A 45,300-nucleotide genomic window follows, 5' to 3' on the forward strand; every position below is an offset into this window, starting at 1 on the left:
GGTAAGTGTCGCTTTTCTTTAAATATAACTTGGGTCACTGGAAAAGCTTAAGTTCTTCAGTGGCCTCCTCCCTATCCAGGGAGCTTTTTATTGTGCAGAAATCTTATAAGTGCGATATTGTCCATCGCTGCCGATCTCCAGCGCATTAAGCTGCTGTCCATATGCGCAGCCGCCGTCGATACCGATTTTACCATCTCCAAACCAAATATCGGCAGATCCTTGAATTTCAAATGTTCTCGTATGCCCGAAAACGACCGTTTTATCCGCCACCGTTGGCTGCTGCAGGAATCTTTCTTTAATGTACATAAAATCTTCGTCCGGCTGCTCCTTCCAGTCCGAGTAGCTGGGGTTAAGGCCTGCGTGAACATAAATATGACGGCTGTCTTCCGCATACAAGGGAAGCTGCTCCAGCCAAGAAATATGGTGCTCATAATGCTCAGCAATAAAGGATGCCGCTGTACGGGCCGTTTGCACATCAATTTCATCTAGAGGACAATCTAGCCCCAGGTAACTCTTTATCGCTGCCTTTCCGCCATACATCAGAAATTTCTGAATTACATGATGATTACCAAGTCGCACTAAATCAATCAACCGTTGATCGTGATTCCCTCTTAGTGCAATGACATTATGCTGTTCGGCCAGCTGAATTAAACGCTCCACGACCTCTTTGCTGTGAAGGCCGCGATCCACATAATCACCAATAACAATTAATTGATCCTGATCAGGTTGATAACCAGCCAAATCAAGAAGGTCATTAAATTCTGTTATACATCCATGGATATCGCTAATTACAATGGTTCGCTTCATGTCCTAACTCCTGCTCTTTCGCTTTGTTACATGATTCAGTTGACTACCTTAATACAACGCCTAACCTATTTCTAAATTTCCTAATACGATCGTTACTGCTTCACCTGTCATGAACACTCGGTCACCCTCGACCCGAACCAGCAATTCTCCGCCTCGGGCAGATGCCTGATAAGCACGCAGCTCGTCTTTACGCAGACGCTTCTGCCAATAAGGTGCAAGAGCACAATGTGCCGAACCCGTTACGGGATCTTCGTTGATCCCCGAAGCCGGAAAGAACGCTCTTGATACGAAATCATACGCGGTATTGAACATGCCGCTGGAACGGCTTGTGACAATGATCCCTCTAGCTGGAACACGAGCAAGCAGCCCATAGTCCGGCTTAAGCGTCCTTACCGTCTCTTCACTGTCCACTTCCACAAGAAAATCCATTCGGTTACGGCCCGCGAAGCGCGGAATAAGCCCCAATCCGTGCAAAAGCTCTTCCGGAGCCGTGGTTTGTTTGACCGGTTCAGCAGGGAAATTTAATGTAATGCTGCCATTCTCCGAACGCTGAGCAGTTAATAGTCCGCTCCGGGTATGAAACCGAGGAGCCTGATCAAGCTGAATATGGCCATTCGTCCACAAATAATGGGCACTAGCAAGTGTTGCATGTCCGCATAAATCCACTTCTGTCGTTGGTGTAAACCAGCGCAGCGTGTAGCTGCCTTCCTCCAATGGCACCAGAAAGGCTGTCTCGGGCAGATTCATTTCTTCTGCCACCTGCTGCATCCATTGCTCCTCTGCTTCCCGATCAAGCAAACAGACGGCTGCCGGATTGCCTTTAAACGGCGCAGAAGTAAAAGCATCAATGATTGCCATTGGTAATGACATTTATATAACCCCCTGTTCCAGCCATATTGGAAATGAATAGAAGAAAAGCCCTCGAGATCAATGATCTTGAGGGCTTCTCCAAAAGCATAATGCGCGTAGAGGGACTTGAACCCCCACGGTCGCCCGCTAGATCCTAAGTCTAGTGCGTCTGCCAATTCCGCCATACGCGCGCATTTCGTAACGAACAATTGTATTTCTTGTCCGTTTCAATAATATAGCATGGATTCGGGACATTTGCAACTGAATTTATTAATTTTTATTATTTTTTTGAGATTCATCCTTTAAGACATGCTCAAGCTCAGAGAGATGCTTAATAATCGCTAATGGCTCATGTGTCGTAAGCGGCTCTACTCCCTTCGGATTGAACCAAATCGCATGAAGTCCTGCATTCAATGCACCGACAATATCTGCTGACCAGGAGTCCCCGACGAATACAGTTTCCTCAGCTCGATAACCAATTTGCTTCAATGTAAGATCAAAAATAGCCGGATCAGGCTTACCCACTCCTACGTCCGAAGACACAATTACCGTATTCAGAGGAAAAAATTCACTTAATCCTAGACGTGCCAGCTTCTCTCGAGCAGTATCATTTGCCCCATTCGTGATGATTCCAACTGCATACTGTTCAGTGATTCGTTGAAGAACAGCCCGTACTTTAACATCAGCTTGCATCTGAGATAAACTAGTCTCGATGAAAGCCTGCGTAAAGGAATCGAATGCTTCATCGAGCAGCGTTTCACCGAATTGCTCCAAGGTCTCCTGCAGCCGAAGCCGTCGATACTGTTGAAAAGTCAGCTCTCCGCATACGGTTTTGCTCCAATGCATTTCACTATAGCGGTTAAACAAGCTGCATATCCGTTTCTGTTCGTATCCGCTTGTAAGAGGGTGGGATTGAAAGACGGACTCTACGGTGAGCTGCCAATTCCGTTCAAAGTCATACAGAGTATCATCCACATCAAAGAGAACCAGTTTTATGCCTTTCATACTCCCGGGTGCTCCTTCCAGCAAATAATGCAAGTATACATCCATAAACAATGTGAGCAATTAGCCACAACAGCAGCGCCCGGCCATCGAAAATCGAAGGCACCCGGACTGAGACAAGTGTAAGCGGAATCCATATGCAGCCAGCTGCCAAGCCTAGAACGATACCAACTAGAAACCGATATCCGGTATAAGATACTGCGACCAGATAAATAATGCCGAGCGGGATGGAGACAGCAAGATGGAGAGCTAACTCCACTGCTTCCGGCAGCCGCTTCGGCATAAAAGCTACAAAATCAATATTCAACAAAAGTGTATATACAAGCTCACTGGTTAACTTTTGCGCACCCTTAAGAATGAAGGCCAGAACAATTCCTGACGTAAGTCCCGCTAGGGCTCCTCGTATGAGTAGGCCAGGCGCCATTGATCGGTTAACTTTTTGCAGGCTTCGCAGCTCCTTTACTCCGGTTGACAATTATAATGCCCAAGCTGACAAGCATCAGAGGGCCAATACAGCCAATGTTAGCGGTTCGGATAGAAATATGGCGGACTGAAATACGCCAAATACGGGAATGAGAAACAAGTACATGGAGACACTGCCCACTTGATTATATTTCATAACATTGTTCCACAGCATGAAACCTACTGCTGAAACGACTGCCAGATGCAGCAGCATCAGCATAGATGGCCAGTCAAACAGAAATGGAAACAAGCTTGATTTCCAACTAGATATCGCGCATAACAGAATTCCGCCAAGCACCATCTGATAGCCATTAATATAAGGAATACTATAAGCTCCAGCCGCGCGGCGCGAGAGTAAATTGGCACAAGCATTAAAGAAAGACGCACACATCAGCAGCACCTCCCCGATTGAGAAAATCGGGCCACTTCCCCCTCTATGCTTGGCTAATCCAAGCACCAGCAGACCAGTAAATCCGACCAGTAACCCGAGTGCCACAGTACCGGATAATCGGTCATTCTTATAGAAAAAATGGGCCAGCAGAATTTAAAAGAATGATATCGTCCCCGCAATGACGGCTCCCGCAACGCCAGTGCTCATCGACAATCCTGCATAAAAAAAGCGAGGCACCGACAATGCCAAAGGGATGTGTAAAAAATCGGGCTGCTGTCATTAGATGTCATGTTCTCCTTCTTGTTCGTAAGCAGCGCCATTCATACCCATAATGTATAGAGTGAAGCGAGCTTGCCATTAATTTTCTAAGATTGGGATGAGTAAATCAACGGGTTCCTCTTCCAAATGTTCATCAATGAAGAATATCTCCAAGGAAACTGCATTTTCCCTTTTATATAGCTTTTGCTCATTCATCCATGCTGCTAAGGTCTCGTAACCTTCACCAATTCGTTTGTTTGTACAGGTCACCATTGCATAAGTGCGCTCAGGAATTGTAAATTGAACCATTCCTTTGGGCACTGCATCCATATGCGGAACTTCAAAGCAAGCCCAGTAGGTGGCAAATACTTCGTTTCCAAAATAAGGGCTATAAAGCACCGAAGACTTTAACTCCACATTAAGCTCATGCTTTCTGGAGAGAAACTCGGTCTGCAATAGAATGGCTTCATCCGGAAACGTCGAATACGGACCGCAATAGCTGATACCAACCATGTTTAAAGCTGGCTTCGTAATCAATGTACAGTTATCCATTGCGAACGACCCCCTAAAAGTTTTTGTGAGGCATTGCCTAAGTGAACCGTCGTCGGTACATCCAACAAAAACTGCTTCGAAAGCAAATACGATCGGCTGACACGGTACGTTCCAGTTGAGTGACCAATTTCAGTTTATCATGTTCACAACTTGTAGGGTAACTTTTCTTTTAGGTAAAACTCATTTCTAAAGATGCTTTCAAAAAAAGACAGCGCCTCGGATGGACATCTGTCTTGCTCACTTAATTTGCTGTACAGAAGCCCTACGATCAAGCCATAATCGACGGGCTCCGGCCTGATCGGCAAGATCATCAGCCGTAAAGCGCATGCACCGGTTTGTGAAGAACCGCCTTCCCTGGAACGTTGAATGAACACGAGGTACTCTTCTAATAATATGCCATGATTCAGTCACTCTTGACCTTAATGATTACACAAAAAGGCTGCATCGATCAGATTATCAATTTGTTAGCTTTCCATTGAGCGATACACGCAAAAAACCTCCAACCCCCTTCTACTAAGAAGGCAGGTTGAGAGGTTTAGAGGTTTATTGGATTAAGCTTGATGCCTTTTCTCTTATCTATGAAACTACCGTCTAATTAGATTATGCGGGTCGATAACGAACTTCTTCGACGCACCTCTATCAAACTCGCTGTAAGCAGCAGGAGCTTGATCAATTGAGATCAAGGTTGCGTTAACGGCTTTGGCAATTTGAGCCTTGCCGCTCAAAATAGCAGTCATGAGCTCCCGATGATACTGCATGACCGGTGTTTGTCCAGTGACGAAGGTATGGGATTTGGCCCAGCCAAGCCCAAACCGGATTTTTAATGTCCCAATTTTAGCATCCTCATCCACCGCACCAGGATCACCTGTTACATAGAGTCCCGGAATACCAAGCTTACCGCCGGCACGAGTGACTTCCATGATCGAATTCAATACGGTAGCCGGGGCTTCACCATGTGAATGCCCATGACCGTGAGCTTCGAAGCCTACACAGTCAATTGCACAATCCACTTCAGGTACGCCTAGTATTTGATCGATTTGCTCCGCTAGATTCGGATGCTCTCTCAAATTGACCGTTTCACAGCCAAAGCTTCTTGCCTGTGCCAGACGCTCGCTGTTAAGATCTCCAACAATCACCACCGCTGCTCCAAGCAGCTGCGCGGAGTGGGCCGCTGCAAGCCCAACAGGTCCAGCGCCTGCCACATAAACCGTCGAACCCGGCTTAACGCCGGCACTGACAGCACCGTGGTAACCAGTCGGGAAGATATCCGAAAGCATCGTCAGATCAAGAATTTTCTCCATCGCGCGATCTTTGTCCGGGAATTTCAACAGCTGGAAGTCTGCATAAGGCACCATTACATATTCAGACTGCCCGCCGACCCAGCCGCCCATGTCGACATAACCATAAGCCGAGCCCGGACGGTCTGGATTAACGTTACTGCAAACATTCGTGTTCCGTTCCTTACAGTTGCGACAACGGCCGCATGCAATATTGAACGGTACGGAAACCAAATCACCTTTTTTTATAAATTCAACATCACGGCCAACCTCGATAACTTCACCTGTAATTTCATGACCGAGAACGAGTCCGCTTGGAGCCGTTGTGCGTCCGCGCACCATATGCTGGTCACTACCGCAAATATTAGTGGTTACGACCTTGAGAATAACACCGTGCTCACATTTTCTACCGACATTCAAAGGATTGACACCTGGGCCATCCCGCAAAATAAGATCCGGGTAAGAAATATCCCGCACCTCTACTTTTCCTGATTCTACATAGACAACCGCGCGATTTCCAGCCATTCATTGCCCACTCCCTTAGTAAGGTTTGGTTATTCAGATGCTCTATGAATCTCTTATTATTGTAATCGCTTCCACAAAGAAAATCCATGTTAAAATAAAAATAAGCCTTTAGTTGTGATTTCCGGGATTTGTTTGTTCCAGCATGTGTACGCCAGCAAGCGAAGCCTTCAGAAGACCCATTCCGATCTCGGGATGCAATTGAAAGAGCTTCCCCGTGCGAGAAACGCCACTCGTTCCGGAGGTCATCGTTAGCCCTACTTCTAGCTCCTATTTATTCTGATGAAATGGCTAAAGTACCATTCCAATCAGCAGCTTATTAATCTTCTTTAAAAAGTAATCGAATCAATAATTACCCCTGAAACTGTCAGCCTGCCATTCGATGGCTTGACTGTCTCCAATCGGACCGGCAATGATTTTTATAGACAATCCATGGTCGAAAACAATATATACCCAATTGTTAGCTTGAGGATCCGACGCAATCATTTCTCTTGCCTGCATCACATACCCTTTTGCATCCGTCATCTGTCCGATGCTATCCAGATAGGTCACTACTTTTTGGACGAGCTCTTCATTTTCTGAAATCGCCAGCAGCCGCTCCCGATCGAAAGAATGCTGAAATAGATGTTTTATTTCCTCCTGATCATCGAACCATTTCATTTCCCTGCATCGTCCCGGCATTGGATTAACCACCTTTCAGATATTAAGCTTTCCCATATCCAGCATGCTTCTCATCGTAAGTTGATGCAGCCCAAATGAATAATCCTGTCCCCATTCGCTGATTTCAAGAGCAGGCACGTTTTCTTCCGGCACATAATGAGCGCTTCTTTGTTGAATATCCAGAAGCGTGGATGGAGCTAAATAAGTGCCCGAAAAAATAACTTTATGAGGATTAATAGTCGCCGCTAAAGTCGCTACCAAGCGGCTCATGGCATCGATAAAATCGAGATGCCCTTCATTCGGTGACGCTGCTTCTAATGATCCTTGAAACGCCTGAAGAAAACTCGTCTTATCATAGAGAGGCAGCAAGGATACTTCCCCCGAAAACGAAGTGCTGCCTCTTACCACCTCACCGTTCATGATTACCCCGGCACCTATGCCCCTGTTTCCAAGGTATACATAAACGATAGACAAGTTTTTATCATTGAATAGACGGTCATGATAGCCATAAACGGCTGTATTCACATCATTTTCCGCATGAACATGAATGGAAAATTCAGCTTCATAATAAGTTTTGAAATCAAAGTTTTTGAAATTATCAAACGAAGGAATATAAGAGGCACGCCCTTTATTAACCGCCCCGGGGACACCGAATGTCAGCGTATACAAATTAGAATGAGCTCTCACGTAATCGTCGATTTGTCCTGTTAGCTGCTTAGGACCATCCGATAAAACACCTGGCAGTGTTGAATGTTCAATGATCTCACCTACATAATTAATAAGCGTATACGCGGTGAAATCCTTCTCTAAGCATATCGCCAAACCAAACCGAAAGTCCGGATTCAATCTGTATTCTTTGGGCCGTCGTCCTCCGCTGGACAAGCCAAGCCCGTTCAATAAAACTTCCCCTTGATCATTCATTTCATCCAATGTTTTGCTGATTGTGGGAAAACTAATGCCGGTCTTCTGAGCAATTTCTGCTGTTGTTGAAATGATATTCGTGTGGAGCGCAAGTCGAATATGCTGACGAATCACTTCGCCCATGGTTTTGGGGGTAATAGAGGAAAGGTCGATTGTGCTCACCGCCGCAACTTATTAAAGTTCTTTAATTACTACTCGAGCTTATCACATTCAGAAGATTAATTTCAAGCTCGTTTTCTAAAGCTTATTCTGCACAAGCTGTTAGCCGCGCAAGAAAAAGCTGTGTTTACCTCTGCTCAAAGAACCGTAAACGCAGCTTTTGTTCTGTTAGCTATCTCGTTATGCCCGCAGCCGCTTACGCATCCATCTGATTTGTCCGCGATGGTTAATTTCATCCTCCAGCACATGAAACCACATGAAATAATAATTCGCCTGCTTCTTATGCCAGAATTCCTCCTCCTGAAACAGCCAATCATCATCCACGCGTCTGAATAATTGATGGGAACGATTGCGTACCTCTTCCATTTGCCTCAGGTAATAATTCAGTTCATGACCTTTAATGGCCCGCCTGCCCTCCTCCCCCAGATCCAGAGCTGGCCCCCATTTCGCAATTTCTTCCTTCGTTAGTTCACGCTGCTCGAAGGTCTCTACCTGATATGCGTACTCCAAAGCAGCAAAATGAAGCAGTAGAGCACCGATGGTGTTGCTGTTCGCATCTACCGGTTCGTCCAGCTGCTGCATGCTTAGACCTTTAACGGCCATCAATGTCGTATGTCTGGCATAGTTCATCATTGATAATAAATAGCTCACTTGAGGGGTGTAGCCTTCTATTCCAGTTACCAGATAAAGCTGGTTCGGGTCCACATTCATCGCATTCCCTCCCTATTCATAGCATTATTTTACATTCCCATAGAAATCAGCACAAGACGGGATTTAACGAGAAAAAGGCGCTGATCATCAAGTAGACGACCAACGCCTTTCTATTCATTTGGAATCGTCATTGCGCGCTATCGACTCCGTTCGACTTATTCTCCTGCAGTCATCTTACACAAAAAAAGAGCTCTCTTCGAGAGCCCTACTCAATCCTTAAGCATTTTATTTACCCTATTGACCTTCACATTAATGTCAGGGATTATGATGATATTGAAAGTCATACGGAAGGAGATCAGCAGACGTGAAAATCGGCGAGCTATCAGAGAAAAGCGGCGTCAGCGTTCGGTCGCTGCGGTATTACGAACAGCAAGGCCTGCTGCAGCCAGGACGGCTGATGAACGGCTACCGAATGTACCATCCCTTTGCCGTGGAGCAGGTGAAGACGATCCAATTCTACATCTCGCTGGGTCTGTCCACGGAGCAAATCTCCAGTTTTCTGCATTGTGTCATGGTGAACAAGGAATCCTTTTGCACGGAAATTATGCCGATTTATCAACAAAAGCTGGCAGAGGTAGATGCGCAGATCGCCATGCTTACCTCGATAAAGTCCAATCTGGAAGATCGCATTCGGTACATGAGAGAAGAATCAGAAGCTGTTCAGAAAAAGGAGGATGACAAATGATTCAAGAAGTAAGCGAGGCTGAACTCCAGGAGCATATCCGTACAACGGGCGTGCCTCTCATTGAATTCGGTACACTCTGGTGCCCGCCATGCCGGACGCTGCTGCCAATTTTAGATGAGCTGGCTAATGATCTGTCTGATGAAGCTGTGACCATTATTCAGATTAACTGCGATTCTTCGCCGCATGCCGCAGCTGCACATGGTGTTATGAGCACGCCGACTGTCGTACTGTATAAAGACGGGCAAGCTGTCGATAAGCTAGTCGGCCTTCGCCCGAAAGGCATCTACAAGAGCCTCATCGACCAGCACTTAATTGAAGCGGATCGCAGTTAACACTGCGATCCGCTAGTTAAGCTAAGAATCATCCCTTGGAATCAGATTTCGCCGTTCTTGATTCAAGCAAGCGGCGAAACTTCAAATAGCTGGCGATTCGCCAAGGCAGAATATACGCGGCAGCTACCAAGAAGAATAGAGCGGTCAGCTCATTTGGATCCAGATTGGATAAATAATCGCGAAGCACGAGCCGGAAGATGAGCAAACCAACGAAAGATATGATGAATCCTGTGCTTTTCTTCGCGTAGATCTGTCCATCCGCACGAAGCTCATAGTTAGTGGTCAGAATTAACGGGATCGATAATACGATTCCTGTTCCGACTGCAAGCACAATCTCACGTATCGTAAGATGCAGCTCAGGGTTTGCAAACATCAGTACTGCTGGAATGAGAAAAAGCAGCGGAAGCAGCATTTTCAACCCTTTTCCTTGAATCGGCCTGGATACTGCTCTCGTTCTTCTCCAGATAATCAGCGCTGCGGCTGCCAGCACAATGGGGATCGTTTGTATTTGCAAGTTCTATTCTCCTCCAATAACGGGAAACTGATCGAACTTAAGTCAAATTCACGTTCTCATAATGCTCAACTGTAGGGAACGGATCATAGTAGTCATGCAGCAGTTTCTTCCACTCCTGATATTCCGGCGATTGACGGAATCCGGTTGTATGATCCTCAAGCGTCTCCCACCAGACAAGCAGAATATATTGGTTATTTCGTTCGAGGCAATGCTGAAGCTCGTGCCTGATATATCCCTGCATGGAGGAAATGATAGCCGAAGCCTGTTTAAAGGTGGACACAAACGTATCGTTTCGTTCAGGCTTGACCTGCAGAATCGCAACTTCCAATATCATCTGACTCTCTCCTTCGGGCTCGATTGCTGTACTGTTTCAAGCCATAAACCTACACCTTGCCGCTGTATACTTCCGTTTTGTAGTGGAATGTTACTTGTCCATTCTGTTGATGCTTATGAAAGATCGCTTCCAGCTTTGCCAGGAAAGCTTCATGATGCTCCGTCCCAGGAGGAGGGGTGTAGGAAGAGGATAAGGCACGGCCTATTAAACCGGCCAGATCGAATTTTTGCTCATTGGCAAATTCATTTCGTTCATACTGACCATCACGGAAAAATGCAGCAAACTGCTCATGTCCGAGCAGACGATGATCCACGATCGTGTAATCCACGGCAGATTGCTTCAAAAGCTGCTCATATTCGGTTGCAAAAGCATCTGCTTCCGAAAGCCGTCTGTTCCAGACAAGCGCAGCAATCCCTCCCGGCTTCAACATACGACTGAACTCGAGCCGCGTCGGCTCGATATCAAACCAATGAAAGGCCTGCGCGGATACAATGCAATCGACGGAGTTGCCCGGCAGCGTCGCAGCTTCAGCCGTACCGTTGATCGAGACAAAAGATTTATATTTGCTTAAGGCTTTCTCCGCTGCTTCACGCATCTCTTTGTTTGGTTCAACCGCAAACACCCGGTACCCGCGATCCAGCAAAATCCGGGTAAAAATCCCCGTTCCTGAGCCCACATCAGCGATGACCGCATTTTCCTTCAGTCCGGCTTTAGCGGCAATGTGGTTCACAGCCTCCGTTGGATAGCTTGGACGATATTGCACGTACATCTCCACACGGTTCGAGAAGCGATTGGTACTGTCCATTGTGAATCCCCTTTCTTGGTTAAGCCTTCCTGACAACTTTAACCGCGCTTACGCTCCAGCGCATACAGCTCTTCTTCAAGCGACATGCTTTTTTGAACGACCACTTGCCTCGCATCCTCAATGGCTTTGTTATAGACGAAAGGAGCAATCTCACGCAGCATGAAGTCAACGATTTGCTCTGCACCGATTTGGCCGAGCGTTTCGGATCGTTCATCTTCGAAGAAAGCAATCAGACTATCCATAATCTGTTCTTTCTGCTCACGCGGCAGTTTAATGGGGATCATGGCACTGCCTCCTTTTCAATTAATGCCTAATCGGTTACAGTAAGCAACAACCTCTTCGTAGGATAAGCCGCCGCCAAAAATATCAAGCGCGCTGCCGATTGTAATATCCAGCTTGCCGTCAGTCAGCCGGTTAAACAGCTCCAGATCCTCGAAGGATCTCGCTCCCCCTGCATAGGTAGTCGGAATCGTTACCCACTGAGCCAGCTGAGAGACTAAGCTTTCTAATATGCCGGTTCTCTTGCCTTCCACATCCACGGCATGAACGAGAAATTCGCTGCAGTAACGCTCAAGCTCACGCAAATTCGCTTCGTTCACCTCGAAATTACTGAATGTTTTCCATTGATTCGTCACGACAAACCATTTGCCGTCCCGCTGCTTGCAGCTTAGATCAATAACGAGCTTGTCCTTCCCTACTGCTGCAAAAATCTTCTCCAAATTCTCACGGTTAAGCTCGCCGTCGCGGAAAATAAACGAAGTGACGATAACCTGGGATGCTCCGGCTTCCAAATATCGTGCAGCGTTATCGGCTGTGATTCCGCCTCCGATTTGCAGGCCTCCCGGATATTCCTGCAGCGCGCGCAGCGCAGCTTCCTCATTGCCGCCTCCAAGCATGATAACATGTCCGCCTGTCAGCTGATCTCTCTGGAACATGGATGCGTAATAAGCGGAATCATGCTCGGATACGAAGTTTTCGACCACCTTCTGGTCATTGCTGCCCAGAGTTTCGCCAACAATTTGTTTAACTTTTCCATGATGCAGATCAATACAAGGTCTGAATTTCATGCGATCTCCTCTTCTTTCTGAAACCGTGATTGTAAAAAAGCAGCTACGCCGTGCTCCTGATTCGACAGCAGCAAGCCTGTCGACGCCCGGATGACAGACGGATGCGCATTTTATACGGCGTATTTCTCGTCTGCCGCCTCGAACATGCCCAAATCATTCAAATTATCGCCAAAGCAGATCAGCTGCTCCGCGTTCAAACACGCCATTCATAAAGCTAAGCGGCAGCTTAAAATGAATCTGCTCCAGAAGTCCCGCAGCCGAATTGTAAGATCGCGCTGTTGCGATCGTGAATTGCAATCCATCACGGACTTCCTCTCTACTCGGCCTTTATTCTCATCAATATCCAATAAACAAAATATCCGATCATCGCGCCGATTGTATTCAAGAGCACATCATCAATATCAAAGCTGCCCCGGCGGAGAATCAGCTGCAGGAACTCAATGATAAACAGCGCAGCGATAAACGATAACGTAAAGCGGATAACCCTTATTCCTATCAGATAAGGGATTGCAATGCCGAAGGGTACGAATACAGCAACATTACCCACAACATTAATGAACCAGGTCCGCATATCAAAATGATCCGCATGGTTCATGTACATTTTCAAAGTATGGAAGGGAATCACATTGTAGCTGTAACCCATAGCGATTCGGTTAGATCGCCCAAAACCCATAAACATCCAATAAAACAACAATAAGGTATAGGATATCGTGATGATTGCAGCTAGCTTTCTCATACGAATTTCTCTTCACCTGCCTGTTTACTTACCAGCTTCGATCAGCATTCTTCAGGATTTTCTGATAAACCACAATATCAAGCCAGCGTTCAAATTTATAGCCCACCTCTTTATAATGCGAAACCTTCTCGTAGCCAAGCTTCGTAAACATGCGAACGCTGCCTTCATTCTCCGAGCAAATCGTAGCGATAAGGGAATGAAAGTTCAGCTCACGCGCCACATCTTCAATAAATGCCAATGAAGGCCGGCCAATCCCTTTGCCCGTACAGCTTGGTTCAAGGTAGATCGTAATCTCTCCGGTAACATTAAACGCAGGTTTCTTTTTATGCTGTGTAATCAGCATATAGCCGGCGTAAGCATCGTTTGCAAGTATGACATAGGTTCGGTATAGGGAGCTAAGCGGCATGATTAATTGCGTCATTTGTTCAGGCGTATAGGGCTCGAGGTCAAATGAAATCGTCGTATGCTCAACGTAATAATTATAGGTCTTGCGAACCTCTTCTAAAAAAACGGAGGAATACTCCACAAACTTCAGATTGTTCATGCTGCTCTGCACCTCATCATTACTTTGCTCCCATCAGACAAAATCTAACATCTATCAACAACGTTTGCTAATGTCTTCACTTACTAATTTAGTTGTATTATACATCGTTAACCAGGTTTATAAAAAAGAGATACAGGGTGAGGTACCCTTCTCTAGCTATCTTATGAAAATCAGCGTAAAACTTATGTGAGTGAATTTACTAATGCGGGAATGTCATCGCATTATTTTGGGATAGAGTTTAATTATACCACGGTTCAGTATGAGCTTCCGCAAATGATCCGAGCTGTCGTTATTGGCAGCAGTCCGAACGAACCCTACTGGCAACCAACGAGGTGAATACCTTCATTTCTTATTCATCCCATTTTTCAATGCTGTAAACCTTCGCTTCCTTCTTGTTGTCATCTTCCTTGACGGTATAAATATATTTGTATTCATTGATTTCAGAATCTCTGTTCGTATAACGAATTTCAATATTCTCGATGATATAAAATTTATATACGCCGTTCGTTTTCTGGATGTTCATAATTTGATACTTAATGAGTTTCTCTTTGATTTTGATGTCATTGAGCCGTTTAACCAAGGCCTGCTGCTGTTTATAGAGTGGCCCTTCAGGATCAAGCAAGCCTTCTACCAGCGAGAAACGGTTCTTATTTATAGCCTCTATAATGGATTCCTCATAGGAAATCATAGTTTTCTGCGCAATATCCTCACTCATGACATTATCACTTTTGTCGCTGTCGTTAATTTGCACATTAGCACAAGCAGACAGCAGCTGAAGCAGGCAAACGAATGTACAGAGCAGTACAATTCTGTGTAATTTTGAATTCTTAACAAACATTCATGTACCTCCAAGCCTTTCTAGTAAAGCTACCGGCAGTCTGATCTTAATTATAGCGCCGGATCAGTTTCGTTTCAAAAAAAGTTTAACGGCTTCGAAAAACAAGCCCCCATTATGCAGCAGCGGCAGATCACCGAGCCAGCTGCTTAATCCTTCTGATGAAATAATATACGCCCACGCCTGCTCCTGCGTTATCGGCAGTGTTCTTCTTACTCCGATGATGGCAATAGGTTGGCTGTTACTCATGTTTATAGATTCGAGTTCTATCGCCATTAAATGAATATCCATATCCGATGAAAACCCAGTCATTATTCTCGTAATAGGTATCTAAATCGGTACACAGGTAGAGCTGATTATATCCGGCTTGCTTTGCTTGCTTGATGGCGTGATTTTGCAGCTCAGTTCCAAGCTTTCTTCCCCTAAACTCTGGTGCTACATACAAGCATGCAAACCAAGGCTCCAGGTCTTGCCTGCTGTTCATATCACTTCGCAGCAAAGCGCAGCTGCCTACGATTGCATCGCCATCCAGAGCGATATAGAATCGGGGCAGCAGGCTATCTGTGATACAGGACAGCTCCATGCAATCTCGATAGAAATTAGCGTTCATTTCACTTCCCCACTGTTGAACAAAATATTTCACAGCCGCTTCAAACTGATCGTTTCGGTCTCTAATATTATGAATTTGAATCATGCAATAATCCTCCGGTTAACCAGCAGCTTAAGCATGGTTTTTAATAATCATGGTTATCTCTGTTGTGACCTCGTCTATTTGATCAAATAATGGCATCTCTCGCTCCTCCCCGGGTAAGGATTCGCTTGAAGCTTATGAATGTTAGCCGCCGCAGTCGGTGGGGGGTCGGCGTTCATCTGCTTTCACTCCTGTTTGGTTTGGAATTAAGCCTGGTTGGCGAACTTCATTCGGATCATCGAGAAATTCACCGTAGAAGCAAGTATAGAATCTCTTAGAGGCAGAAGCGATGGAGTGATTCGGAATTCGATTCCGAGCGAAGTTATTGCGGAAATAAGATCATCGATCCGATCGATCGAAATTGGTTTTACCGTTTGAGTGGATGTATAGTAGCCTGCGTTAGTATCATACAAATCGAAGTTCTCCGGATTAAAGGTGTATCGGTAGATATGCGCCGTTCCGATCCTCTTCAGCCATCCTGCTTCTACAGCAATGAGATGATCCGTCTTGGAGTGACCGAAGAATTGCCGTCTGTCTTCTTCCGTCGTACTCTCTTGAGGCCAAACACATACTCTGGGACAATCTCTCGGAAGAAAATAATGCGGGGCGTGAAACTCATCCACAGCCCATACCATAGCGGGTTCATTCAGCCTATATTCCAACTGTCTGGGTTCAAATATGGCGATACTCGGATCCTCACTGAAGTGAAACAATTTCACTAAACCAACAACCCTTCCTCTTCATATATCTCCCTAGCGACCTGCCGATCCATTTATAGGATCCAGTAAATCCGCGGCCCTATTTGGCTGTATCTAGAACAAAAAAAGAGCATCGGCAATTCAGTTATCTGCCAAGCTCTTATCTGGTTCTACTATATCACGAATTACAATTGCTGGTAAATGCTTCTTTATCCTTGTTAGCCTATATGCACCCTTGACATGAGCAATCCACAGCCCATTGGAGCGCCGAACAAGAATTCAAAGAAAACAAACAAAATCATAACTTTACGGCATCGTCACCTCCTGCTCAAGTTCACTAAGATTAAGTTACAAGGCCAAGCTGTAAGAAGGCAGAAATCCATCACCATACAAGGAGTGAATAACATGAGTAACAAACAAGCCTATGAAGAAACGCTTGCCCACGTAGAGAAGCACTCAAGTCCATCAGAGCTCCGTATTACCGATATTCGTTTCACCGACATCGTTGGCGGCCCATTCCACAGCAGCTTGATCAAAGTGTATACCAACCAGGGATTAGTCGGCTTTGGCGAAGTTCGTGACGGTGCAGATAAGGTATACGCGCAAATGGCCAAAAGCCGGCTTCTGGGAGAGAACCCGTGTAATATCGACAAGCTGTTTCGCCGGATTAAGCAGTTTGGCGGTCATTCCCGTCAAGGCGGCGGTGTAAGCGGACTGGAGATTGCGCTGTGGGATCTTGCAGGCAAAGCTTATGGAGTGCCCATCTATCAAATGCTTGTAGGCAAATTCCGCGACAAAATTCGGATGTACTGCGATACGGAAGTCGTCGGTAAGGATACGGGTACGGCAATGGGAGAAGCGCTGAAGAAACGCATGGACGCCGGCTTCACTTTTCTGAAGATGGATCTTGGCATCGGACAAATCATCAATCAGCCCGGGACCCTCAGCGCACCGCTGGGCTTTCTCGAAGAAATGTGGGAAAAGTCAAAAAACCGCTACAACCAGAACTTCGACGGCATGACCGCTGACCAAATCCGTGATATCACGAACCGCCATTATGATATTTACAACATCCCTCATCCTTTCACAGGCATACACGTAACAGAAAAAGGCCTTGATATCCTGGAGCAGTATGTAGCTGACGTTCGAGCGGTTATTGGCTATCAGGTCCCCCTCGCCATCGATCACTTCGGCCATATCGGCCTTGAGGATTGTATCAAGCTTGGCCGCCGCGTAGAGAAATTCAACCTGGCCTGGATGGAAGATATGATTCCATGGCAGTATACGGAGCAGTATGCGAAATTGGCGCGTGCGGTGACGACTCCGATATGTACCGGCGAGGATATCTATTTGAAGGAAAATTTCCGGCCGCTGCTCGAAGCTGGCGGGGTCTCCGTCATCCATCCTGACGTGCTGACAACAGGCGGCATTCTGGAGACCAAGAAAATCGGGGATATGGCGCAGGATTACGGCGTTGCCATGGCGATTCATATGGCGGAGAGCCCTATTGCCTGTCTGGCGGCCGCCCATGTTGCCGCAGCCACCGAGAATTTCCTCGCTCTTGAGTATCATTCCTGCGAAGTGGAATGGTGGGATGATATTATTATCAGCAGCAAGCTGCCGAAGAAGCTGGTGCAGAGCGGGTTCATCACCATGACGGATGCACCCGGTCTCGGGATAGACGATCTCAATGATGAGGTGCTGGCACAGCATCTGCATCCTGATATTCCGGGTTTATGGGAGCCGACAGACAATTGGAATACGTTTTATTCCAATGACCGTCTTTGGAGCTGAGGGCACTCAATCGCAAGAAGGCATATAAGCGCTAATAAAATAGAACCTGCGGCCGCTCCTTATTAAAGGGAACACCGCAGGTTCTTTTCTGTTATCGGGCATACTTTCTGATCATGAGAAGAAGCAGCATGCATCGCATTCCGCCTCCGCTTCGTTACCCCGCTGAAGCCGCGGCTGCCTCCATCAGTCCGCTGATATAGCCGACTCCATAGAGTCTGCCCAGCAGCTCGTACCCCGGGTTATCGTTATCCTCGCCCGCCATTGTCGGCACATGATCCGGTCTTGCAGGCCCTTTAAAACCAACCTCGTAATACGTTCTCATCGCTTCGAGCATATCGGTTTTACCATCATCATGGAAAGTTTCTTCAAATTTCTCCGGTGTTCCGCGCACATCCCGGAAATGGACGAAGAACAGCTTACCCTGTCTGGCAAAATCGCGAATGACACGGGGAATGTCATCTCCAGCCGTTGCCAAGGTGCCTTGGCAAAGCGTGATGCCATTATAGGCACTCGGCACCAAATCAATCGCACGCTGCAGAGCAGCTGCGCTGCGGAGAATGCGGGAGACACCGCGTATCGGTGTAATCGGCGGTTCATCCGGATGAAGCGCCAGCTTAACCTTAGCTTCCTCCGCGACCGGTACGATCCGTTCCATGAAATAATGCAGGTTCTCCCAAAGCTGTTCCTCCGTCACAATGCCTGCATCCGTAAGCGGGGCATCCTTCATCAGTTCCGACGCGCATCGGCCGGGCGATTTGTCTTCCTGGAGATCTTTGGGGCTGACCCGCGGCATTCCGTTTATTTGCCGACTGATTCCCGGTATTCCGTCGGTGATTGGCTGGGTAGACAGCTATGTACCGCCTGCGTTATGGCGCAATATGTTTGGCCTTGACGGTTATTCCGCTGAGTCAAAACGCGCAGGGAATCGCATTCGAATTTTCCGTAAGCGCTAACATAATTGGTGTTGGCAAGCAGCCTTTTCTCCGTTCCGATAAGCAATCGGACTGTCAGCTCATACATATTCTTAATATCAATCGGTCCATTCTCGAGCAGGCCATTATAAAATTCATTGACAGCCTCTTCAATTTCTGAGGTGGAGTCTGCCGCTTTTAGGGATTCAAGCAGTTCTTTCTCCTTGTCCTCAGGATAATCGCTCAAGGTTACATACCGGCTAAGCTCACTGTAGTAGATAATTTGTCCTGTTCCCCGATAAAATTTGTTTTGCAGCGCCCGGGAAGCTTGTCTGTACGACTGATTCACGTCACAAAGATGACTGCATGGCTTACCTACGCCAATATTGACCGGAAGGCTGAATTGCTGACTCAGCATACGCTGAATCGCTCCCAGAAACTCCTTGGATACCCATGAGAATAACAACCCGATCCTGTTCTGGTCATCCCTAAACACAACGCTTCCGCCAGATACCTGCTGCTGCAAATAATCCCGCATTCTCTCGATATGGAGAACTTTTTCATGTTCGTCATCATAGGGGGTTATCGGCTCCAGAAGTGCCAGCGCCGGATAAGTATAATAGGGATTCAAATTCAGGCGGAGCAAATTTTCCTTCAAATTCGCGCTCTTATTCTTACGCCCCAGAACAAGATCCTGAAGAAACCGGTCTCTCATCCAAGTCAAGATCACATCATCTTTAAACAATAGCCCTTCGCTCAGCAGGCTCCATTTCCCCTTTATGAAAAGATGTATAACAGGGTGGACACTACATGAAGCTAATCAATTTCAAGCATTTTATAAGCGTGCATATGCTCGATGAAAGCTGCCTCAACCGCATCCGCATCTCCCGAGCGCAGGGCATCAATGAGCAGGAGATGCCAATCAGCGAGCACATTGGTCGTATAATGACGGTTGGATATCGCCATGAAACGCATGACTTTAGTGCGCATATGGTTCCACAGCTCCAGCACGGCCTGATTATCACATCGTTTATAGAAGAAACCGTGGAAATCCATATCCAGCTCCAAAATGCTCAGAAATTCGTTACGTTTGTTGGCTTTATCCATCTCGCAGATGATGTTATTTAAATAGATATAGTCCTCTTCAGTTAATAACGGCATCGATTGTTTGACGGCAAACCCTTCGATAATTTCGCGAAGTGCGAATATATCCTTGATTTCCTTGGCTGTAATCGTAGAAACGACCGAGCCCTTGTTGGGAACGCCGGTAATTAAAGCCTCCTGCTTCAATCGTTCCAATGCCTCGCGAACCGGAGCTTGGCTGATCTGAAATTTACCGGCAATCTCTGTGACGATAAGCCGGGTACCCGGCTGAAGATCACCTTCAAGAATTCCCTTCTTCAAATCCGCATAAACATGTTCACTAATCGAGTTGATTGGATAGTTCGCCTGACTGTCACGTATAGCTTTCACTGCCCCTCTCAAGATTATCGATTATCGATAATCTTATGCCCAGCTTTATTATAGATGCTGCTGCTACCGGAGACAACCGTTTTTATTGGCGATTTTTGTCTTTTTGTGGCGATTCAGGTGAGAAAAACGGCTGCACCGCCAATGGATGACAGCACAGCCGTTTCTTTTTGGATAGGAGCATGACCGATTAGCCTGTTGACGGGCTGTTTGGCACATGTCCTTTCTGGTTTTTGTTCTCCGAGGTGGAGCCCGCCACATGATCTTCCGCCTGCATGGAGCTTGTCTCCAGGGCCTGGTTTCTTGCGTCAATGGACTGCTTTTTCTTGCGAGCCATAGCACTGACCTCCCATTCCTGTGATCACCCTGATCTCTCAAGGCTGTTATAGGTTAACCAAGAATGGAGAAATTAACAATTTCCGGATATCTATGCTAAGGCTCTTCCCTTCGGTAGACGCAGCAAAATCGTTCAACGCCCGGATACTTTTCACCGAGACTTGTAATCAGAAACCCGGTCCGCCGGTAGAAGTTTACTGCATCCTTATCGGTTTCCGCCGCTAGCTCGGTAAGGCTAAGCTTCTCTACGATCTCTTCAAGCATTTCTTTGCCCAGCCCTTGATTACGATAGCCCTGTTTAACTGAAATATGCTTTAGCTCAGCTTTGCCGGGTGACAAAAGAGCAATACCAATGAGACCGACTAATTGATTATTCATCATTTTACCCAGTAAAATTCGCGAATCGTCACTTCTATAGTTCCGGTATTCGTTCTCTAATCGCTCATTATCCGGCCACATGCATTCGGCTAATAAATTCATTACCTCCCCAGAATGATGATACCCCTTCAGATCAATCATAACGGGTCTCCGTTTTGCTCAGCGATAATCTTAAGCAGCTCTAATGGTTGAGCGAGCTTACGAAACCCGCTTTGTATATAGGTGTTGAACCAGAACGCATGATAGGGTCTGAGGCCAGCGTCAGCTGCTCCCTCTAATTCCGAGGAACCTCCGTCCCCGACGAACCAGACTTCTTCCGGAGCTGCTCCCAGCTTCTCACATGACAATAAGTAAATTTCCTTGTCCGGCTTCGCAAATCCAACCTCGTAGGAGAAAATAACGTCATCGAACACTGCAGCAAGCTCGCTTTTGCCCCAATATCGGACTTCTTCTTCCGTACAATTACTGATCAGCCCAATCTTAATCTTCATGGCCTTAAGGGCGGCTAACAGCTCAAGAATGTCCGCACGGATTTGGCGGAAAGGCAAATTCTTCTCCGTGATTCTCTCCTGGTACAGACCGTCGATGACTGCATGATCAATCGGCAAATTTTGTACCGTTAAGATATCGCTCAGCACCGCATGATAATTCGGGTAATAACCTGTCATCCTTTTATGCTGTCTGCTTCCCCATTCTTGCTTAAACTCTTTATTGCTGATACCCAAAAGCGCCATATAGTCATAGCTGCGCTTGGAGATACGCTGATGATCAGAGAATTCCGTGATGAGGGTCTCGAATAGATCGAACAGAATCGCTTTGGGCATCAAGGGGTTCTCTCCTTATGTACGCATCCCTTTAACCTTCTCATGTTGTGGGCCAACCGGTAAAGCTCAGCAATATCATAGCGGTCAATGGCTTCAAATCTTCTTACAGCCTCCTCTATGGACACAATCTCGACTGCGACTACTTGTTCACCATCGGGCGGATTTAATGGAGCTCCGACGATATGAACCTCCCCATACCCTACTAATCGAATGAAATGAGGATGAGGAATGTGCGAGCGAAAAGGTCCCTCTGCAGCAGATTGACATTTAAAGTGGCCTATTCTTGTATAAGAAACAAGCTCTGCTCCAAGCTCCTCTTTCACTTCACGCTTTAGTGCATCCATATACGGTTCAGCTGGCTCTAATGTTCCGCCTGCAAGCTCCCATTTGCCGCTCTCAACCTGCATCATCACATAGCTGTCACCGACAACAGGGGCGATGCTGATATTGCTGATGAGCGATTCATCCGCAGCCTGCTCAGTGGTGAACTTCGCGGTGACTATATCCCAGTCAATTATTCCGGATAACGTTGGATAGTCGTCCGTGGTAATTAGGTTCAGATTTGCAAAATTTGCAAGCTTCTCCTTCATGAACGCATCACCATAATCAATACTCCCCTTAACATATTGGATTTATCGGCTGCTGACACTAAATAGGTATCGTTCCACTAATGATGAAATGGACTTGTTCGATCCAATGTTCATGCGGGTCGGCAATAATCGTGTGCCAGCCCAGCTGACTCGCGGGAATCCTATTCTTCTCTTGATCATCCACATACACGATGGCTGCAGACTCGTATAATTTAGTGTGTACCCTATTAAATATCCGCGGATCAGGCTTACAGCAGCCAACGGAGCTGGAGATTGTCACGCTCTTCAAATACTGACTCACAGGTTCGAGCAGCGGGGCCAGCCACTCCGAGCGATGATTGCTTAACACATGCAGGTCAGCCCATTGACTCCAGCTTGCAAGATGGCTCATCGCCGCCAATGGTTTGAGCTCTCTCATCAACAAACGCTGAGCGGCAGCGATATCGATTTGAGGTGCTTTCTCCTGCAGCCACTCCCAGAACCGCCTCTCCGGCACCTTACCCGACCAAAAATCACTTCGCAGTTCATCTTTAAACAGCGCTTTCAATTTCTCATACGAGATGCCCGTCAGGGAATGGATTCCATTCCAATAATCCGGAGATAAATTAGCAACAAGGACGCCGGCTGCATCAAGGATTAGCTGCGGTTTGTTCATTGTTCTTCCTTTCTGTATTCGCTCACTCGGATATAGTCAATCTTCTGACTCCAATAACAGCTCGTGTTCGGCGCAATATCTGAATTTCAATATGTTCATTGACTGAAATGCCGCTGAGTTCCTGTTCAAATCCCGAATGTAATTTAGCGTAATCAGGAGCAGCAGTGACGAACAAATGATGGATAGCCGCAGCGCTTTCATCGTTTTTTCCATTGTTCCAGGGCCTCCCGCCAGACCGTGTCAAGGTTTGGAATTCGACTGTGTCCGTACATGAATTTCCTCTGCCAATGTCTTGAGCTGCAAATTGCGATGCAGTAAGAAATTCCGCATATATCTCTTTAAAATCAATGCCTCTGCAGCTTTACCCAATAACCCGTACGGGGCCTCAAACTTTAATTCATCCATCATCAGCGTATGATTATCTATTGCTGTAAATTCATGTCTATGATTCAAGGATTTGAATGCACCTGAGACCATTTGATCGACAAAAACATACGGTTTATTGAATTCTATGATCCTGGACGTAAGTCTCTGCCTGACAAGAAAATGGGTGGCCTCAAAGGTTACCTGCTCATCCGCTTCAATCCTGCCACTCATTCTTCCGGCAATCGCTATTTCTCCAGTATGCTTCCAGACGGTCTTCGTATGAAGGTCAATATCTCTAGCCATATCAAAGCAAAGCTCAAGCGGCGCATTAATTTGAATTTTTGTTTGTACAATGACCAATGGAGACTCCTCTAAGAGCAATTATAGATGCTGTTTATTTGTCATAAGTTGAGCTCTTCTTTAATTTCTTCGACGCTCATCCTCGCCCTGTTGTTTAACGATTTCTTATCTTTGAGTTTGAACTGCTGCAGCTCGTGGCCGGGGTCGATGATGAGCGGTTTGGAGATAATATCTTCCAGAATCTGAACTGCCGTCCGATAAGCATTGTACAGCAATTCCTTCGAAATGACTTTCTTGAATACCTTCGTCAGCCGGATAAGATGCTCGGCATACATGAGTTTAACCGCACTGTCGGCACTCATGACATGCCGGCCGGCGAAGAGGGTAACATTTTCAATAATCCGCGGCTCCAGATGATTCTTGGCAATTGCCTCTAACCGGCTGACGGCATTCCAATCCATGATGGATAGCTCCTTGGAGTAACGATCAATGAGCTCGTTAAACCATTCGATCTCGGTCTCTATAGGTATTTGAAATGCCTTATATTCTTCATGCCGCCCTTGGCGATGCATCTCTAACGAGCTGCCTAGGTATGCTGTAAATAAATCCTTCGCCCGCTGTTCATCATGTACCATATAATCAAATCCTCATCCTCTTCGTTTCCTGCTGCAAGTTATCCTCTTAACTGCCTAGTGATTTCTCATAACATAGACTGGATTCACAATCCACATACTCGCCGTATTTCTCAATCTCATAATAGCCATGCTTCTTATAGAAACCAATTGCCTCTGGCTGCGGCGCTCCTGTTTCCAAGCGGATATAGGCGGCCTTCTTTTCCTTCGCCTTAGCCTCAAGCTTCTGTAAAATCTCTCCTGCAACGCCATTCTTCCTGAACTGCGGCTCGACATAAAATCTTTTCAGCTCCATAAAGGTCTCATCAAGCGGCTTGATGGCTCCGCATCCGATAGCTGTCTCTCCTGAATAAGCGACCATGAACACGACATTCTTAATGGCAGGATCGCTGAAATCCAGGACAAACACCTCCTCTGCCGGGTACCGCTGGAGCAGGTCTTCATCGAGCTTATCTATTAACCGGTGCAGGTTGACATCGTCGTGTGCAACCTCAGCAATCATTAATTCACTCACTGGGACTACCTCTTTCCATATTAATCTGCATGCCAGCCGTTACTCATCGATGACTAATTTAAGTTTCATTTTACCATTTCCGTCACGTAATAATCATCATTTCGCATGATTTCCTCGATTACAGCGTCCACGTCCATAAAGGTCGTGTCGATCCTATGCTTAACCGGCGGATTCGTTTCTAATAGTTCATGTAATCCGGCGACAGACCGGTATCCCATCTGAAATTCCGGCTTACGCTCAGCATCTCTTCTGACAAGCTCCTCTTCTTGAGGGAGCAGCAATACATATTTGATAACGACATCATACCCGCGGAACTCTTGGAGAATAACATTCGCATTCTTCATAAAAGCCACGTAATCAATCACGACATCGTGACCATGTTGAATGTAATTCTTAGTCAAAGACAGAATATTAAGCCATATCAAATCGGTGTGGTATTGGCTTAACCACGGCTTCTCGTGACCGCCGACAACCATATGATCGATTTCATCACCGGGGATATAGGCGCTCTTGGGCAGTTTTTGTGCAATTCTTTTTGACGTAGTCGATTTCCCGGCACCTGCAGGCCCCGAAATGATGTATATGGTGTTCCTCATATCTTCCGCCCTTTTTGAATGAAATGGTACTTATCGCTTGGATATCACGAAGTTCCAGCAGTCCGCTCGTTAATACGCCAGCCACTTCCATAACACCAAACCTAGAGAAGGTTATCTGTCAAAAGTTATAAAATTTGGTGCTCCCTTTTGCATTCGAATGCCAATCATCGCTGCAGGAGGGCACAAGCTTCCCAATCGTCGGACCCGGAACCATCTCGACGCCGCCAAAGCGTATGCCCATCTAGTACGGTTACCCCATACACTCTGGTGATCAACTTAGCCAAAAGGGTGCGCACCTACCCATTTTCCTGCACGGACTAACGACATTCAGAGACATTCATCCCGTATGCAGCATTCGATATCATGCTTAGTACAGCCAGTGACAATTGCCCAATTGTATGGGGAACAGGGCATCTGTCCAATCCTAATGCGGCTTATTTCATACAATACAGTATACCGGGTACCGATATAATACAGCAGCAATTTAGCAGAACGGTACCGGAAATATCTTTTAGGGAGGAATTCGCATGTCCGGTTTTCATGGTGGATTTACATCCTCTGGTGTGATCCTTGTTCTATTTATTCTACTAGTTATCGTTTCACGCAGCGTTCTGTTCTAATTAATGATTAACCGATAATGTAAAAACCGCCGCTGGTCAACCCTGCGGCGGTTTTTCGTTGTTAATCCAGATTCAAGTATACATGGAGGACTAAAAAGCATAAGTCCTCAGCGCGACAGCAACGCCGTCCTCTTCATTCGATAATGTCACAACATCAGCGACTGCCTTAACGGCATCCGGCGAGTTGGCGACTGCAACGCCGATCCCTGCAAACTGAAGCATGCCGATGTCGTTGTAATAATTTCCAATAGCCATGACGCGGCTTGGATCAATTCCCCGATTACGTGCAAGCTCCCGTAAAGCCGTACCTTTGCTGGCCTCCAAATGCTGAACGTCGATAAAAAAGTCGCCGCTTCGAATATGCTGAAGACCACTAGACCAGCCGCCCCAAATGGATTCTACCGTATCAATCTCATCCTTGCTGCCGAATACAGTGAATTTCACAAGCCCTTCCGGCAGCGGAGTGCCCGCTTCCCGCCACGCAGGCTGGGCCTCGTATCGTTTATACATCGCATCAGCCTCGGGTGACAGCCCTTCGATCATCATTTCAAAAGCCGTGTTCATGTCAAAATGATAGCCAAATCGGACGCAAAAATCGCGATATCGTGCGACTTCTATGGATTCAATCCCATACTGATGCAGGACTTCACGCCGCTCAGCTTCAATCGTTGCTGCCCCATTATGGGTAATCAGCGTCCCAGACAAGCCTAATTCATCCAGCACAGGCAGAGCATTCGTTGGACCGCGGCCGGTACAGAGCACGATCTCGGCCCCGTTCGAAGCCGCCTCGCGCACTGCTTCCCTTACGCGCGGAGTCAAAATATGATCATCTGTCAGTAAGGTTCCATCCACATCTAAAGCTATCAAGTCCACTTTCATTCCCATGTTAGTCCCACCCATCTGTTGATTGCAGCTATTCGTCTTGCTGTTTAATCGGAAGCATCTTTCACATCGTGAACCGACAATAAAGATTCGAGCTCACTTTCCGTCAGAGCCCTGTAGTCACCCAGCTTTAAGTGAGGATCAAGCTGAAGCGGTCCCATCGCGATACGGCGCAGATAAACAACCTTTTTCCCAACGGCTTCGAACATCCGTTTAACCTGATGGAATTTTCCTTCGTGAATCGTCAGCGTGATGCGGCTGAGCGGACCCTCCTGAGCGGTTTCATGTCCATCGATTATCAGCTGTGCAGGCATGGTTTTATAGCCGTCATCAAGCTCAACACCCGCTGCAAAAGCTCGAATGTCCTCCACTCCGACCTCTCCAAGTACATGAGCTTCATAAATCTTGGGCACATGCTTGCGCGGAGAGAGCAGCTCATGAGCCAGCTTGCCATCATTCGTTAGGAGGAGCAGGCCTTCTGTATCCTTATCAAGCCGTCCCACTGGGAAGGGCTCAAGTACCCGGTCATCCGGATCGAGCAAATCAATAACCGTCCGGTCCCGCTTATCTTCCGTCGCCGAAACAACACCTTGGGGCTTGTTCAGCATGACATAAATAACCTCGCGAAAAACCACCTTTTCCCCATCAAACCTTACATCTGCGGCATCCGGATCGAGTATCAATCCAAAATCTTTAATTATAACGCCATCTACCGTTACGATTCCTTGCTTAACAACTCGTCTGATTTCGCTTCGTGTTCCATAACCCATATTTGCAAGCAGCTTGTCCAGCCGCATTCTTTTCGCCACGTCACATTCTCCTCCAACCGGCAGGAAGCCCGTTCTTCACCAAGCCATCTCCGCCAATCTTACCCCATCCAATGGGATACTGATCCGCACACACAAGCACATACCCTTTGGGTACGACTCTTTTGTTACTAAGCTCTGCACCCTTCAGCGTTGAACCTTCCTGCAATGATGTCCGGTCAGGTGCATCAGCCGATTGTTCCAGTCGAGATGTGTCGATAATGAGTGTCTCGCCCTTCAAATAACGCTGCACGGCTTCTTCATCCGCTGATAGCTGCAGCGTCAGAGCCGCCTCCTCACGCCGCAGTCCCATGGCCAGCGCCTGCGAAGGCTCGAACCGATGCTCACCGGCTTCACCCACGTACCACCCGGCCCGCACCACACGCAAGCCGTCAAAGGAAGGCATACCCGGCGGCTGCAAATAAACCCGTGAGCCGTACGCGATAATCTCGCCCGGCCACAGCTCAGCACCGACCAGCTGGTCGGCGGCAAATCGCCGCCATGACTCCGCAGCGTCAACAACACCCGCTCCGCTGCCTCGTCCCCCACCGGGTCCGCCAGCCCGCTTGTGCAGCTGCTCATCGCGGCTCCGCTTCCCGCCGCCGCGGCGTTCCGGCTCCGACCCGATGGCGCGGCCACGATCTCCTGCGCCACGTCCTGACTTACCGCCCCGCTCCGAATTCCCTCTGCGCTCCGGCGCTCTGGCTTCCCTCTCTGCATTAACGCCCGGCTCCGCCATACCGCGGCGCTCTGCTGCCATAGCTCCGCGCTCCGCCTTATCGCCGTGCTCTGCTGCTATAGCGCCGCGCTCTGCTATACCGCCGTGCTCCGCCTTATCGCGACGCTCCGCCTTACCGCGGCGCTCCGCCATACCGCCGTGCTCTGCTGCTATAGCGCCGTGCTCCGCCTTACCTCCTTGCTCCGCCTTCTGACCCGGCTCCGTCTCCCCAGCCTCGCACTTCAACCCGCGCTTGCGCAGCACAGCGGCATAATGCCCCTCGCCCTCGGTCAAATGCGGCCATAATCTGACCGTCCCAGCAACGCTTTCTACTCTCTCTGTGTCGCCGCCAAATTCTCTTGCCCAATCGCTTCGCCCACCGGCCCATCCATACGCAAGCGGAATTGGCACGACTTCAAGCTCTGGGCAAGCCCCGAGCAGTCCGGCAATTTGCACTTCATTCTCCTCCGGCGAGAATGTGCAGGTCGAATACACAAGCGTGCCGCCAGGTGCCAGCATATGCGCCGCATGCTTCAGAATATCCCGCTGCATAAGAGAGCAGCGTTCCACGGAATGCTTCTCCCACTCGCCGATCATGGACTCATCCTTCCGGAACATACCCTCACCGGAACAGGGGGCATCCACCAGAATACGGTCGAACCATCCCGCGAAGACCGGTGCAAGCACCGCAGGTTCCTCATTCAAGACAACAGCGTTGCGGATACCGGCAAGCTCGATATTTTTGGCCAAAACCTTTGTGCGTTCCCGGGCATTATCATTCGTTACGAGCACTCCCCGCCCCTGCAGCTTAGCAGCAAGCTGAGTTGATTTGCCCCCAGGTGCGGCGCATAGATCAAGCACCCGGTCACCAGGTCTGACATCCAACAATTCAGCTGGTACCATCGCGCTTGGCTCTTGAATGTAATACAGGCCTGCATGATAATACGGATGCTTGCCGGGGCGCTCCCCCTCCGCATAATAAAATGCGTTCTCCGCCCAGGGCACCGGGACAAGCCCTCCCTCGAATGCAGCAAGCTTCTCAAAAGCCTCTGCGCTCAGCTTCAAGCCATTTACTCGCAAACCGTATTTACGCGGGCGCTCATACGAATCTATAAAAGCATCGAATTCCTCAAGCAGCAGATCCTTCATTTTATCCTTAAACGATTCCGGCAGCGTGATGCTCACTATCGAAACTCCTTCCGCCGATCTATCGTTCATCATAGAATCGTCATTAATATCACTTTATGTCTCTTATTGTATAATAAAATCGCCAAGGTTGACCAACCCAACATTAACCTGACAAAGCGGCAGTCTAACCATCACTGGTTCATGACTGCCGCTAGATTTCGTTCTTCGCAGTAATCCTATTCACCCCTCATGGTCCTCGCCATGAAGCCGAATTTCCAGCGGAACCTCAGCAAGCGCCAAGGCAAGCTCACGCAAACTTCTATCAGCTACCACTATATCAAATGAACAGAACAAAGGCGGCTTGGTTTCACCAAGCACAGCTTCAATGGCGTGTCCCGCACTGCTGGTGTTATTTGGCTCCATCACGTGGCTCGGCCCATTTGTTTGCTCTTCCACATCCAAATCTGCTTCCCGCTCCTGCCTATCAATCGCTTTGCAGTGCTCTACCCACCGCCGAAGCGGCTCCACAGAACGTTTAATGTCGGCGCGCAGCTGGGCGAGATCAAGCCCCATCATATTATCAGGATACTGGACAAGCTTGTTCTCCGCTTGATCGAACAGCTTCACCGCCCCGGAATAATTATCATTGCGCCAATGGTGCAGACCCACTGCTGCCTGCAGCAGGCCTTGGTAGAGTGGATTGCGGCCTTCCTCAAGCCACAATTCCTCCATCACCTCATGACATTCAAAATAATCCCGGTCGACGTTAAACAGGACGACAAAATGAACGAATCTCTCATCATAAGCCGATTTGGCCGCCATGTTATGAACTTCCGCTTTTCTTCGCCCGATGAAGGGCTGCGCGAATATCGTCAGCTAGAGCCCGGATGCCCCATGCATCCTCCTGCTCCCACAGCTCGTTGAATTTCAGCTGGAACTGAACCGCTTCACGAACGCGATGGAAGAAATACAGCTCCTGGATATCGCTCAGCACACTTGATACCATATTCGACTTCTCCTCGAAGTCGCGCTGCGCATCGAGAATCTCTTTTCGAATACTCGACATCTCAGTATCCAGCACAGCTGCTGCTTCGGCTGCTGTTTTCAGCCTTGCGCGGACTTCATCCGGAAGGCTTTCTTTAAATTTATAATTAAGCGAATGTTCGATCGTAGCCCAGAAGTTCATCGCGAGCGTCCGAATTTGGACCTCCGCCAGTACATTCTTCAAACCGATCGCCGTTTGTACCGGATATTCCACAATCATATGAAAGCTCCGGTACCCGCTGTCCTTAAAATTCGTAATATAATCCTTCTCATATACAAGACTGAGATCCTTACGAGAGCGGATTATGGCCGCTACCCGGTGAATATCATCCACAAACTGACACATAATGCGGATTCCCGCAATATCCTCAATCCCTGTTTCGATATTCTCCATCGGAACATTTAATCTTTTCGACTTTTCAAGAATACTTGAAATCCGCTTCACTCGTCCTGTAACGAATTCAATCGGCGTATAAGCTTCTCTTGACTTCAGCTCGCTTCGCAATGTTTTGAATTTAACCTTGAGTTCTTCTACAGCCTGCTCGTAAGGCTGTAGAAACAGGTTCCAATCTCTACCGTCCATCCAGCCGCCTCCTGTCTATGACCGATGATCTGCTCCAATTGCTTCTTTTATGGTTTGGAATCCGTCTCTGCGCAGCCTCTCTTTAAGCCCGCTGGCTAATTCTCTCAGCAGCTCGGGGCCTTTATAGATAAGCGCCGTATAGACTTCAACCAAGCTTGCGCCTGCGCGAATTTTATCGTATGCATCATCAGCCGTAAAGATGCCGCCAGAACCAATAATGGGCAGCTTACCGCCGGTTAAGCGGTAAACCTCGCGGACAACCTCAGTTGTCCGATCCTTAAGCGGTTTGCCGCTAAGCCCCCCCATCTCACCAGCATGGGAATGCGTCAGCCCTTCCCGGCTTATCGTTGTATTCGTTGCGATAATTCCACTTACGCCGCTGGCTACAATCGTCTCAACCGTATACGCCAATTGCTCGTTGGTCATATCCGGGGCAATTTTCACTAATACCGGTTTACGGCGCTTCCCAGCTGCATTAGCCTGCGTATTCATCTCTTCCATTACCGTTGACAGCAGGAGCTGGAGCTCATCCCCATGCTGCAGTGCACGTAAGTCCGGCGTATTCGGTGAACTAATATTAACAACGAAGAATTCGCCGTATGGATATAAAGCTTGAATGCAGGCCCGGTAATCCTCGTGAGCCCGCTCATTAGGCGTTACCTTGTTCTTGCCGATATTGACGGCAATCGGAATTGGACGCTGCTTGATCTTCGCCAATCTTCCGGCCATCGCATCAGCGCCTTCATTATTGAACCCCATTCGGTTAATCAGCGCTTCATCAGGCGGAAGACGGAACAGCCTAGGCAGCTCATTGCCGGCTTGTCCCTTAGGGGTTACGGTTCCAACCTCTGCGAATCCAAACCCGATATTAGCGAACATCTCAACCGCTTTGGCATTCTTGTCAAGACCTGCAGCCAGACCGATCGGATGCGGAAAATGGACACCGAATACATCCACCGCCAGCTCCTTGGATTCAGATACACCGTACATCGCGCGCATCGCCGCTGGTATACCTGGAACCCTCCCTGCTGAATGGAGCCCGTCAATGACGAGATGATGGGCTTTCTCCGGATCCATTTTGAATAAAAATGGCTTGGCCAATTTCGAATACAACAACTTCACTCACTCCGTTCTTCATGTTAGCTCTATCGAACAGTTTAACTTGTTCGACTGGAAAAAGAAAGAGCTAAGGCGGCGGGACAACCAGCGCAAACAGCCGATTTTCCAGCATCGGCACTGTTGCGGCTTATGGAGGAAACGGTTACAATAAGGGAACAAACCCATTCACAGTGAGAGAAAGGTTGATCCGCATGAGCAAAGCTAAGAAGAAGCCGCCAATGATGAAGACCAAGCCCAAAGAAGAAGTCAACAAGAAAGCATTATTGTGGATCGGATCCATCTTTGTCGCGATTGTCATTGTGATGACCGTACTGCTCATCTTGAACTAATTCTATAGTCATTAGGAAAGCCATCGATAAACAACAGCGGGGTTCGTCTCGTCCTGCACCGGTCTCAGGTGAAATTGATCCTCGGGCGGTGAGAGTGGAGCCGGGATGATTCCGCTTTTTATTTCGACCTTTGTACCTATTGGCACCAAATCGTACAGCTCCTCAACATCTGCCTTATTCATACGAATGCAGCCATGGGATTCATCCTTTCCGATACAGCTCGGCTCGTCAGTCCCATGTATCGCATATCTCGTGCCTGACAAAGACATCCCCCTGCTGCCAAATTCTCCGTCATCACGTCCGTTAGGATTTTTCACTTTCTCACTAATATAGAAGCTGCCGCCAGGTGTCCGCTCTGCACCTAAGCCAGCAGCGTAGCTTCGCACGATAACATCTCCGCTTATGACAGCAAGTCTATGCGTTTCCTTATCAACTACAATTGATAGCGGCGCTTCAGGCAGCGACATTCCTTCGCTCTGCGTTTCTTGTCCGGGTACGGCAGTACGAGGCGTCACGCCGGATTGACTGCTTCCCTCTTGCGAGTCCTGATCTGAACCGGCTGCCGCATGTGCAGCATGTGTCTTCAGCCTCATCAGCAGCTCCGGGAACATTACCCTCATGTTCGCCGTCTCCACGGAGAGCACGTTATTCGGATAAGGCCTTATCATATCCTCAAGCTTCCCCGGCCACTTGCGGAAAAGATCCTCGTACTGCGTAATCGCGCTTGTTAATGTCCACCGTTCTTCTTGAAGCTTGCTCCAATCCTTATAGATGCGGAAGGTTTCAGTTGCGTCATCAGGCTGGCAAGTGCAAGTCCTGGCATCAAGCATCCGGATGTCATAACCTTCACCGCTTCCCTTCTTCTTCGCCGACAGCAAAATACGTGTGCCGCCCGTCCATTTACGCCATTTGCCGTCCTGCTCCAGCATCACTGCAAGGCCTTCTCCTGCACTTGAGCTGTTTCCTACCGTTAAGGCTCCTAAGGAAGAACCGATCGGCTGCTGCATATTCGGCTTTGTAAAAACAACTTGCAGACGTTGCTGCTTCTCCTGTGCGTCGGATATCGTACCCGTCTTTGCGTCTTCATCAGACTCATCCCTGTCTTCATTCATGAAGCCGGCAAAAGGATTAGCCAATAAAACAATCCACAGCAAAGCAGCAGCACCTGCTGACCTTGCAGCAAGCACCTTGAATTTCCGTTTGCGGTTCCAGGCTTTGATGATCTCCTTAGGTTCACTTGCCAGCGGGTGTTTCTTCCTTTCATAAGCTTCATAAATGCTTCCCGCTTGCAAGAAGCAATAATTCGCTTTGCCTTCTTTATCTTCAAGCACATATTGTTTACCCAGCAAATACCAAGCCATTCGGTTATCGGGATGGCTCTGCACATAACGCTTTAAATAGGACATATCATCTCTTTGATCCATACGAACCCTCCAAAAGAATATCCAGATAGGCTCTATATCGGCTGAAAAGCCGGTTTTGATTATTGGAGGGTTGAGAAGCAAGTTTCAAGATCTAACAGATTGCTCAGTCTGATCTATCTTCTATTGAAGCTAAGTTTGCAGCTGATAGTAATCAATAGTTCGATGAACAAACAAAAACCCATCCCTTGTCGAACAAGGAATAGGTTTAATTACCATCGTATTAATGAAGTAAGTATTAGTTATTAAAAGCAGCATCCGCAATTTTGATTGAATCTGTAGGACAGCCATCAGCTGCATCCTGCAGATCATCATAAAGATCTTCCGGAATTTCGGTATTGCCTTTGTTGCCATCGCTGAGGTAAATAACTTCAGCAAGACCTTCGTCGTCATAGTCATAAATATCAGGTGCCGTTGCTCCGCATGCTCCGCAAGCTATGCACGTATCTTTTTCAACCCAAGTAAATTTCGCCATAGTTTTAGCCTCCTAAAGTATCATTATTTTACTCTACGATTAAATAACACACTTACGTTTTGAAAAGCGTGTTAATATAACGTTTCTATGCATCATAAAAACGTACAACCCTCATTCATCACTATATAACATATGCTCATCGGTTTGCAAGGATGTACCGCGAATTCGTTTATTCCTAATTAGCGCAGACGGATCATCGCCCAGCATTCCGGCTGTCAGAACCGCATCCTCGCCGAACTTATCACGAAGCATATCCATCGTTTTCGTCAGTGCGGCTTTTTTAGGCTCCTCTTCATAATTGAACATGTCCAGCTGCACGGCAGTTTCTGCCTGCAAGGAGAGGTTCTGCAGCGTTACTCCAAGCAGCCTCACCGGCTCTCCCTCACGCCAGTGCTTATCGAATAATTTACAAGCTTCGCGGTGAATCTCACTCGCGGAATCCGTTGGTCTGCCCAGCGTGCTTGATCGGTTAATCGTTGTCATATCCGGCTTTCTAATTACAATTTGAATTGTTGAAGCGACCATCTTCTGTCGGCGCATCCTTCTGCCAGTCTGATCAGCCAAATTCAGCAAAACCCGATGCACCTCTTCACGGTCTGTTACGTTCTTAGGCAGAGTAGTCGTATGGCCGATAGACTTGTTCCTCTCTCGATCGGCATGGACAGGCGAATGATCAATACCGTGAGCTGCCGCTTTCATCCAACTTCCGATAACCCCGAACTGCTTTACAAGCATGGCCTCATCTGTCCCCGCGAGCTGGCCGATTGTGCGAATGTTAAGCTTGAGCAGCTTCTCAGCCGTCTTGCGCCCGATCCCAAACAGGGAGTCGCATGGTTTATTCCATAATAGATGAGGGACATCGCGAATCCGAAGAACGGTGAATCCATTCGGCTTCTTAAGATCGGATGCCATCTTTGCAAGAAGCTTATTAGGCGCTATACCAATCGAACAAGGCAGTCCCCACTCGCTCTGAACGCGGTCTTGTATGGCATGAGCGATTTCCAGCGGTTCTCCAAATATTGAGGAGCCTGTTATATCCAGATAACATTCATCAATCGATGTTGCTTCTATTAATGGGCTGTACTGCTTGGCCACTGACATGAAGCCTTTTGAGTATTTACGGTACAGTTCAAAATCAGGCTGAATAAGAATAAGGTCCGGACATAACTGCAGCCCTTGCCTAACCGTCATTCCGGTCTTAACACCTCTCTGACGCGCAGCATAGGAGGAAGTAACGATGATCCCTTTTCGCAGCTCTACACTGCCAGCTACTGCTGTCGGCTTTCCTTTATATAGATGAGGCTCCTCCGCTTCATGCACGGAACAGTAAAAAGCATTCATATCCAAATGGATAATAACCCGCCCTTTGCCGGACCCGCTGTGCTCGTCAGCCTTTTTTAATGGCATTCCGATCGCCTCTCTTACTTTGGTTATCATTAGTGTAAAAATAGCATACAATTGCTACTAGAGACCGTCAACCTTGTATGAATTAGTGTCATATCCATTAACCGGATACAATCGACACTCCACATTTACGCCATTTGTAACACATGTTATAATAAGAAATTATGACTTTGCAAAGGTTCACTAGAGGAGGCGGCCAGTATATGGAAAACACAATCTCGATCTTCGATACAACGCTGCGCGATGGTACGCAAGGCGAAGGAATTAGTCTTTCAGCAGATGATAAATTGAAAATCGCCCAGAAGCTCGATGCTCTTGGCGTTCATTATATTGAAGGCGGCAATCCGGGCAGCAACAGTAAGGATATCGAATTTTTTCAACGTGTTAAAGGTTTGAAGCTGAATGCGAAAGTAACAGCCTTTGGAAGCACAAGAAGAAAGAACAGCAGCGCCGAGCAAGACAGCAGCTTAATCCGTATCGTGGAGTCAGGCGTACCTGCGGCTACACTTGTCGGCAAGTCTTGGGATTTTCACGTGCATACCGCTCTCCAAACGACACTGGAAGAGAACCTTGCGATGATCTACGATTCCTTTGCCTACCTCAAAAGAAACAGCGTGGAAGCGATATTCGATGCTGAGCATTTCTTCGATGGGTACAAGCATAACCCGGAATACGCACTAATGGCGCTCCGCAAAGCGCAGGATGCGGGTGCAAATTGGGTGGTGTTATGCGATACCAACGGCGGGACTCTTCCCTCGGAAATTCATGAGATCGTATCCCGCGTTCGTGCTGAGCTTACCGCACCGCTTGGCATTCATACTCACAACGACTGCGAGCTTGCTGTTGCGAATTCATTAGCAGCTATCCAAGCGGGCGCACGTCAGGTTCAGGGAACCATTAACGGATACGGCGAGCGCTGCGGCAATGCCAATCTATGTTCCATTATACCGAATCTCCAAGTCAAAATGGACTATCGCTGCATCAGTGACGAGCAGCTTCAGACACTGACTTCGACAGCCAGATATATTAGCGAAATCGCTAATGCGCATATGCCTGTCGGACAACCCTTCGTTGGTAATGCTGCATTCGCCCATAAAGGCGGCATTCACGTTTCAGCCATCATGAAGGATTCCAAGACCTATGAGCATATCCGCCCGGAGCTGGTTGGTAACAAGCAGCGGATTCTGGTCTCCGAGCTTGCCGGACAGAGCAACATTATCTCCAAGGCGCAGGAGCTTGGGCTTGACGTGAATGCGAATAACGACAAGACCAAACAGATCATGGAGCGCATCAAAGAACTCGAGCATCAAGGTTATCAATTCGAAGGTGCGGACGCTTCTCTTGAGCTGCTTCTCCGGGATGCCTTTGGAGAGATGAAGGAAATCTTCAAGCTTGAATCGTTAAAACTGATTGTTGAGAAAAATAACGGACATATGAACGCAGAAGCCATCGTCAAAGTGAATGTTGAAGGACAAACCGTCTATACGGCCGCAGAGGGCAACGGACCTGTCAACGCGCTTGATAATGCTCTTCGCAAGGCGCTTGAACAATTCTATCCGAGCATTAACAATATTCATTTGGCCGACTACAAAGTTCGCGTTATCGATGAGAAGGATGCAACAGCAGGTAAAGTACGCGTATTGATTGAATCGACCGATTTCAATAACACCTGGAGTACAGTCGGGGTTTCCAGCAACGTCATTGAAGCAAGCTGGGAGGCGCTGGTCGACAGTATCCGGTACGCCCTGCTGAATATGGCCAGAATAACAAATGTGCATGACGAACCTCGCGAGCAGCTAGGCTTGGTGAACCATTAATCCATAATAAAAACGCCAAGATCGGCATGACGCTGATCTTGGCGTTTTTATTATGCGTTTTTCTGCTTCTGGCGTTCATCCAGGTCGATCCATTTCTCGATAAGGGTCTCCCACTTATCCGCTGTGATGACTCCCGTGATTCGTTCCCTCACGATCCCCTCACTGTCGACAAGCAAGCTGGTCGGAAATGAAGAGATTTTGTACAAATCCGTCGCTTTGCTTTTACGATCCATCAAGATAGGAAACGTAAGCTTTTGTTGGTCGACAAATTCTCTGGCCTGTCTTTCTTTGTCATAGCTTGTCGCGTTCACACCGTATATCTCAAGCAGTCCGCTGTATTTCTTTGACAAGGTCTGCAAATCAGGCGCTTCCAACTCACACGGCCCGCACCAGGAGGCCCAGAAATTAATGAGAAGCAGCTTGTCCCGTTTCCCACCGATAGCAACGGTTTTATCGTTCAGATCAGGCAGCTCGAGTGTAGGAGCCGTGTAACCGGGCTTTGGCTTCATATCAGCGGATGCTGCAAGCGCTACATCCTGCTTTCCTTTATTTTGATATACCGCTGCACCCGCCAGAACAAGAACAACTACAATCAGCACAATCGTACGTTTCATGTTTAAGCCTTCTTTCCATCATGTAAGTCGCAATCCATGAACTCTCTATATGTTACCATGCCGGAGAATGGATGCTCAAGCCAAGGGGCACATTACCACTATATCGCCACAATTTACCCTTGGGAGAATCGAATACGATGGCTAAAACAAAATCAAAATCAAAATGGACCGCCGGCAAGCCGGCCAAAATGCGTCTAGCTTCTGTTAACGAAGCCAGCAGCCAGCAATATAAACCGAATGCCTCAAGCGGCGGCAAATGGAAGGAATATATGGCGCTCGCGACTGTCCCTCTTGTGATGGTTCTAGGAAACTCTATGCTGGTCCCCATTCTTCCCGATATGGAGCACAAGATGCATATCTCCAACTTCCAGGCCAGCTTAGTCATTACATTATTCTCACTCTCAGCAGCAATCGTTATCCCTTTTGCAGGTTACTTGTCGGATCGATTTTCCCGAAAAGCGATCATTCTTCCCGGGTTGGCCATTTATGGAATCGCAGGCATCGGCGCTGGAATAGCTGCGGTCATGCACGCTTACGGTTTCTTGATCGCCGCGCGTGCCCTTCAGGGTATCGGCGCTGCCGGAACAGCTCCGATAGCGATGGCCTTGGTCGGAGATATGTATAAAGACGGAAACGAGAGCGAAGCCTTGGGCCTAATAGAGGCCTCGAACGGAACCGGCAAGGTCATCAGTCCGATTCTCGGTTCATTGCTCGCCTTAATGGCGTGGTATGCGCCTCTCTTCGCTTTTCCGTTATTCTGTGCAGCAGCATTCGCAGCCATGCTGTTCATGATTAAAGAACCTCCGAGTGACAAAGAACCGCCTTCTGTCAAAACGTATCTGGCTGACATCGTAAAGCTGTTTCGGGAACAAGGCGTCTGGCTCCTATCTGCCTTCGTATCCGGTTCGCTTGGATTATTTATTTTATTTGGCGTATTATTTCGGCTCTCCGATTTGCTTGAGAATAAACCTTACCATATTGATGGTGTAGCTAAAGGGGGCGTCCTCGCCATTCCTCTTCTTGGGCTAGTCGCAACCGCCTATTTAACGGGCAGGAAGATTAAAACGAAAGGAACCCTTATGCACAAGCTGATGTTAATTGGTTTAGGGGTTATGAGCGTTTCTTTGACAGCAGCCGCGTTTCTGCATACGAATATTTATGCCCTAATCGGCTTTGCCTTGCTGAGCAGTATTGGAACCGGGCTGCTTCTGCCCTGCCTGAACACCCTTATTACCGGTTCTGTTGACCGTTCGCATCGGGGGATGATTACCTCCTTATACAGCAGTCTGCGTTTCTTCGGGGTTGCGATTGGCCCCCCTCTATTCGGATTGATCGCCAAACGATCGGATGCTCTCCTGTTCGGGATTGTAGCAGGCCTTGCAGCAGGCGCTTTCTTCCTTGTCCTGGGCTGCGTTCATCCGCCTGAGAAAACCGGTCAATAACCCTTCCTTCCTTTCTCAATGAGCAAGTTGGCGATATAATGGATCTACTTCAACCTATGCTGCTTGTTAAGGGACTGAATAACAATGATCAGACAACCACATCCAGCTTCACTTGGGCAAGTTCAAAGCCCTTCCATGGAGATCGCTTCGAATGGACAATCCCCCTCGAAGGCCGAAATCACCACTGAAGCCTGGTTAGCCCTGATTGAATCCTGCACTTCTGAACTTCCCAATGAAGCTTGCGGAATATTGGCGTGCTCTCAGCAGCCGATTGCTCCAGATGGGCTGCTTCGAATTGATCGTATCTTTCCGATACGCAATGCCTCCTCAAGCTCGAAACAAACTTTTACCTTTGATCCAAAAGAATGGGTACAGGCCTTGTTATCCATACAAAAAAACCGACAATCGCTTGTCGGTTTCTACCATTCCCACCCCACAACAGCTCCCGTGCCCAGCCTAGCTGATCTAGAGGGCATGAAGTACGCACCTGCTGCTTCCTACTGGATCGTGTCGCTTGCCGACAGCCAGCATCCAGTCGTTCAGCCTTATTGGTTCAATGGGACTGCATTCATTCCTTTAATGTTTGCTCAAATAAGCGTATAAGTCCTCTAGTGTAACGATATTACGGCTGAAGATCCGCTTTAAATAGCTCAGCCAAAGTTTGGCTGTCATCTTGGAATCCTCCAACGCGTGATGGCGCTGAGTGACTTCAATTCCGCTATTTTCCAAGAGATCATCTAAACTATAACTTTCAAGCTTCGGCTCAAGCCACTTCGCAACCATCATCGTGTCTAAGACACGATGATTCATGTTGACCTTCGAGGTTCGCCATAAAGCAGCATTTAGAAACTGCTTATCATGTCCGCTGGCATGAGCGATAAGCATTCTTTTACCGATAAACTCCATAAAATCATGCAGTACCTGCATGAGGTCGGGAGCATTCTCAGCCATCTCATTTGAAATGCCAGTCAGCTCCACGATATGCTTAGGAACTCTACGCTTCGGATTAACCAGGCTGTAAAAAGAACGGTCTGCAAGCAGTTCTTCGCCCTTTAGCATAACCGCGCCGATCGATAAGATCTCATCCCCGTTATTCGGGTAGAAGCCCGTTGTTTCCAAGTCAAAAACAACCACCTCCATATCCCGCAAAGGCTGATCCATAATCGATTCTTTACGCTGATCCTTCGACATTGATCGAATAAATGCCATTTGTTGGGCATTTTGCGCACCAAGCATGGACGCAATTGCCGGAGTAATACCGCCCATTTTATAAAGATGCCACATCCGGCCGACGCCTTTTTGTTCTTTCATCGTTCTCCCCTCCGCATTACCTAGAGCCTGCCCATAGTTTGCTTAAAGACGCGCTTCTGAAGCTTTTTACCGAGTCTCAGACCGATTTTTAGTTCTTCAACCAGTTCTTTCGACAAATTACGGCTGGAGAGCTTGCCGCTATTCGAATAATAGCCATCATCTTTGCGCTCTGTTGTCATGAGTCTAAGCTTCAAAAATAATCGGAATGCTTGATCATACGTATTTGCATCCTCTTGTGACAGCTTGCCATGTTCCAGCAAACCTTTAATTCGCCCTAACGTTGACGTTTCGCGCAAACCACACTCAATACTTAGCATCCGGATGGCATTCACCATCGGAATATAAGCTCCGTACTTCACATCCAGACTTCCAGCATCTTCTCCATACTGTTCTTTGAGCAATTGCCCAAAAACACCAAGAAGCACTTTGTGACGCATGGTATTGTTCAGCATGTGTTTCACAATAATCGGATTACGCAGCATATCGGAGTAGAAATGATCCTTCAGCTCCCGCAGGAGTGCTTCTTCTCCATAGATCATCCTGCAGTCGGCGACAATGAGCAAATATCTCACACGTTCCCAATTCGGATCCTCAAACCATTCGTTCAGTTTCTTTTTCCATTCAGACAACGATTGATTCCAAAGCGGATTCGTACTGATGACATTACCCTCACATGGCGGATATCCGATTTGTTTGAGCAGATCAACAATTGTCTTGGAGAATAGAATAAAGTACTGGGTAACCTCTTCTTGCTTGGCTGAATCTTCCGGATCCTCATAGATTAATCCGCTGTCCTGATCGCTAGATAATGTCTGCTCTTCTCTGCCGCCGCTGCCGAACAATAAATATGCATAAGGCACGGGAGGGAAGCTATACCCCATCCGTGCCATTTCCGCTTCCGAAAGGGCAATCGTTCGCTGGATTAGAGCGTCATGCACCTCATTCAGATCTGTATAAAATTGTTCGACCGGTTGTTCAGAGAGGAGAGCTTCCATTTGCTTGTGGATTTGATCCCGCAAGCCACGAAGTGTCTTCACATCATCAGCCGTACTGATGAGAGCGCGCAGCTTCGCACAAACCGGATCGCTCATGCAATCCTCACCCCTGAAGTCAGTATGAAATTTCTGTTATTGAATTACAGGCCTTGTTGTGCTTTTTTCATTTGTTCAGGATAACCATAAGTGCCATGCTCGGAGAGGTCAAGACCGATAATTTCTTGCTCTTCCGTAACACGCAAGCCCATAACCAACTTCATGATTCCGAGCAACAGGAAGGATACTGCAATCGTATAAGCTCCGCACACAACAACGGATTCGATTTGAACCCACAATTGGTGCCAGTTTCCGGTATCAATAAGACCGCCTTCACCCACGTTGAGTTTCTTAGCAAGTTCGTCTGTAGCGAAGATACCGTTAGCAAGCGTACCCCACACACCAGCAGCACCGTGAACGGAAAGTGCATAAATTGGATCGTCAACTTTGATTTTCTCAAAGAATTTAGTGCTGAAGAATACAAGAACACCAGCTACAAGTCCGATAACTACAGCAGCCCAAGGATCTACGAATGCACAAGTTGCGGTGATTGCAACCAGACCAGCAAGTGCTCCATTCAAAGTTGTTGTAATATCCGCTTTACCATTAACTAACCATGATATCAGCATTGCTGCTACTGCACCGCCTGCCGCACCAAGCTGTGTGTTGAATGCAACGTAACCGAAGAAACCATCGCCTACACCTAGTGCGCTACCAGCGTTGAATCCGAACCAGCCCACCCATAGGAGCAGAACCGATAATGCACCGAATACTTGGTTATGGCCAAGAATTTCATTTGCAGAACCGTCTTTATTGAAGCGGCCGATACGAGGCTTAAGCAGAACGGTTGCCGCAAATGCTGCAAGAGCGCCTGTTAAGTGAACGACTGTCGAACCTGCATAGTCCTGTGCGCCTTTAGTGAACAACCAACCGGAAGAGCTCCAGATCCAGTGAGAAATAACCGGGTAAATAACGGCCGTAAACAATACCGTGAATACGAGGTAAGCAGATAATTTAGCACGTTCAGCGAAACCGCCCCATGCGATGGATAGCGATACCGCAGCAAAAGCAAGCTGGAAAACGAAGAAAATTGTAGTTGGCAGTGACTCGCCATCACCCGCTGCAACCGAAGGTGCGAAGAAGTAGCTGCCTGAACCAATTAATGAACTAATGGAATTCTCAGCATTATCTGAACCGAATGCGAATGCGTATCCAACCGCCCAATATACTAATGTACAAAGACCTACGGTAAAAATAGTTTTACCTGCGATGTGACCAGCATTCTTCATACGAGTCGAACCGGCTTCAAGCAAGATAAAGCCACCTTGCATGAGAAGAACTAAAATTGCTGAAACCAAAACCCAAATCGAGTTCAAGCCCATGTTAAGCGTTGCTGCAGACGGGTCATCTGCAAAAACCATTGCTGGAAATAATAATGCCAATGCACCTAAAGAGATTACTAATTTTTTGACCACAACGACCACTCCCTAATGTAATGTTTCTTGACATGTGAGGAAAGACTTAATGTCATTATAGTCAGAAGTGGCTAGTTTGACAATATGATTTTTTCATTCTCTATAAAAAAATCTAACGTTCGGGTCTTCAAATGGAGATAATGTTAAGTTTTTTCACAAAAATGGAGCGAAAATATGGTAAATGGACTCCTATCTTTCGCGTTTCACCTTAATTCTAGTATTTTCCTTCTAAGATAAAACCTCGTTCAAAAGTAGCAGGCCCGCCTAAATAATATGTCAGGTTTGTTACATTTCCCTTTTTGCAAAGCATTACGTTTGACTGTATGGTTATTGTTTCGGTATCATAGAATATAGAAGAAGTAAGAACAACTGAGCCATAAGAAAGAAGGTGAGAACGTGCAAGATCATCCTCTATACCGTATTGGAGAATTATCCAAGTTGGCCGGCGTTAGTCCTCGCACGATTGATTTCTATACTTCCATGGGCCTCATCGAACCAGAGACACGTTCTGCAAAGAACTATCGTCTATACAGCGATGAAACCTTACTCCGACTCAAACGTATAGTACAAATGAAGAAAGACAAATATTCACTTGATGAAATCAAGTCCAGTATTCATAATTGGCGCAAGGTTTCATCAGAGGAGCAAGTGTCGAGCAAGCTTACAGACCTCCAGCTTCATCTAGAGCAGCTGCAGAGAGAAGTTAAGGAGCTGGAACCCGTTCTAAGCTCTTTGAAGCCGCAGCAGGCCAAACAGCTGTTCAAACGGCTTGTGCCGCAAACTGCGGCCTGTGTAGAAGCGCTGATGCTGCTTCTTAACAAAGGCGGGCTCATGTAAGATTGCTTCCGAAGTGAGTTTTTGCTTTTGATTGCGATTAATCAGCAATCTTAGGTAAAACCCCGCAAAATCTCTTAGTTTTTGCTTCCGAAGTGAGTTTTTGCTTTTGATTGCGATTAATCAGCAATCTTAGGTAAAACCCCGCAAAATCTCTTAGGAGGGAACATCATGTTTTTTCACCCTATGGATTGGTTAATTATTGTCGCGTTTCTTTTGTCCTTGTGGGCACAGTTCCGGGTAAAGGGTACTTTTAACCGGTGGTCGGAGGTTCCAGCAAGCAGCGGGCTCACCGGGTATAAAGCAGCCAGAATCATGCTCGATCGCAACGGATTGCATGATATACAGATTGAGCCGGTACCGGGCAGACTGACTGACCATTACGATCCCATTCATCGCGTCGTGCGGTTATCGGAACCGGTATACTACGAATCCACCATCTCAGCTGTATCAGTTGCCTGTCATGAGATTGGCCATGCCATTCAGCACAAGCAGCATTATCCGATGCTTGCCTTACGTCACCGTATCTTCCCGGTCGTAAACATTGCTTCCGGAATTGCTCCATTCTTATTGTTAGCCGGCTTTCTGTTTCAAGCAACTGGATTGATTGGTCTTGGCATCCTTTTCTTCTCATGTGCCGTAGCCTTTCAATTAATCACATTACCGGTTGAATTTAATGCCAGCAGCAGAGCACGAGACATCATGGTCTCTGAAGGCTTTATTACGAACGAGGAAGAACGAGGGGTAGCTAAGGTGCTTAACGCCGCAGCGCTTACTTATGTCGCAGCAGCGCTCATCTCCCTCCTCGAGCTAATTAAATACATCATGATCTTCACCCAGAGCCGTGACTAAACGGCATTGAAGAGACGGGAACCGATCCCGTCTCTTTTTTATTTTCCTCATCACAAAAACAGCCGCCACGATTGTGACGGCTGTTTTCTATCCTTTAAGTGCTGCAGCGCTGGCTTTTTTAGATGTAACAAACAGCCGGCACCTAGGTGCGAGGCCACTGAAGAACTTAAGCTTTTCCAGTGACCCAAGTTATATTTAAAGAAAAGCGACACTTACC

Annotated in this window: 58 protein-coding genes and 1 tRNA gene; 10 read left to right on the forward strand and 49 right to left on the reverse strand. The window is 47.4% G+C overall.

Annotation, left to right across the window (positions count from 1 at the left end; genetic code table 11):
* Positions 1-87: 87 nt before the first annotated feature.
* The 11 genes from ACFPYJ_RS30515 to ACFPYJ_RS30565 all read right to left on the reverse strand — a co-directional run bounded on the left by ACFPYJ_RS30515 (position 88) and on the right by ACFPYJ_RS30565 (position 8,571).
* A complete protein-coding gene (locus ACFPYJ_RS30515; protein WP_379192032.1) occupies positions 88-807 on the reverse strand; it encodes a metallophosphoesterase family protein in 720 nt (239 codons plus the stop codon).
* 60 nt (positions 808-867) lie between these two features.
* Positions 868-1,677, reverse strand: coding sequence for a PhzF family phenazine biosynthesis protein (locus ACFPYJ_RS30520; protein ID WP_379192033.1), 810 nt, complete (start codon positions 1,675-1,677; stop codon positions 868-870).
* Positions 1,678-1,767: 90 nt separating this feature from the next.
* A tRNA-Leu gene (locus tag ACFPYJ_RS30525) sits at positions 1,768-1,847 on the reverse strand.
* Positions 1,848-1,926: 79 nt separating this feature from the next.
* Positions 1,927-2,661: an HAD family hydrolase gene (locus tag ACFPYJ_RS30530; protein WP_379192034.1), complete on the reverse strand. Its 735-nt coding sequence runs from the start codon at positions 2,659-2,661 to the stop codon at positions 1,927-1,929.
* Positions 2,633-3,133, reverse strand: coding sequence for a hypothetical protein (locus ACFPYJ_RS30535; protein ID WP_379192035.1), 501 nt, complete (start codon positions 3,131-3,133; stop codon positions 2,633-2,635). The genes ACFPYJ_RS30530 and ACFPYJ_RS30535 overlap by 29 nt, the downstream gene beginning before the upstream one ends.
* A 24-nt stretch (positions 3,134-3,157) precedes the next feature.
* Positions 3,158-3,616 carry an EamA family transporter gene (locus tag ACFPYJ_RS30540; RefSeq protein ID WP_379192036.1) on the reverse strand — a complete coding sequence of 153 codons (459 nt, stop codon included), beginning with the start codon at positions 3,614-3,616 and terminating at the stop codon, positions 3,158-3,160.
* A gap of 252 nt (positions 3,617-3,868) precedes the next feature.
* Positions 3,869-4,306, reverse strand: a complete 438-nt coding sequence (locus ACFPYJ_RS30545; RefSeq protein WP_379192037.1) for a GyrI-like domain-containing protein — start codon at positions 4,304-4,306, stop codon at positions 3,869-3,871.
* A 599-nt stretch (positions 4,307-4,905) separates the two neighbouring features.
* A complete protein-coding gene (fdhA, locus tag ACFPYJ_RS30550; RefSeq protein WP_379192038.1) occupies positions 4,906-6,123 on the reverse strand; it encodes a formaldehyde dehydrogenase, glutathione-independent in 1,218 nt (405 codons plus the stop codon).
* A 342-nt stretch (positions 6,124-6,465) separates the two neighbouring features.
* On the reverse strand, positions 6,466-6,801 hold the full coding sequence (locus tag ACFPYJ_RS30555) for a hypothetical protein (RefSeq protein ID WP_379192039.1): 336 nt from the start codon (positions 6,799-6,801) through the stop codon (positions 6,466-6,468).
* Positions 6,802-6,816: 15 nt separating this feature from the next.
* The gene (locus ACFPYJ_RS30560; protein WP_379192040.1) at positions 6,817-7,863 is read right to left on the reverse strand and encodes an ROK family transcriptional regulator; all 1,047 of its coding nucleotides are present in this window, start codon (positions 7,861-7,863) and stop codon (positions 6,817-6,819) included.
* Between the two features lie 177 nt (positions 7,864-8,040).
* Positions 8,041-8,571, reverse strand: coding sequence for a DinB family protein (locus tag ACFPYJ_RS30565; RefSeq protein ID WP_379192041.1), 531 nt, complete (start codon positions 8,569-8,571; stop codon positions 8,041-8,043).
* Positions 8,572-8,875: 304 nt separating this feature from the next.
* Between ACFPYJ_RS30565 and ACFPYJ_RS30570 the strand changes: the two genes are divergently transcribed.
* Positions 8,876-9,256: a MerR family transcriptional regulator gene (locus ACFPYJ_RS30570; protein WP_379192042.1), complete on the forward strand. Its 381-nt coding sequence runs from the start codon at positions 8,876-8,878 to the stop codon at positions 9,254-9,256.
* The gene (locus ACFPYJ_RS30575) at positions 9,253-9,588 is read left to right on the forward strand and encodes a thioredoxin family protein (RefSeq protein ID WP_379192043.1); all 336 of its coding nucleotides are present in this window, start codon (positions 9,253-9,255) and stop codon (positions 9,586-9,588) included. Before ACFPYJ_RS30570 ends, ACFPYJ_RS30575 begins: the two co-directional genes overlap by 4 nt.
* Positions 9,589-9,616: 28 nt before the next feature.
* Here ACFPYJ_RS30575 and ACFPYJ_RS30580 read toward each other — a convergent pair whose 3' ends face one another.
* The 13 genes from ACFPYJ_RS30580 to ACFPYJ_RS30640 all read right to left on the reverse strand — a co-directional run bounded on the left by ACFPYJ_RS30580 (position 9,617) and on the right by ACFPYJ_RS30640 (position 15,833).
* A complete protein-coding gene (locus tag ACFPYJ_RS30580; RefSeq protein ID WP_379192044.1) occupies positions 9,617-10,102 on the reverse strand; it encodes a CcdC family protein in 486 nt (161 codons plus the stop codon).
* Positions 10,103-10,139: 37 nt separating this feature from the next.
* Complete coding sequence (locus ACFPYJ_RS30585; RefSeq protein ID WP_379192045.1) at positions 10,140-10,436, reverse strand: antibiotic biosynthesis monooxygenase family protein; 297 nt, start codon at positions 10,434-10,436, stop codon at positions 10,140-10,142.
* A 49-nt stretch (positions 10,437-10,485) separates the two neighbouring features.
* Entirely contained in the window at positions 10,486-11,241 is a 756-nt protein-coding gene (locus ACFPYJ_RS30590) for a class I SAM-dependent methyltransferase (RefSeq protein WP_379192046.1), read from the reverse strand.
* Positions 11,242-11,279: 38 nt separating this feature from the next.
* Positions 11,280-11,525, reverse strand: coding sequence for a DUF2164 domain-containing protein (locus tag ACFPYJ_RS30595; protein ID WP_379192047.1), 246 nt, complete (start codon positions 11,523-11,525; stop codon positions 11,280-11,282).
* Between the two features lie 15 nt (positions 11,526-11,540).
* Entirely contained in the window at positions 11,541-12,308 is a 768-nt protein-coding gene (gene hisA, locus ACFPYJ_RS30600) for a phosphoribosylformimino-5-aminoimidazole carboxamide ribotide isomerase (RefSeq protein ID WP_379192048.1), read from the reverse strand.
* Positions 12,309-12,418: 110 nt separating this feature from the next.
* On the reverse strand, positions 12,419-12,514 hold the full coding sequence (locus ACFPYJ_RS30605) for an HAD hydrolase family protein (protein WP_379192049.1): 96 nt from the start codon (positions 12,512-12,514) through the stop codon (positions 12,419-12,421).
* Positions 12,471-12,605 (reverse strand): hypothetical protein, encoded by a 135-nt coding sequence (locus tag ACFPYJ_RS30610; RefSeq protein WP_379192089.1) that lies wholly within the window; start codon positions 12,603-12,605, stop codon positions 12,471-12,473. The genes ACFPYJ_RS30605 and ACFPYJ_RS30610 overlap by 44 nt, the downstream gene beginning before the upstream one ends.
* Positions 12,606-12,624: 19 nt before the next feature.
* The gene (locus ACFPYJ_RS30615) at positions 12,625-13,044 is read right to left on the reverse strand and encodes a VanZ family protein (RefSeq protein ID WP_379192050.1); all 420 of its coding nucleotides are present in this window, start codon (positions 13,042-13,044) and stop codon (positions 12,625-12,627) included.
* Positions 13,045-13,072: 28 nt separating this feature from the next.
* Positions 13,073-13,588, reverse strand: coding sequence for a GNAT family N-acetyltransferase (locus ACFPYJ_RS30620; RefSeq protein WP_379192051.1), 516 nt, complete (start codon positions 13,586-13,588; stop codon positions 13,073-13,075).
* Between the two features lie 349 nt (positions 13,589-13,937).
* Positions 13,938-14,426 carry a TcaA NTF2-like domain-containing protein gene (locus ACFPYJ_RS30625; protein ID WP_379192052.1) on the reverse strand — a complete coding sequence of 163 codons (489 nt, stop codon included), beginning with the start codon at positions 14,424-14,426 and terminating at the stop codon, positions 13,938-13,940.
* Between the two features lie 63 nt (positions 14,427-14,489).
* A complete protein-coding gene (locus ACFPYJ_RS30630) occupies positions 14,490-14,672 on the reverse strand; it encodes a hypothetical protein (protein ID WP_379192053.1) in 183 nt (60 codons plus the stop codon).
* Positions 14,665-15,117 (reverse strand): GNAT family N-acetyltransferase, encoded by a 453-nt coding sequence (locus ACFPYJ_RS30635; protein ID WP_379192054.1) that lies wholly within the window; start codon positions 15,115-15,117, stop codon positions 14,665-14,667. Before ACFPYJ_RS30635 ends, ACFPYJ_RS30630 begins: the two co-directional genes overlap by 8 nt.
* Positions 15,118-15,320: 203 nt before the next feature.
* The gene (locus tag ACFPYJ_RS30640; protein WP_379192055.1) at positions 15,321-15,833 is read right to left on the reverse strand and encodes a DUF6886 family protein; all 513 of its coding nucleotides are present in this window, start codon (positions 15,831-15,833) and stop codon (positions 15,321-15,323) included.
* A gap of 384 nt (positions 15,834-16,217) precedes the next feature.
* Here ACFPYJ_RS30640 and ACFPYJ_RS30645 point away from each other — a divergent pair, with 384 nt between their 5' ends.
* Positions 16,218-17,606 (forward strand): mandelate racemase/muconate lactonizing enzyme family protein, encoded by a 1,389-nt coding sequence (locus tag ACFPYJ_RS30645; RefSeq protein ID WP_379192056.1) that lies wholly within the window; start codon positions 16,218-16,220, stop codon positions 17,604-17,606.
* Between the two features lie 154 nt (positions 17,607-17,760).
* Here the strand turns inward: ACFPYJ_RS30645 and ACFPYJ_RS30650 are convergent, their stop codons facing one another.
* From ACFPYJ_RS30650 to ACFPYJ_RS30705, 12 genes are all read right to left on the reverse strand, one after another.
* Entirely contained in the window at positions 17,761-18,399 is a 639-nt protein-coding gene (locus tag ACFPYJ_RS30650; protein WP_379192057.1) for a mannonate dehydratase, read from the reverse strand.
* Positions 18,400-18,404: 5 nt separating this feature from the next.
* Positions 18,405-19,232, reverse strand: coding sequence for a PucR family transcriptional regulator (locus ACFPYJ_RS30655; protein WP_379192087.1), 828 nt, complete (start codon positions 19,230-19,232; stop codon positions 18,405-18,407).
* A gap of 101 nt (positions 19,233-19,333) precedes the next feature.
* Complete coding sequence (locus ACFPYJ_RS30660; RefSeq protein WP_379192058.1) at positions 19,334-19,990, reverse strand: GntR family transcriptional regulator; 657 nt, start codon at positions 19,988-19,990, stop codon at positions 19,334-19,336.
* A gap of 187 nt (positions 19,991-20,177) precedes the next feature.
* Entirely contained in the window at positions 20,178-20,324 is a 147-nt protein-coding gene (locus tag ACFPYJ_RS30665) for a hypothetical protein (protein ID WP_379192059.1), read from the reverse strand.
* 95 nt (positions 20,325-20,419) lie between these two features.
* Entirely contained in the window at positions 20,420-20,842 is a 423-nt protein-coding gene (locus ACFPYJ_RS30670; RefSeq protein ID WP_379192060.1) for a GNAT family N-acetyltransferase, read from the reverse strand.
* Entirely contained in the window at positions 20,839-21,525 is a 687-nt protein-coding gene (locus ACFPYJ_RS30675) for an HAD family hydrolase (RefSeq protein ID WP_379192061.1), read from the reverse strand. Before ACFPYJ_RS30675 ends, ACFPYJ_RS30670 begins: the two co-directional genes overlap by 4 nt.
* A complete protein-coding gene (locus tag ACFPYJ_RS30680) occupies positions 21,525-22,115 on the reverse strand; it encodes an NUDIX hydrolase (protein ID WP_379192062.1) in 591 nt (196 codons plus the stop codon). Before ACFPYJ_RS30680 ends, ACFPYJ_RS30675 begins: the two co-directional genes overlap by 1 nt.
* Before the next feature lie 58 nt (positions 22,116-22,173).
* Entirely contained in the window at positions 22,174-22,770 is a 597-nt protein-coding gene (locus ACFPYJ_RS30685; RefSeq protein WP_379192063.1) for an HAD family hydrolase, read from the reverse strand.
* A gap of 240 nt (positions 22,771-23,010) precedes the next feature.
* A complete protein-coding gene (locus tag ACFPYJ_RS30690) occupies positions 23,011-23,496 on the reverse strand; it encodes an SRPBCC family protein (protein ID WP_379192064.1) in 486 nt (161 codons plus the stop codon).
* Positions 23,497-23,537: 41 nt separating this feature from the next.
* Positions 23,538-24,071, reverse strand: coding sequence for a hypothetical protein (locus ACFPYJ_RS30695; RefSeq protein WP_379192065.1), 534 nt, complete (start codon positions 24,069-24,071; stop codon positions 23,538-23,540).
* 46 nt (positions 24,072-24,117) lie between these two features.
* A complete protein-coding gene (locus tag ACFPYJ_RS30700; protein WP_379192066.1) occupies positions 24,118-24,582 on the reverse strand; it encodes a GNAT family N-acetyltransferase in 465 nt (154 codons plus the stop codon).
* 65 nt (positions 24,583-24,647) lie between these two features.
* On the reverse strand, positions 24,648-25,178 hold the full coding sequence (locus tag ACFPYJ_RS30705; protein WP_379192067.1) for a P-loop nucleotide/nucleoside kinase family protein: 531 nt from the start codon (positions 25,176-25,178) through the stop codon (positions 24,648-24,650).
* A 527-nt stretch (positions 25,179-25,705) separates the two neighbouring features.
* Between ACFPYJ_RS30705 and ACFPYJ_RS30710 the strand changes: the two genes are divergently transcribed.
* Positions 25,706-25,798: a YjcZ family sporulation protein gene (locus ACFPYJ_RS30710; protein ID WP_379192068.1), complete on the forward strand. Its 93-nt coding sequence runs from the start codon at positions 25,706-25,708 to the stop codon at positions 25,796-25,798.
* A gap of 90 nt (positions 25,799-25,888) precedes the next feature.
* On the opposite strand, the gene ACFPYJ_RS30715 is transcribed toward ACFPYJ_RS30710, so the two are convergent.
* From ACFPYJ_RS30715 to ACFPYJ_RS30740, 6 genes are all read right to left on the reverse strand, one after another.
* Positions 25,889-26,683 (reverse strand): Cof-type HAD-IIB family hydrolase, encoded by a 795-nt coding sequence (locus tag ACFPYJ_RS30715; RefSeq protein WP_379192069.1) that lies wholly within the window; start codon positions 26,681-26,683, stop codon positions 25,889-25,891.
* A 44-nt stretch (positions 26,684-26,727) separates the two neighbouring features.
* Entirely contained in the window at positions 26,728-27,489 is a 762-nt protein-coding gene (locus tag ACFPYJ_RS30720) for a pseudouridine synthase (protein ID WP_379192070.1), read from the reverse strand.
* Between the two features lies 1 nt (position 27,490).
* Positions 27,491-29,389, reverse strand: coding sequence for an RsmF rRNA methyltransferase first C-terminal domain-containing protein (locus tag ACFPYJ_RS30725; RefSeq protein ID WP_379192071.1), 1,899 nt, complete (start codon positions 29,387-29,389; stop codon positions 27,491-27,493).
* Positions 29,390-29,572: 183 nt separating this feature from the next.
* Positions 29,573-30,154: a DUF309 domain-containing protein gene (locus tag ACFPYJ_RS30730; RefSeq protein ID WP_379192072.1), complete on the reverse strand. Its 582-nt coding sequence runs from the start codon at positions 30,152-30,154 to the stop codon at positions 29,573-29,575.
* Position 30,155: 1 nt separating this feature from the next.
* Entirely contained in the window at positions 30,156-30,959 is an 804-nt protein-coding gene (gene yjbM / locus ACFPYJ_RS30735; protein WP_379192073.1) for a GTP diphosphokinase, read from the reverse strand.
* A 15-nt stretch (positions 30,960-30,974) separates the two neighbouring features.
* A complete protein-coding gene (locus tag ACFPYJ_RS30740) occupies positions 30,975-32,075 on the reverse strand; it encodes a quinone-dependent dihydroorotate dehydrogenase (RefSeq protein ID WP_379192074.1) in 1,101 nt (366 codons plus the stop codon).
* 194 nt (positions 32,076-32,269) lie between these two features.
* Between ACFPYJ_RS30740 and ACFPYJ_RS30745 the strand changes: the two genes are divergently transcribed.
* Positions 32,270-32,407: a hypothetical protein gene (locus ACFPYJ_RS30745; RefSeq protein ID WP_379192075.1), complete on the forward strand. Its 138-nt coding sequence runs from the start codon at positions 32,270-32,272 to the stop codon at positions 32,405-32,407.
* 11 nt (positions 32,408-32,418) lie between these two features.
* Here ACFPYJ_RS30745 and ACFPYJ_RS30750 read toward each other — a convergent pair whose 3' ends face one another.
* The 3 genes from ACFPYJ_RS30750 to ACFPYJ_RS30760 all read right to left on the reverse strand — a co-directional run bounded on the left by ACFPYJ_RS30750 (position 32,419) and on the right by ACFPYJ_RS30760 (position 35,710).
* Positions 32,419-33,831 carry a L,D-transpeptidase gene (locus ACFPYJ_RS30750; RefSeq protein WP_379192076.1) on the reverse strand — a complete coding sequence of 471 codons (1,413 nt, stop codon included), beginning with the start codon at positions 33,829-33,831 and terminating at the stop codon, positions 32,419-32,421.
* Positions 33,832-34,066: 235 nt separating this feature from the next.
* Positions 34,067-34,303, reverse strand: coding sequence for a ferredoxin (locus ACFPYJ_RS30755; RefSeq protein ID WP_379192077.1), 237 nt, complete (start codon positions 34,301-34,303; stop codon positions 34,067-34,069).
* A 111-nt stretch (positions 34,304-34,414) separates the two neighbouring features.
* The gene (locus ACFPYJ_RS30760; protein WP_379192078.1) at positions 34,415-35,710 is read right to left on the reverse strand and encodes a DNA polymerase IV; all 1,296 of its coding nucleotides are present in this window, start codon (positions 35,708-35,710) and stop codon (positions 34,415-34,417) included.
* Between the two features lie 200 nt (positions 35,711-35,910).
* On the opposite strand from ACFPYJ_RS30760, the gene cimA reads away from it, so the two are divergent.
* Positions 35,911-37,524 carry a citramalate synthase gene (cimA, locus tag ACFPYJ_RS30765; RefSeq protein WP_379192079.1) on the forward strand — a complete coding sequence of 538 codons (1,614 nt, stop codon included), beginning with the start codon at positions 35,911-35,913 and terminating at the stop codon, positions 37,522-37,524.
* Between the two features lie 50 nt (positions 37,525-37,574).
* Here cimA and ACFPYJ_RS30770 read toward each other — a convergent pair whose 3' ends face one another.
* Complete coding sequence (locus tag ACFPYJ_RS30770) at positions 37,575-38,138, reverse strand: TlpA family protein disulfide reductase (RefSeq protein WP_379192080.1); 564 nt, start codon at positions 38,136-38,138, stop codon at positions 37,575-37,577.
* Between the two features lie 137 nt (positions 38,139-38,275).
* On the opposite strand from ACFPYJ_RS30770, the gene ACFPYJ_RS30775 reads away from it, so the two are divergent.
* A complete protein-coding gene (locus tag ACFPYJ_RS30775) occupies positions 38,276-39,580 on the forward strand; it encodes an MFS transporter (RefSeq protein ID WP_379192081.1) in 1,305 nt (434 codons plus the stop codon).
* Between the two features lie 84 nt (positions 39,581-39,664).
* Positions 39,665-40,183 (forward strand): M67 family metallopeptidase, encoded by a 519-nt coding sequence (locus ACFPYJ_RS30780; protein WP_379192082.1) that lies wholly within the window; start codon positions 39,665-39,667, stop codon positions 40,181-40,183.
* Here ACFPYJ_RS30780 and ACFPYJ_RS30785 read toward each other — a convergent pair.
* From ACFPYJ_RS30785 to ACFPYJ_RS30795, 3 genes are read right to left on the reverse strand one after another with little or no spacing between them, the layout of a single operon-like run.
* The gene (locus tag ACFPYJ_RS30785; protein WP_379192083.1) at positions 40,157-40,891 is read right to left on the reverse strand and encodes a 3'-5' exonuclease; all 735 of its coding nucleotides are present in this window, start codon (positions 40,889-40,891) and stop codon (positions 40,157-40,159) included. The two genes, ACFPYJ_RS30780 and ACFPYJ_RS30785, sit on opposite strands and share 27 nt — an antisense overlap.
* A 20-nt stretch (positions 40,892-40,911) precedes the next feature.
* Positions 40,912-41,982 (reverse strand): DUF294 nucleotidyltransferase-like domain-containing protein, encoded by a 1,071-nt coding sequence (locus ACFPYJ_RS30790; RefSeq protein WP_379192084.1) that lies wholly within the window; start codon positions 41,980-41,982, stop codon positions 40,912-40,914.
* Positions 41,983-42,026: 44 nt separating this feature from the next.
* Complete coding sequence (locus tag ACFPYJ_RS30795) at positions 42,027-43,343, reverse strand: ammonium transporter (RefSeq protein WP_379192088.1); 1,317 nt, start codon at positions 43,341-43,343, stop codon at positions 42,027-42,029.
* Between the two features lie 450 nt (positions 43,344-43,793).
* Between ACFPYJ_RS30795 and ACFPYJ_RS30800 the strand changes: the two genes are divergently transcribed.
* Entirely contained in the window at positions 43,794-44,234 is a 441-nt protein-coding gene (locus tag ACFPYJ_RS30800; protein WP_379192085.1) for a MerR family transcriptional regulator, read from the forward strand.
* A 168-nt stretch (positions 44,235-44,402) separates the two neighbouring features.
* Positions 44,403-45,083: a zinc metallopeptidase gene (locus ACFPYJ_RS30805; protein WP_379192086.1), complete on the forward strand. Its 681-nt coding sequence runs from the start codon at positions 44,403-44,405 to the stop codon at positions 45,081-45,083.
* Positions 45,084-45,300: the final 217 nt, after the last annotated feature.

The sequence above is a fragment of the Paenibacillus solisilvae genome (assembly GCF_042656405.1).
Taxonomy (GTDB): Bacteria; Bacillota; Bacilli; order Paenibacillales; family Paenibacillaceae; genus Paenibacillus_Z; species Paenibacillus_Z solisilvae.

Excerpts from the sequence above, each read along its gene's own strand:
- ACFPYJ_RS30715 (WP_379192069.1), bottom strand. The coding sequence starts at position 26,683 with ATGGGAATGAAAGTGGACTTGATAGCTTTAGATGTGGATGGAACCTTA.
- cimA (WP_379192079.1), top strand. The coding sequence starts at position 35,911 with ATGGAAAACACAATCTCGATCTTCGATACAACGCTGCGCGATGGTACG.
- ACFPYJ_RS30705 (WP_379192067.1), bottom strand. The coding sequence starts at position 25,178 with ATGAGGAACACCATATACATCATTTCGGGGCCTGCAGGTGCCGGGAAA.
- ACFPYJ_RS30635 (WP_379192054.1), bottom strand. The coding sequence starts at position 15,117 with ATGATTCAAATTCATAATATTAGAGACCGAAACGATCAGTTTGAAGCG.
- ACFPYJ_RS30665 (WP_379192059.1), bottom strand. The coding sequence starts at position 20,324 with ATGGCTCGCAAGAAAAAGCAGTCCATTGACGCAAGAAACCAGGCCCTG.
- ACFPYJ_RS30685 (WP_379192063.1), bottom strand. The coding sequence starts at position 22,770 with ATGAACAAACCGCAGCTAATCCTTGATGCAGCCGGCGTCCTTGTTGCT.
- ACFPYJ_RS30565 (WP_379192041.1), bottom strand. The coding sequence starts at position 8,571 with ATGAATGTGGACCCGAACCAGCTTTATCTGGTAACTGGAATAGAAGGC.
- yjbM (WP_379192073.1), bottom strand. The coding sequence starts at position 30,959 with ATGGACGGTAGAGATTGGAACCTGTTTCTACAGCCTTACGAGCAGGCT.
- ACFPYJ_RS30775 (WP_379192081.1), top strand. The coding sequence starts at position 38,276 with ATGGCTAAAACAAAATCAAAATCAAAATGGACCGCCGGCAAGCCGGCC.
- ACFPYJ_RS30795 (WP_379192088.1), bottom strand. The coding sequence starts at position 43,343 with ATGGTTTTTGCAGATGACCCGTCTGCAGCAACGCTTAACATGGGCTTG.
- ACFPYJ_RS30695 (WP_379192065.1), bottom strand. The coding sequence starts at position 24,071 with ATGGTACATGATGAACAGCGGGCGAAGGATTTATTTACAGCATACCTA.
- ACFPYJ_RS30575 (WP_379192043.1), top strand. The coding sequence starts at position 9,253 with ATGATTCAAGAAGTAAGCGAGGCTGAACTCCAGGAGCATATCCGTACA.
- ACFPYJ_RS30645 (WP_379192056.1), top strand. The coding sequence starts at position 16,218 with ATGAGTAACAAACAAGCCTATGAAGAAACGCTTGCCCACGTAGAGAAG.
- ACFPYJ_RS30605 (WP_379192049.1), bottom strand. The coding sequence starts at position 12,514 with ATGGCGTGTTTGAACGCGGAGCAGCTGATCTGCTTTGGCGATAATTTG.
- ACFPYJ_RS30615 (WP_379192050.1), bottom strand. The coding sequence starts at position 13,044 with ATGAGAAAGCTAGCTGCAATCATCACGATATCCTATACCTTATTGTTG.
- ACFPYJ_RS30710 (WP_379192068.1), top strand. The coding sequence starts at position 25,706 with ATGTCCGGTTTTCATGGTGGATTTACATCCTCTGGTGTGATCCTTGTT.
- ACFPYJ_RS30675 (WP_379192061.1), bottom strand. The coding sequence starts at position 21,525 with ATGCCCAAAGCGATTCTGTTCGATCTATTCGAGACCCTCATCACGGAA.
- ACFPYJ_RS30750 (WP_379192076.1), bottom strand. The coding sequence starts at position 33,831 with ATGGATCAAAGAGATGATATGTCCTATTTAAAGCGTTATGTGCAGAGC.
- ACFPYJ_RS30680 (WP_379192062.1), bottom strand. The coding sequence starts at position 22,115 with ATGAAGGAGAAGCTTGCAAATTTTGCAAATCTGAACCTAATTACCACG.
- ACFPYJ_RS30585 (WP_379192045.1), bottom strand. The coding sequence starts at position 10,436 with ATGATATTGGAAGTTGCGATTCTGCAGGTCAAGCCTGAACGAAACGAT.
- ACFPYJ_RS30520 (WP_379192033.1), bottom strand. The coding sequence starts at position 1,677 with ATGTCATTACCAATGGCAATCATTGATGCTTTTACTTCTGCGCCGTTT.
- ACFPYJ_RS30625 (WP_379192052.1), bottom strand. The coding sequence starts at position 14,426 with ATGTTTGTTAAGAATTCAAAATTACACAGAATTGTACTGCTCTGTACA.
- ACFPYJ_RS30785 (WP_379192083.1), bottom strand. The coding sequence starts at position 40,891 with ATGAAAGAACAAAAAGGCGTCGGCCGGATGTGGCATCTTTATAAAATG.
- ACFPYJ_RS30805 (WP_379192086.1), top strand. The coding sequence starts at position 44,403 with ATGTTTTTTCACCCTATGGATTGGTTAATTATTGTCGCGTTTCTTTTG.
- ACFPYJ_RS30730 (WP_379192072.1), bottom strand. The coding sequence starts at position 30,154 with ATGGCGGCCAAATCGGCTTATGATGAGAGATTCGTTCATTTTGTCGTC.
- ACFPYJ_RS30745 (WP_379192075.1), top strand. The coding sequence starts at position 32,270 with ATGAGCAAAGCTAAGAAGAAGCCGCCAATGATGAAGACCAAGCCCAAA.
- ACFPYJ_RS30590 (WP_379192046.1), bottom strand. The coding sequence starts at position 11,241 with ATGGACAGTACCAATCGCTTCTCGAACCGTGTGGAGATGTACGTGCAA.
- hisA (WP_379192048.1), bottom strand. The coding sequence starts at position 12,308 with ATGAAATTCAGACCTTGTATTGATCTGCATCATGGAAAAGTTAAACAA.
- ACFPYJ_RS30530 (WP_379192034.1), bottom strand. The coding sequence starts at position 2,661 with ATGAAAGGCATAAAACTGGTTCTCTTTGATGTGGATGATACTCTGTAT.
- ACFPYJ_RS30670 (WP_379192060.1), bottom strand. The coding sequence starts at position 20,842 with ATGATTGATCTGAAGGGGTATCATCATTCTGGGGAGGTAATGAATTTA.
- fdhA (WP_379192038.1), bottom strand. The coding sequence starts at position 6,123 with ATGGCTGGAAATCGCGCGGTTGTCTATGTAGAATCAGGAAAAGTAGAG.
- ACFPYJ_RS30755 (WP_379192077.1), bottom strand. The coding sequence starts at position 34,303 with ATGGCGAAATTTACTTGGGTTGAAAAAGATACGTGCATAGCTTGCGGA.
- ACFPYJ_RS30780 (WP_379192082.1), top strand. The coding sequence starts at position 39,665 with ATGATCAGACAACCACATCCAGCTTCACTTGGGCAAGTTCAAAGCCCT.
- ACFPYJ_RS30630 (WP_379192053.1), bottom strand. The coding sequence starts at position 14,672 with ATGAGTAACAGCCAACCTATTGCCATCATCGGAGTAAGAAGAACACTG.
- ACFPYJ_RS30770 (WP_379192080.1), bottom strand. The coding sequence starts at position 38,138 with ATGAAACGTACGATTGTGCTGATTGTAGTTGTTCTTGTTCTGGCGGGT.
- ACFPYJ_RS30655 (WP_379192087.1), bottom strand. The coding sequence starts at position 19,232 with ATGAGAGACCGGTTTCTTCAGGATCTTGTTCTGGGGCGTAAGAATAAG.
- ACFPYJ_RS30790 (WP_379192084.1), bottom strand. The coding sequence starts at position 41,982 with ATGAGCGATCCGGTTTGTGCGAAGCTGCGCGCTCTCATCAGTACGGCT.
- ACFPYJ_RS30620 (WP_379192051.1), bottom strand. The coding sequence starts at position 13,588 with ATGAACAATCTGAAGTTTGTGGAGTATTCCTCCGTTTTTTTAGAAGAG.
- ACFPYJ_RS30595 (WP_379192047.1), bottom strand. The coding sequence starts at position 11,525 with ATGATCCCCATTAAACTGCCGCGTGAGCAGAAAGAACAGATTATGGAT.
- ACFPYJ_RS30650 (WP_379192057.1), bottom strand. The coding sequence starts at position 18,399 with ATGCCGCGGGTCAGCCCCAAAGATCTCCAGGAAGACAAATCGCCCGGC.
- ACFPYJ_RS30760 (WP_379192078.1), bottom strand. The coding sequence starts at position 35,710 with ATGCCATTAAAAAAGGCTGACGAGCACAGCGGGTCCGGCAAAGGGCGG.
- ACFPYJ_RS30515 (WP_379192032.1), bottom strand. The coding sequence starts at position 807 with ATGAAGCGAACCATTGTAATTAGCGATATCCATGGATGTATAACAGAA.
- ACFPYJ_RS30555 (WP_379192039.1), bottom strand. The coding sequence starts at position 6,801 with ATGCCGGGACGATGCAGGGAAATGAAATGGTTCGATGATCAGGAGGAA.